The sequence below is a fragment of the Paraburkholderia sp. 40 genome (genome assembly GCF_050434105.1).
GTDB classification, from domain to species: Bacteria; Pseudomonadota; Gammaproteobacteria; order Burkholderiales; family Burkholderiaceae; genus Paraburkholderia; species Paraburkholderia tuberum.
Genome location: NZ_JBNPVY010000002.1, coordinates 1667676 through 1725346, shown reverse-complemented (window position 1 = coordinate 1725346; position 57671 = coordinate 1667676). Strand labels below are relative to the sequence as shown.

At 64.6% G+C, this 57671-nt stretch carries 43 protein-coding genes and 1 pseudogene (2 of these 44 cut by a window edge); 15 read left to right on the top strand and 29 right to left on the bottom strand.

From position 1 onward, the window contains the following. The 4 genes from glgX to treY all read left to right on the top strand — a co-directional run. Positions 1 to 418, top strand: partial view of a glycogen debranching protein GlgX gene (gene glgX, locus OKW28_RS09245; protein ID WP_429444948.1) — the final stretch only. The gene continues 1796 nt to the left of window position 1, outside the view; the window shows 418 of its 2214 coding nt (coding positions 1797-2214); its start codon lies beyond the left edge, outside the window; its stop codon occupies positions 416 to 418. Between the two features lie 139 nt (positions 419 to 557). After that, on the top strand, positions 558 to 2462 hold the full coding sequence (gene treZ, locus OKW28_RS09240; protein ID WP_429444946.1) for a malto-oligosyltrehalose trehalohydrolase: 1905 nt from the start codon (positions 558 to 560) through the stop codon (positions 2460 to 2462). Beyond that, on the top strand, positions 2459 to 4654 hold the full coding sequence (gene malQ / locus OKW28_RS09235; protein ID WP_429444944.1) for a 4-alpha-glucanotransferase: 2196 nt from the start codon (positions 2459 to 2461) through the stop codon (positions 4652 to 4654). The genes treZ and malQ overlap by 4 nt, the downstream gene beginning before the upstream one ends. Continuing rightward, the gene (gene treY, locus OKW28_RS09230) at positions 4651 to 7518 is read left to right on the top strand and encodes a malto-oligosyltrehalose synthase (RefSeq protein ID WP_429444943.1); all 2868 of its coding nucleotides are present in this window, start codon (positions 4651 to 4653) and stop codon (positions 7516 to 7518) included. The genes malQ and treY overlap by 4 nt, the downstream gene beginning before the upstream one ends. A 40-nt stretch (positions 7519 to 7558) precedes the next feature. Here treY and OKW28_RS09225 read toward each other — a convergent pair whose 3' ends face one another. Then, positions 7559 to 8902 (bottom strand): hemolysin family protein, encoded by a 1344-nt coding sequence (locus OKW28_RS09225; RefSeq protein ID WP_429444941.1) that lies wholly within the window; start codon positions 8900 to 8902, stop codon positions 7559 to 7561. A gap of 91 nt (positions 8903 to 8993) precedes the next feature. Then, complete coding sequence (locus OKW28_RS09220; protein ID WP_429444940.1) at positions 8994 to 9815, bottom strand: sensor histidine kinase; 822 nt, start codon at positions 9813 to 9815, stop codon at positions 8994 to 8996. A gap of 194 nt (positions 9816 to 10009) precedes the next feature. On the opposite strand from OKW28_RS09220, the gene OKW28_RS09215 reads away from it, so the two are divergent. Together OKW28_RS09215 and OKW28_RS09210 are read left to right on the top strand one after the other, a co-directional pair. Continuing rightward, the gene (locus tag OKW28_RS09215) at positions 10010 to 10351 is read left to right on the top strand and encodes an FKBP-type peptidyl-prolyl cis-trans isomerase (RefSeq protein WP_090808322.1); all 342 of its coding nucleotides are present in this window, start codon (positions 10010 to 10012) and stop codon (positions 10349 to 10351) included. A 19-nt stretch (positions 10352 to 10370) separates the two neighbouring features. Next, complete coding sequence (locus OKW28_RS09210; protein ID WP_429444938.1) at positions 10371 to 11159, top strand: helix-turn-helix domain-containing protein; 789 nt, start codon at positions 10371 to 10373, stop codon at positions 11157 to 11159. An 84-nt stretch (positions 11160 to 11243) separates the two neighbouring features. Here the strand turns inward: OKW28_RS09210 and OKW28_RS09205 are convergent. The 24 genes and pseudogenes from OKW28_RS09205 to OKW28_RS09090 form a co-directional block, all read right to left on the bottom strand. Then, positions 11244 to 12298 (bottom strand): annotated as a pseudogene (locus OKW28_RS09205) (PLP-dependent transferase). A 238-nt stretch (positions 12299 to 12536) separates the two neighbouring features. After that, positions 12537 to 14087 carry an amidophosphoribosyltransferase gene (gene purF / locus OKW28_RS09200; protein ID WP_429444936.1) on the bottom strand — a complete coding sequence of 517 codons (1551 nt, stop codon included), beginning with the start codon at positions 14085 to 14087 and terminating at the stop codon, positions 12537 to 12539. A gap of 89 nt (positions 14088 to 14176) precedes the next feature. Then, positions 14177 to 14728 carry a CvpA family protein gene (locus OKW28_RS09195; RefSeq protein ID WP_429444934.1) on the bottom strand — a complete coding sequence of 184 codons (552 nt, stop codon included), beginning with the start codon at positions 14726 to 14728 and terminating at the stop codon, positions 14177 to 14179. A 7-nt stretch (positions 14729 to 14735) separates the two neighbouring features. Further along, a complete protein-coding gene (locus OKW28_RS09190; RefSeq protein ID WP_429444932.1) occupies positions 14736 to 15698 on the bottom strand; it encodes an SPOR domain-containing protein in 963 nt (320 codons plus the stop codon). 29 nt (positions 15699 to 15727) lie between these two features. Next, the gene (folC, locus tag OKW28_RS09185) at positions 15728 to 17038 is read right to left on the bottom strand and encodes a bifunctional tetrahydrofolate synthase/dihydrofolate synthase (RefSeq protein WP_429444930.1); all 1311 of its coding nucleotides are present in this window, start codon (positions 17036 to 17038) and stop codon (positions 15728 to 15730) included. A 345-nt stretch (positions 17039 to 17383) separates the two neighbouring features. After that, complete coding sequence (gene accD / locus OKW28_RS09180; RefSeq protein WP_018424130.1) at positions 17384 to 18256, bottom strand: acetyl-CoA carboxylase, carboxyltransferase subunit beta; 873 nt, start codon at positions 18254 to 18256, stop codon at positions 17384 to 17386. A 79-nt stretch (positions 18257 to 18335) separates the two neighbouring features. Beyond that, positions 18336 to 19148, bottom strand: coding sequence for a tryptophan synthase subunit alpha (gene trpA, locus OKW28_RS09175; RefSeq protein ID WP_429444928.1), 813 nt, complete (start codon positions 19146 to 19148; stop codon positions 18336 to 18338). An 81-nt stretch (positions 19149 to 19229) separates the two neighbouring features. Continuing rightward, the gene (locus tag OKW28_RS09170) at positions 19230 to 20144 is read right to left on the bottom strand and encodes a DNA-methyltransferase (RefSeq protein WP_429444926.1); all 915 of its coding nucleotides are present in this window, start codon (positions 20142 to 20144) and stop codon (positions 19230 to 19232) included. Between the two features lie 9 nt (positions 20145 to 20153). Beyond that, complete coding sequence (gene trpB / locus OKW28_RS09165) at positions 20154 to 21347, bottom strand: tryptophan synthase subunit beta (RefSeq protein ID WP_429444924.1); 1194 nt, start codon at positions 21345 to 21347, stop codon at positions 20154 to 20156. Between the two features lie 60 nt (positions 21348 to 21407). Beyond that, positions 21408 to 22118: a phosphoribosylanthranilate isomerase gene (locus OKW28_RS09160; RefSeq protein WP_429446904.1), complete on the bottom strand. Its 711-nt coding sequence runs from the start codon at positions 22116 to 22118 to the stop codon at positions 21408 to 21410. Next, positions 22115 to 22927 carry a tRNA pseudouridine(38-40) synthase TruA gene (gene truA, locus OKW28_RS09155; RefSeq protein WP_429444922.1) on the bottom strand — a complete coding sequence of 271 codons (813 nt, stop codon included), beginning with the start codon at positions 22925 to 22927 and terminating at the stop codon, positions 22115 to 22117. The genes OKW28_RS09160 and truA overlap by 4 nt, the downstream gene beginning before the upstream one ends. Continuing rightward, on the bottom strand, positions 22924 to 25566 hold the full coding sequence (locus tag OKW28_RS09150) for a FimV/HubP family polar landmark protein (RefSeq protein WP_429444920.1): 2643 nt from the start codon (positions 25564 to 25566) through the stop codon (positions 22924 to 22926). The genes truA and OKW28_RS09150 overlap by 4 nt, the downstream gene beginning before the upstream one ends. A gap of 138 nt (positions 25567 to 25704) precedes the next feature. Beyond that, positions 25705 to 26826 (bottom strand): aspartate-semialdehyde dehydrogenase, encoded by a 1122-nt coding sequence (gene asd / locus OKW28_RS09145; protein ID WP_429444918.1) that lies wholly within the window; start codon positions 26824 to 26826, stop codon positions 25705 to 25707. Positions 26827 to 27186: 360 nt separating this feature from the next. After that, positions 27187 to 28254, bottom strand: coding sequence for a 3-isopropylmalate dehydrogenase (gene leuB / locus OKW28_RS09140; RefSeq protein WP_429444916.1), 1068 nt, complete (start codon positions 28252 to 28254; stop codon positions 27187 to 27189). 90 nt (positions 28255 to 28344) lie between these two features. Further along, on the bottom strand, positions 28345 to 28998 hold the full coding sequence (gene leuD / locus OKW28_RS09135) for a 3-isopropylmalate dehydratase small subunit (RefSeq protein ID WP_018424120.1): 654 nt from the start codon (positions 28996 to 28998) through the stop codon (positions 28345 to 28347). 84 nt (positions 28999 to 29082) lie between these two features. Next, positions 29083 to 29241: an entericidin A/B family lipoprotein gene (locus tag OKW28_RS09130; RefSeq protein WP_018424119.1), complete on the bottom strand. Its 159-nt coding sequence runs from the start codon at positions 29239 to 29241 to the stop codon at positions 29083 to 29085. 5 nt (positions 29242 to 29246) lie between these two features. Further along, positions 29247 to 30656, bottom strand: a complete 1410-nt coding sequence (leuC, locus tag OKW28_RS09125; protein ID WP_429444914.1) for a 3-isopropylmalate dehydratase large subunit — start codon at positions 30654 to 30656, stop codon at positions 29247 to 29249. Positions 30657 to 30981: 325 nt separating this feature from the next. After that, positions 30982 to 32283 carry a citrate synthase gene (gene gltA, locus OKW28_RS09120; protein WP_429444912.1) on the bottom strand — a complete coding sequence of 434 codons (1302 nt, stop codon included), beginning with the start codon at positions 32281 to 32283 and terminating at the stop codon, positions 30982 to 30984. A gap of 72 nt (positions 32284 to 32355) precedes the next feature. Beyond that, positions 32356 to 32628, bottom strand: coding sequence for a succinate dehydrogenase assembly factor 2 (locus OKW28_RS09115; protein ID WP_018424116.1), 273 nt, complete (start codon positions 32626 to 32628; stop codon positions 32356 to 32358). A gap of 83 nt (positions 32629 to 32711) precedes the next feature. Continuing rightward, positions 32712 to 33416 (bottom strand): succinate dehydrogenase iron-sulfur subunit, encoded by a 705-nt coding sequence (locus OKW28_RS09110; RefSeq protein WP_184004350.1) that lies wholly within the window; start codon positions 33414 to 33416, stop codon positions 32712 to 32714. A gap of 26 nt (positions 33417 to 33442) precedes the next feature. After that, a complete protein-coding gene (sdhA, locus tag OKW28_RS09105) occupies positions 33443 to 35218 on the bottom strand; it encodes a succinate dehydrogenase flavoprotein subunit (protein WP_429444910.1) in 1776 nt (591 codons plus the stop codon). A gap of 4 nt (positions 35219 to 35222) precedes the next feature. Further along, on the bottom strand, positions 35223 to 35591 hold the full coding sequence (gene sdhD, locus OKW28_RS09100; protein ID WP_429444908.1) for a succinate dehydrogenase, hydrophobic membrane anchor protein: 369 nt from the start codon (positions 35589 to 35591) through the stop codon (positions 35223 to 35225). Positions 35592 to 35594: 3 nt separating this feature from the next. Then, a complete protein-coding gene (gene sdhC / locus OKW28_RS09095) occupies positions 35595 to 36011 on the bottom strand; it encodes a succinate dehydrogenase, cytochrome b556 subunit (protein ID WP_090808277.1) in 417 nt (138 codons plus the stop codon). A gap of 157 nt (positions 36012 to 36168) precedes the next feature. Beyond that, on the bottom strand, positions 36169 to 36969 hold the full coding sequence (locus tag OKW28_RS09090) for a GntR family transcriptional regulator (protein WP_429444906.1): 801 nt from the start codon (positions 36967 to 36969) through the stop codon (positions 36169 to 36171). 539 nt (positions 36970 to 37508) lie between these two features. Here OKW28_RS09090 and OKW28_RS09085 point away from each other — a divergent pair. The 6 genes from OKW28_RS09085 (at position 37509) to acnA (ending at position 45779) form a co-directional block, all read left to right on the top strand. After that, complete coding sequence (locus tag OKW28_RS09085) at positions 37509 to 38492, top strand: malate dehydrogenase (RefSeq protein WP_090808272.1); 984 nt, start codon at positions 37509 to 37511, stop codon at positions 38490 to 38492. Positions 38493 to 38683: 191 nt separating this feature from the next. Then, positions 38684 to 39700, top strand: a complete 1017-nt coding sequence (locus OKW28_RS09080) for an HpcH/HpaI aldolase/citrate lyase family protein (RefSeq protein ID WP_429444904.1) — start codon at positions 38684 to 38686, stop codon at positions 39698 to 39700. A 53-nt stretch (positions 39701 to 39753) separates the two neighbouring features. Then, positions 39754 to 40941, top strand: a complete 1188-nt coding sequence (prpC, locus tag OKW28_RS09075) for a bifunctional 2-methylcitrate synthase/citrate synthase (protein WP_429444902.1) — start codon at positions 39754 to 39756, stop codon at positions 40939 to 40941. A 101-nt stretch (positions 40942 to 41042) separates the two neighbouring features. Beyond that, positions 41043 to 41546: a hypothetical protein gene (locus OKW28_RS09070; RefSeq protein ID WP_429444900.1), complete on the top strand. Its 504-nt coding sequence runs from the start codon at positions 41043 to 41045 to the stop codon at positions 41544 to 41546. 24 nt (positions 41547 to 41570) lie between these two features. Further along, positions 41571 to 43022: a bifunctional 2-methylcitrate dehydratase/aconitate hydratase gene (locus OKW28_RS09065; RefSeq protein ID WP_429444898.1), complete on the top strand. Its 1452-nt coding sequence runs from the start codon at positions 41571 to 41573 to the stop codon at positions 43020 to 43022. Between the two features lie 42 nt (positions 43023 to 43064). Next, positions 43065 to 45779 carry an aconitate hydratase AcnA gene (gene acnA, locus OKW28_RS09060; RefSeq protein WP_429444896.1) on the top strand — a complete coding sequence of 905 codons (2715 nt, stop codon included), beginning with the start codon at positions 43065 to 43067 and terminating at the stop codon, positions 45777 to 45779. Positions 45780 to 45922: 143 nt separating this feature from the next. Here acnA and OKW28_RS09055 read toward each other — a convergent pair whose 3' ends face one another. Both OKW28_RS09055 and OKW28_RS09050 read right to left on the bottom strand, forming a co-directional pair. Then, on the bottom strand, positions 45923 to 49693 hold the full coding sequence (locus OKW28_RS09055; RefSeq protein WP_429444895.1) for a DUF748 domain-containing protein: 3771 nt from the start codon (positions 49691 to 49693) through the stop codon (positions 45923 to 45925). A gap of 213 nt (positions 49694 to 49906) precedes the next feature. Next, positions 49907 to 51325: a DUF1254 domain-containing protein gene (locus tag OKW28_RS09050; protein ID WP_429444893.1), complete on the bottom strand. Its 1419-nt coding sequence runs from the start codon at positions 51323 to 51325 to the stop codon at positions 49907 to 49909. Between the two features lie 344 nt (positions 51326 to 51669). Here OKW28_RS09050 and OKW28_RS09045 point away from each other — a divergent pair, with 344 nt between their 5' ends. The 3 genes from OKW28_RS09045 (at position 51670) to OKW28_RS09035 (ending at position 57217) form a co-directional block, all read left to right on the top strand. Further along, on the top strand, positions 51670 to 52317 hold the full coding sequence (locus tag OKW28_RS09045; RefSeq protein WP_429444891.1) for an FMN-binding negative transcriptional regulator: 648 nt from the start codon (positions 51670 to 51672) through the stop codon (positions 52315 to 52317). Positions 52318 to 52412: 95 nt separating this feature from the next. Then, positions 52413 to 55049 (top strand): heavy metal translocating P-type ATPase, encoded by a 2637-nt coding sequence (locus OKW28_RS09040; protein WP_429444889.1) that lies wholly within the window; start codon positions 52413 to 52415, stop codon positions 55047 to 55049. Between the two features lie 194 nt (positions 55050 to 55243). Then, positions 55244 to 57217 carry a methyl-accepting chemotaxis protein gene (locus OKW28_RS09035; RefSeq protein WP_429444887.1) on the top strand — a complete coding sequence of 658 codons (1974 nt, stop codon included), beginning with the start codon at positions 55244 to 55246 and terminating at the stop codon, positions 57215 to 57217. Positions 57218 to 57261: 44 nt separating this feature from the next. On the opposite strand, the gene OKW28_RS09030 is transcribed toward OKW28_RS09035, so the two are convergent. Continuing rightward, on the bottom strand, positions 57262 to 57671 hold the 3' portion of the coding sequence (locus tag OKW28_RS09030) for a glutathione S-transferase family protein (RefSeq protein WP_429444885.1). The gene runs 244 nt beyond the window's last position; the window shows 410 of its 654 coding nt (coding positions 245-654); its start codon lies off the right edge, out of view; it ends in the stop codon at positions 57262 to 57264.

Genomic DNA, 57671 nt, shown 5'->3' with positions numbered 1-57671 from the left:
GTTCGACGTCGGCTGGTTCGACGAACACGGCGATCCGCTGACGATCGAAGCGTGGCAGGACCCGGAGGGACGCGCGTTCACGTTGCGTCGCGCGGGTCCGGGCCTGAATGGCGAAACCGAAGTATTGTTACTGATGCTCAACGCTCACGAGGAACCGCTGCAGTTCGCGCCTCCCGCGCCGCACCTGGAATGGCATGTGCTGTTAGACACGGCCGATCCGGAACGCGCGCCGCAGCGGCTCGCGACGGCCGAACTCGAGGTCGCCGCGCACGGCCTCGTGATACTCGCCGCGCAACCGACCGGTGAAGCGGATTGGCAAGCCGGCTGGGTGGCTGGCGCGCAGCACGGGCCGCGGCTGTTGACCGCGCTGCCGCCCGATCCGGGCGCGCAGACCGCAAACGACGATGGTTCGCAATGAACGATGCACTGCGGCGACCTGGTTCGAGCGTGGACAAATCGCACCGCAGCCGGGGTGGCAAGAATGTTGCAACGCAATGCCTGCTTGCGTTGCGGCGCATTGCCGTCCAGGCTCGTTAGCAGATTCGAATGGTGAAGACATGTCTGAAAGTCCGATTGATCCCCACACGCATCATCACGCGCACTGCCTGCCGTTCAGCGCGCAGTTGATCGGCGCGGGCGGCACGCGACCGCGCACGCGGTTCCGTTTTTGGGCACCGTCGTGCAACAGCGTGCGGGTGGTCGTCGAAAACGGCCCCGCGCAAGGCACGCACGACATGGCTCCGACCGGCAACGGCTGGTTCGAGACCACCGTGGAGAGCGGCGCGGGCACGCTGTATCGGTTCCAGCTCGACGACGGGCAGGCGGTGCCCGATCCGGCCTCGCGGTTCCAGCCGCGGGACGTGCACGGCCCGAGCGAGGTCATCGATCCGCGCACGTACCATTGGGAACACACCGAATGGCACGGCCGGCCCTGGGAAGAAACGGTGCTGTACGAATTGCACGTCGGTGCGATGGGCGGGTATGCGGGCGTGCAAAAGCGCCTGCCCGAGCTCGCCGCGCTCGGCGTCACCGCCATCGAACTGATGCCGTTGAACGACTTTCCCGGTCGTCGCAACTGGGGTTACGACGGCGTGTTGCCGTACGCGCCCGACTCCGCATACGGCCGCCCCGAAGAACTGAAGGCGCTGATCGACGCCGCGCATGGTGTGGGCCTGATGGTGTTTCTCGACGTCGTCTACAACCATTTCGGACCGGACGGCAACTATCTGCATACTTACGCGGAGCCGTTTTTCCTCGCAGGCGTGAACACGCCGTGGGGCCCCGCGATCGACTTCGAGCGCAGCGAAGTCAGCGACTTCTTCACCGACAACGCCGTCTACTGGATCAACGAGTACCGCTTCGACGGACTGCGCTTCGATGCGGTGCATGCGATCGACAATCCCGGGTGGCTGCGCGAGCTGTCGGACCATATCCGCGCGCGCGTGCAGCAGGGCCGTCACGTGCATCTGGTGGTCGAAAACGAGCACAACAGCGCGAGCCTGCTCGGCGCGCATTTCGACGCGCAATGGAACGACGACGCGCACAACACGCTGCACGTGCTGCTGACCGGCGAAACCGAAGGCTATTACCACGCGTATGCCAACGAACCGATTCGACGGCTCGCGCGAGTGCTGGCCGAAGGCTTCGCGTATCAGGGCGAGCCGTCGCCGCTGCACGATGGTGCGCCGCGTGGCGAAGCGAGCGCGCATCTGCCGCCGACGTCGTTCGTGATGTTTTTGCAGAACCACGATCAGATCGGCAACCGTGCGTTCGGCGAACGTCTGCGCAAGCTGACCTCGGATGACGCGCTGCGCGCCGCGACCGCGTTGCTATTGCTGTCGCCGCAAATTCCGCTGCTGTTCATGGACGAGGAGCATGGATCGACGCAACCGTTCCTGTTTTTCACCGATTACACCGGCGATCTCGCCGACGCCGTGCGTGAAGGGCGACGCCGTGAATTCGCGCGCTTTGCCGCGTTCAGCGATGAGAAACGCCGCGCGCAGATTCCCGATCCGAACGATGCCCAGACCTTCGCCGCCTCGTCGCCACCCGCGCCCGATGTAAAGCCGACGCCGGATCGGCTCGACTGGATGCATTACTACAAGTCCGCGCTCGCGGTGCGCGCGAAGCTGATCACGCCGCGCCTGAAACATACGAAGGCGTGCGGCGCGACCGTGCTGCGCGATGCCGGTGGCGGCGACGCGAACGCGCTGATCGCGCGCTGGAAACTCGGCGATGGCGAGACGCTGTCGATCGCGCTGAATCTGTCGCAGCAGAACGTCGCGTTCGACGCCATCCCCGACGGCAAGATCATTTTCGAAACACCGCCGCGCGCGCGCGAACAGGCCGACGCGCGGATGTTGCCCGCGCATGCGTGCATCGTGTGGCTGACCGGCGACATCCACGAATTCGCGAGCCGCCACGATGCGCGCATCGCATCGCACGAGGAGCAGCGCGCGTGACGACCCGACGCCCCAACGACAGGCTCGCCGCGCTCGCCATCCGCGCCGGCTTCGAGGTGGAGTGGCAGGACGCGCACCACAATACGCAGCACGTGCCCGAAAAGACACTTGGCACGCTGCTCGAACGCATGGGTCTGCCGTGCGGCAACGCCACGGATATCCGCCACAGCGCCGCTGTTCTGGAGGCCGAACTATCGGGCCGCCGGCTACCGCCGCTGATGACCGCGGTGATCGGGCGTGGCATCGCGCTGCCCGCGGCCGCGGTCAGGTCGGGCAGCCATTACCGGATCGAGCTGGAGAGCGGCTCGATCATCGACGGCCGCTTCACCGCGCCGAAAGGCGAGGAAGCGCTGCTCGCGCCGATCGACGAAACCGGCTATCACACGCTCGTGATCAACGACCAGCGCATGACGCTCGCGGTCGCGCCGCCGCGCTGCTACACCGTCTCCGACGCGTGGCGCACGCTGCACGGCGGCGACGGAGAAGGCGAACGCGAAGCCGCGCCGCCACTGTGGGGCATCGCCGCGCAACTGTACGGCTTGCGCCGCACCGGCGACGGCGGCATCGGCGATTACACGGCGCTCGCGCAGCTTGCGCGGCACGGCGCGCAGCACGGCGCGCACGCGCTCGCCGTCAGTCCGACCCACGCGATGTTCAGCGCGCAGCCCGAGCGCTTCAGCCCGTACGCGCCGTCGTCGCGTTTATGGCTCAACGTCACGCATATCGATCCGGCCGCGGTGTTCGGCGCGGATGCGTCCGCGTCCGCATCGGCGCAGGCCGGCAACGCGTGGTCCAAATATGAAGAGCTGCCGCTGATCGATTGGCCGCACGCGACCCCGCTGAAGCTCACGGTTTTGCGCGCGCTGTACGAGCAGTTCAGCGCCAACGAGCGCCCGCAGCACTCGCCGCGCGCGCTCGAATTTCACGGCTTCTGCGAACGCGCGGGGCGCGCGCTCGAAGATCACGCGCGCTTCGAAGCGCTGCAGGCCGCGCAGCTCGCGCAAGGCGGCGACGGCCATTGGCGCAACTGGCCCGATGCGTTGCGCGACCCACGCAGCCCCGAAGTCGAGGCGTTCGCCGCCGCGCATCGCGACGAGGTCGACTTTCATCTGTTCCTGCAGTGGCTGGCATCGCGCGGCCTGTTGCACGCTCAGCACACCGCGCGCGAAGCCGGCATGGCGGTCGGCCTGATCGCCGATCTCGCGGTTGGTTGCGACAGCGCCGGCAGTCATGCATGGTCCTATCCCGACGACATGCTGCAGGGCGTATCGGTCGGCGCACCGCCCGATCTCTTCAACCAGGCCGGCCAGTCGTGGGGACTCACGACCTTTTCGCCGCGCGCGATGCGCACACAAGGCTTTGCCGCGTTCATCGACATGCTGCGCGCGGCGTTCGCGCATGCCGGCGGCATCCGCATCGATCACATCCTCGGCTTGCGGCGTCTGTGGCTCGTGCCCGAAGGCGAAAGCGCGCGCAATGGCGCGTATCTGCGCTATCCGCTCGAAGACCTGCTGCGGCTGATCGCGCTCGAATCGTGGCGGCATCGCGCGATCGTGATCGGCGAGGACCTCGGCACCGTGCCGTCCGGGTTTCGGGAGCGGCTCGACGAGCACGGCATCGAGGGGATTCGCGTGCTGTGGTTCGAAGGCGCCCCCGACGGCAACGGCTTCAAGGCGCCGGCCGATTGGGACCGCTACGCGGTCGGCACGACGACCACGCACGATCTGCCGACCGTCGCCGGCTGGTGGCGCGGCAGCGACATCATGTGGCGCAACCGCATCGGCCAGACGATGGCGCGCGCCGATGGGCGCGATCCCGAGGAAGCGGCGCTCGAAGAGCGCGCGCAGCAGCGCGCCGACTTGTGGCGCGCGTTCCAGCAAGCGGGCGTGGCCGCGCCCGATGTCGCGCCGCCGGACGCCGACAACGCGCCGGTCGACGAAGCGCTCGCATTCGTCGCCGCGACACCCGGGCCGCTCGTCACGTTTCCGCTCGAAGACCTGCTCGCGCTCGACGAGCAGCCGAACCTGCCGGGCTCGATCGACGAACATCCGAACTGGCGCCGCCGCATGACGCTGCCCGTCGACGCGATGTTCGACGACCCCGTGTTCACCGACCGCCTGCTGGCCGTCGACGGCGCGCGCCGCGCCGCCGCGCCTTCATCCCACACTTCCGCGGAGCCTGACACGCCATGACCGTTCCACGCTCCACACTGCGCCTCCAGTTCCATCGAGGCTTCACGTTCGACGACGCCGCGCGGCACGTCGACTACTTCGCCGCGCTCGGCATCAGCCACCTGTACGCGTCGCCGATCACGACGGCCGAGCCCGGCTCGATGCACGGCTACGACACCGTCGACTACACCCAGGTCAGTGCCGAATACGGCGGCGAGTCGGGCCTGAAGCGCCTCGTCGACAAGCTGCGCGCGCACGACATGGGGCTCATCGTCGACATGGTGCCGAATCATATGGGCGTCGGCGGGTCGAGCAACGCGTGGTGGCTCGACATCCTCGAATGGGGCCGCCACAGCGCGTATGCGCGTCATTTCGACGTCGACTGGCATTCGCCCGATCCCGCGCTGCGCGGCAAGGTGCTGCTGCCGACGCTCGGCGCGTCGTACGGCGAAGAACTGGCGGCGGGCCGCATCGGGCTGCATTTCGCGGCCGAGAGCGGACGCTTTCATATCGGCTACGGTCCGCACGTGTTCCCGATCTGCCCGGTCGATTACGCGGCCATCCTGCAAGGCGCCGACCGCGCCGATCTGAGCGCGCTCGCGAATCGCTTTCAGGGGCTCACCACGCAGCCCGCCGATCAACCGCGCGCCGCCGAGGCGCGTGACGCGCTGCGCGAGTTCGTCGCGCGCGAAGGCGAGTCGGCAATCGAGTTCGTGCTGGAGACTTACGCGCCTGAGGATCCGGTCACGCGCGACCGGCTGCATCGGCTGATCGAGCGACAGCATTTCCGGCTCGCGTGGTGGCGCACCGCCTCCGACGAAGTGAACTGGCGGCGCTTCTTCGACATCTCGACGCTCGCCGGCGTGCGCGTCGAGCGGCCCGAGGTGTTCGAGGCGGTGCACGCGCTGATCTTTCGCCTCTATCGCGAAGGGCTCGTAGACGGCTTGCGGATCGATCACATCGACGGGCTCGCCGAGCCGCGCGAATACTGCCAGCGTTTGCGCCAACGGCTCAGCGAGTTGCGCGACACCGCGCCGTATGTGGTGGTGGAGAAGATTCTCGGCCGTGGCGAGCCGTTGCGCGACGACTGGCCCGTCGACGGCACGACCGGCTACGACTTCATGAGCGACGTCGGCGCGCTGCTGCACGATCCGGCCGGCGCGGACCCGCTCGCCGGTACGTGGGCCGAGCTCACCGGCCGCAGCGCGCGCTTCGCCGATGAAGCGCACGCGGCGCGGCGCAAGATTCTCGCGGAAAACTTCTCGGCGGAACTGGACCGCGCGGCGCGCGCGCTGCATCGGATCGCACGCGATTCGCTCAGCACGCGCGACTTCACGTACCCGGCGCTGCGCCGCGTGCTGACCGAACTGGTCGTGCATTTCTCCGTGTACCGCATGTATCCGCTGGGCGGACTGCGCAGCGCCGCCGACAACGTCTATTTCGAGGAGGCGCTCGCGGGCGCGCGCGCTTCGCTGCCGCGCTCGGACCATGCGGCGCTCGAGCGCGTGAATGCGTGGCTCGGCGGCAGCGCCGAAGAGGCCCCGCCCGCGCGGCCCGGCGCGCAGTCGCAGCAGCAGGCGCAAGGCGGCGGAGCGCCGCCGCATGCGGGCTCGTCCCGGCGCAGCGCGCAAACGCTGTTTTCGCAGCTGACCGCGCCGCTCGCCGCCAAGGCGATCGAGGACACCGCGTGCTATCGCTACGGCCGTCTGCTGTCGCGCAACGAAGTCGGCTCGGACCCGGGCGAGTTCGCGCTGTCGGTGGAGCAGTTTCATGCGGGCAATCTCGAGCGCGCGCAACGTTTTCCTCATGCGATGCTTGCGACCGCCACGCACGATCACAAGCGCGGTGAAGATGTGCGCGCGCGGCTCGCGGTGCTCAGCGAGATCGCCGACGAATGGGGCGCGACGTTGCGTGCATGGACGACGTTGAACGCACCGCAGCGTCGAGCGCTCGACGGCACGCCGATCAGCAGCGTGAGCCAGGACAAGAGCGACGCATGGGCTCCCGGCCCCGCCGCCGAGGCGATGCTATATCAGACGCTGGTGGGCTGCTGGCCGCCGGCGCTGCGCGCCGACGACGAAGCCGGCATCAAGGAGCTGGCCGAGCGCGTCGCGCAATGGCAGTTGAAGGCGCTGCGCGAGGCGAAGCTGCAAACCAGCTGGCTCGCGCCCGACGAAGCCTACGAAGCCGGCTGCCGCGAATTCCTGTTCGGCATCCTTGCGCCGCAGCGGCGCGACGCCTTTCTGAAGGAGCTGTCGGCGTTCGTCGAGCGCATTGGTCGCGCGGGCGCGCTCAACAGCCTGCAGCAGACGGTGTTGCGCGTCGCGTCGCCTGGGATCCCTGATCTTTATCAAGGCACCGAGCTGTGGGACTTCAGCCTCGTCGATCCGGACAATCGGCGGCCCGTCGATTTCGCGAAACGCGAGGCGCGGCTGCCGCAGACGCAAACGCCGCCGTCGGAATTTCTGACGGACTGGCGCGACGGGCGCGTAAAGCTCGCGGTGATCCAGCGCGTGCTGGCGTTGCGCGCGCATCTGCCGGAGCTACTGAGTCAGGGGGCGTATCTGCCGCTCACGGTGCGCGGCGCGCATGCGTCGAGTGTGATCGCGTTCGCGCGGCGGCATGGCAATGCGTGGGCCGTGGTGATTGCCAGCCGGTTGGCCGCGCGACTACTTGGCGATGATGCTGGTCTGCCGCTCGTCGAGCCGGCGCAATGGGCGGATACGGCCATCGAAATGCCGCCCGATCTGTCGGCGCGTGCGCTGTTCGATTGGCTGAGCCCCGCCGCGCCGAAAGTCGACGATCACGGGCTGCTGTATCTGCGCGACGCGCTCGCCGCGATGCCGGTCGCGGTGTTGGTGGAGGATGGGGTGCCTCGAAGCTGAGGTGGCTAAAAAGGGTTGAGGCTTCGGGTTGGCTCGGCCCTCAACCGCCCTCGTCGTCGAACAGCTTCGGATACACGCGCACGAGCACGATGCGCGGTCCCTTCATCTTCTTGACCACGACGTCGAAGTCTTCGAACTCGACGCGCTGCCCTTCGCTCGGCAGATCGTTGAGCGCCTGGATCACGAGCCCGCCCACCGATTCGGCCTTGCCTTCATCGATGTCGATACCCAGTGCACGTTCGAGCGACACCACCGGCAAGCTGCCCTTGCCCATCAGCGTGCCGTCGTCCATGCGGGTCCAGTCGGCGTCGCCCTGGCGGAATTCATCGTGGATCTGCCCGACCAGCGCGCCGAGCAGGTTGTCGAGCGTCAGGAAGCCGATCGGTTTCGCGTTCTTGTGGCCGACCAGCGCGAAGTGCGGCGCGCCCTTGCGAAAGCGCCGGAACAGTTCGAGCGCCGGCATGTCCGGTTTCACGTACTGCACGGGGCGGACGTAGCGCGACAGGTCGTCGAGCGTGCTGCCCGCCTGGCGCGCGAGCAGCAGGTCCTTCAGATGGATCATGCCGGCCACGCGTTCGCCGGATGCATCCTCGAACAGCGGATAGCGGCTGAAGCGGTGCCGCGCGACCACCTGCATGTTGTCGCGCAACGGCAGATCGCGCCGCAGGCACACCATTTCATGCGACGGCCGCATCAGGTCCGATACGGTCATTCGCGAGAAGTCGAGCGAGTGCGCGATCGTGTTCCATTCGTCCTGGCTGTACGCGCCGGTCGACACACCGAGTTCGCTCGCGACGTTCGCGCGGCGGCCGCGCAGGATCAGCTTGAGTTCCTCGGTCGAGTAACGCGAGTCGTGACCCTGGTCGGTATCGAGCCCCGCGGCCTTCAGCACCGCGTTCGCGCTCGTGTTGAGCAGCCAGATGGCCGGGTACATGGCCCAGTAGAAACCGTACAGCGGCGTCGCGGCCCACAGCGAAATTTTCTCCGCCTCGCGAATCGCGAGCGACTTCGGCGCGAGTTCGCCGACCACGATATGCAGGAACGAAATACACGAAAACGCGAAGAACAGCGAAATGCCATGCATCAGCTTCTCGGACTCGACGCCGATCAAGGTGAAAAGCGGCATCAGCAGTCGCGCGAACGCTGGTTCGCCGATCCAGCCGAGGCCGAGCGACGCGAGCGTGATGCCGAGCTGACATGCCGACAGATACGCGTCGAGCTGTCCGTGCACCTTCGCGAGCAGACGTCCGCGCATGCCATGCTGGGCGGCAAGGCTTTGCACGCGGGTCTGCCGCAGTTTGACCAGACCGAATTCGGCGGCGACGAAAAAGCCGTTGAGTGCAACCAGAAACATTGCACCGATAAGAGCGACAACCTGGGTCAAAGCGACGGGCTCCGGCAACAAAAGTTGTCAGTATAGGGGCTGAAAGCTCGATGAAATCTTGATTGTGCGCTAACGCATTCGCGCGCGACGCTCATTTCGGCGCCGCCGCGCTGAACGGCACGCGCAGCACGAGCGTGGCGGGGGTCGCGGTGACGCCGTCCGCTTCCGTCGTATCGCTTTGCTCGAAGCTTCCGCCGTGCGCCTCCGCGACGCGTTTGCACAACGCGAACACCCACGCGATGCGCTTCGCCTCGCGCGGTTCGCCCGCCTGCTTGCGCGCGAACGCTTCGAGCACATGCGGCAGCGCGGCGTCGTTCAACGCGGCCTCGTTCGGCTCGTACGTGACGCTCGCATGCCATGTGCCGTTGTCCGCGCGCGCGGCCAGTGCGACCTCGGTGCCCCGCGCGCTCGCTTCGACGGCGAACGTCAGCATCAGCCACGCCGCGGCGGCGAGCCGAGCGCGGTCGCCGTTCAGTTGCTCGGTGGCGATCTGCGAGTCGAGCCGCACTTCGACGCCGCGCGCGCGGGCGAGGCCGGCGCGGACTTCCTCGACGGTTTCGTCGAGCAGCGGATGCAGCGGAAAGGGTTCATACGTGAGCGCGAGCGATTTCGTTTCGGCGCGCGTCGCATCGACGATCGTCTCGAGCAGTTTCACCTGCTGATCGACGCCGCTGCGAATGCCGGTGATCGCGCGCTGTGAATTGGGATCGTTCGCGTCGAGCTTGCGCTCGAGCACGTACGCCCAGCTATGAATCGCATTCAACGGACCGCGCAGGTCGTGCGACACCAGCGACAGCACGTGATCGCGCATGAACAACGCGGTTTCCGCGCGCAGCCGCGCGCTGCGTTCGGTGATGACGAAGCCGGCCGACGCCGGCTGGGCGCCAGCAGTCCCGTTGGGTGACGTAGTCACGATCGAGTCCTCTCAGGCAATGCTGGATGATGGGGGAAGCCTCATTATAGGCATCCCGTTCGGACCGACCAGTCGAGGCCGAATCGCGACGCGGGATGCAATCCGCATGCCATGCGCGGAACCGGACCAGACTCCGCGATCGACGTCAACGCGCCTACAATGTCGGCTTTACGTTTTGATCTGAGGAGCAACGCATGTCGACTGTGACGACCGAATCCGGCCTGAAGTACGAAGATCTCGTGGAAGGCACCGGCGCCGAAGCCGTGGCCGGCAAGACCGTGACCGTGCATTACACGGGCTGGCTGACCGACGGCCAGAAGTTCGATTCGAGCAAGGACCGCAATGACCCGTTCGCGTTCGTGCTGGACGGCGGCATGGTCATCAAGGGCTGGGACGAAGGCGTGCAAGGCATGAAGGTCGGCGGCAAGCGCAAGCTGACCATTCCGCCGCAACTCGGCTACGGCGTGCGCGGCGCGGGCGGGGTGATTCCGCCGAACGCGACGCTCGTGTTCGAGGTCGAACTGCTCGAAGTCTGAGTCACGCCTGAGTATTGTCGTGAGCCACGCCGCCGTCACCGCCCCCAACGTTTCGCTGCGCTGCTATGGCGCGATCGAAGCGTCGGACGTGCACGACTTCCACCAGGTCGTGCTGGGGCTCGACGGCGCAATGGTGATGGCGGTTGACGGCGTCGCCGAGCAGATCGACGCCGGCTCCGCATGGCTGATCCCGGCCGGCGCGCGGCACGATTATGCGGGTGTCGGCACGAACCGGCAGCTCGTGCTCGATTTGCCTGCGGCGTCGCTGGCGGTGCCCGAGCGGTTGTTCGAGCGCGCGCGCGCCGTGGCCGTTGATCCATCGCTCGCACAGCTCGTGCACGCGATTGCCGCGCATGCTGCGGGCGGTGTGGGCGAAGCGCAAGGTAATGCCTTCGGTCACCGTCGCTTTCATTGGGATGCTGCGGCACGCCTGGGCGCCGCGCTCGTCGCCGATTCCGGGGCACTAGCCGGTGTGCAGAGCGAAGGCGTTCGCCTCGATTTCGCGCGCATCGACCGCTGGCTGCGCGCCCATCTGTCCGAGCCGCTGAAGATCGCGGACCTCGCCGCGCACTGCGGCTTCGGCATGCGGCGTTTTCATCAACTGTTTATCGATGCGTTCGGCGAGACGCCGCATCGCTATTTGCAGCGGCTGCGGCTCGACACGTCGATCACGCTGCTTGCGGACCCGCGTCTTTCGTTAACCGATGTCGCGCTCGAGATCGGCTTCGGCGATCAGAGCGCTTACACGCACGCGTTCACGCGACGTTTCGGACTGGCGCCCGGGCAGTGGCGCGCGTTGCGGCACTGAGCGTGGCGGAGGTGGCGCGGAGGGCTTTGAGACCCTTGAGGCCATTTGAAGCCTGTATGCCGCGCACAGGTTTTGCCCTGCCTGTCAGCTTTCGAGCCCACATTGCAGATCCGCAGGGATATCGCCCGCGTTTTCAAGCCCTACCGCAAGCCGGATCAGACCTTCGCTGATGCCCGCCGCCGCGCGCGCTTCGCGCGTAATGCGGCCGTGCGTGGTCGTCGCCGGATGCGTGATCGTCGTACGCGTGTCGCCCAGGTTGCCGGTGATCGAGCAGACTTTCGTGCCGTCGATCACGCGCCATGTGTTCGTACGCATCTGCTCGGGCGTGTCGCCCTTCAATTCGAACGACACGATCGCGCCGCCCAACTTCTGCTGACGCATCGCGAGCGCGTGCTGAGAATGCGATTCGAGCCCCGGATAGAACACGCGGTTGACGGCCGGATGCGAGTCGAGCCAGCGCGCGATTTCGAGCGCATTCGCCGACTGCTTCTCGACGCGCAGCGACAACGTTTCCATGCCTTTCAACAGTACCCACGCGTTGAACGCGGACAGCGTCGGCCCGGCGCTGCGTACGAACGGAAACACCTTTTCCATGATGATTTTCTTCGAACCGACCAGCGCGCCGCCGAGCACACGACCCTGGCCGTCGAGGAACCTGGTCGCCGAATGCATGACGACGTCCGCGCCGAGCTTCAGCGGCTGCTGCAACGCCGGGCTGCAGAAGCAGTTATCGACGACGAACAGCGCATTCGCGTAATGCCGAACTTGCTGAAGATCTGCGAGAACATGCCGAGCGTCTAGCCGAACAGCGCCCGCGAGCTGACGAGGTGATCGCCCGCCTGCAACGTCGACATCACGACCGACATGATCGCGGCCATGCCCGAAGCCGTCGCGATGCAGGCCTCGCCGCCTTCGAGCGCGGCCAGACGGTCCTGGAACATCGAGACGGTCGGGTTCGAGAAGCGCGAGTACGTGAAATAGTCCTCGGAGTTCCTGAAGCGTTCGGCGGCGTCCGCGGCGCTCGCGAACACGAAGCTCGAGGTCAGGAAGATCGCTTCCGAGTGCTCGTTGAAATCGCTGCGCACGGTGCCCGAGCGAACGGCCAGCGTGTCGAAGTCAAAGTCGTGGAAGTCGTCCATGTTGGTTCTGGTCTCCAGGTTTCCGTGACTGCTTCCGTGGCTAAATGAGGCAGCAATAAAAAAGCCCGCTTTTGCGTCGGCATAAGCGGGCTTCATGTGCGGGGAGGCTGGAGCCAGGGCGGACGACCGTGGCGTTCCGCCCTTCGCTTTAGCTGTTTCGGGTCACCCCGCGTCCGCAAGCTGAGATCAAATCGACGCAAGCCAACATGTTAATACGCTCGTGGCGCGGTGTGTACGCTCAACCCACCGACAGTTGCAGATGCAGCTGTGAACGCGCCGGGCCGCCACCGTCGATCGCTTCGCTCGCGGCATCGCGATCCGATTGCGACGACGGCGCGAGACGCGCGCTTTCGATGCGGTCGAGGTATTCGGTCGTGATGTCGCCGGTCACGTAGTTGCCGTCGAAGCACGAAGCCTCGAACTCCTTCAGCGCCGGATTGATATCGCGCACCGCCTGCTTCAGCGCATCGACGTCCTGATACACGAGGTGGTCCGCGCCGATCATGCGCGCAACTTCCTCGTCCGAGCGGCCGTGCGCGACCAGTTCGCCGCGCGTCGGCATATCGATGCCGTAGACGTTCGGGAATTTCACCGGCGGCGCCGCCGACGCGAAAATCACCTTGTTCGCGCCCGCATCGCGCGCCATCTGCACGATTTCGTGCGACGTCGTGCCGCGCACGATCGAGTCGTCGACGATCAGCACGTTCTTGCCCTTGAACTCGATGTTCATCGCGTTCAGCTTCTGGCGCACCGACTTCTTGCGCACCGCCTGCCCCGGCATGATGAAGGTACGGCCTACATAGCGGTTCTTGAAGAAGCCCTCGCGATACTCGACGCCGAGCTTTTTCGCGACCTGCATCGCGGCCGGGCGCGACGAATCGGGAATCGGCATCACCACGTCGATTGCGACGTCGGGCAGCTCGCGCCTGATCTTCTCGGCGAGGTAGTCGCCCATGCGCAGACGCACGTTATAGACCGGCACGCCGTCGAGCACCGAATCCGGACGCGCCAGATACACGAGTTCGAAGATGCAGGGATTCAGGCTCGTGGTCGTCGCGCATTGCTGCGAATGCAGTTGGCCTTCGGTGTCGATGAAAATCGCCTCACCCGGCTGCACGTCGCGCACGAATTCGAAACCGATGCCTTCGATCGCCACCGATTCCGACGCCAGCATCCACTCGACGCCCTCTGCCGTTTCGTGCTTGCCGAGGCACAGCGGACGGATACCGAACGGGTCGCGGAAACCGAGCAGGCCGTAGCCGGCGATCAGCGAAACGATCGCGTACGAGCCGCGCACCCGGCGATGCACGCCCGACACCGCCTTGAACAGCGCGGCCGGATCGAGCTGCAGACCCGAACTCGACAGTTGTAGTTCGTGCGCGAGTACGTTGAGCAGGACTTCGGTATCGGAATTGGTGTTCACGTGGCGGCGGTCGATGCGGAACATCTCATCTTTCAGCTGCTGCCAGTTGGTGAGGTTGCCGTTATGCGCGAGGATGATGCCGAACGGCGCGTTCACGTAGAACGGCTGCGCTTCTTCTTCGCTCGACGCCGAACCGGCGGTCGGGTAACGGACCTGGCCGATGCCCGTCGTGCCCGGCAGGCTGCGCATGTTGCGCGTGCGGAACACGTCGCGCACCATGCCATTGGCCTTGTGCATGTGGAAATTGCTGCCGTTCGTCGTCGCGATGCCGGCGGCGTCCTGACCGCGATGCTGCAGAAGCAGCAGGCTGTCATAGAGGAGCTGGTTGACCGGGGAATGGGAAACTACGCCTACGATGCCGCACATGGCATGTCCTTCAAAGGTACGAAATTCGTGATGGCGACCGGTGCCCGCGACCGCGCCCGCGCTTTCATGCGACGGCACGCGCTACGACGTCAAGGCAGCCGGTATGCGCCGGAGTCCTGTTGCGCATTGCTCGGGGCGCCCGAATCGTCCACATGGACGTAAGCGGCGAGCGCCTCGGGGAGCAGCGGTTTCATTGCGCGTACGCCCGCAACCGCATACGGACGAAACAGCGCGTTGCGCCAGAATTCCTCTTTGGGCAGTTCGGTCAAGCCTGCGAGGGCGACCAGAATCAGCACCAGAACGACCCCACGCACGAGGCCGAACATCAAACCGAGCGAGCGGTCCGCACCACCCAGTCCCGTGACCTGCACGAGGCGGCTGAGCAGCGCGCTCACCACGCTCGTGACCAGCACTACGCCGATCACCACGAGCGAAAAAGCCAGCAGCCACTGCGTCAACGCGCCGCCCGGCCAGGTAGACGGGATATACGGGACCACGTAGCCCACGAACTCGCAAGCGATGAAAAACGCCGCGACCCAGCCGATCAAACCAAACACTTCCGACAGCAAACCGCGCCAGGCGCCTCGCAGCGCCGACAAACCGATCACCGCCATTACAGCGTAGTCGAAGGCAGTGAACATCGCTCGCTTACTGTGCGCTGCCGCCGTTCGAGCCCGACACGAGGCCCGCCTCGCGGACCTTCGCGACAGCGGCGGTGGCCGCGGCGCGGTCGGCGAACGGGCCTGCACGCAGCAATGTCAGCGTCGAGCCGTCGGCTTGCTTCCTATGTTCCGTATATGTGGGCACGCCTGCCGCTTTCAACTTCGCGGCCCAATTGCGCGCGTTCGCTTCGTTCGAGAAGGCGCCGAGCTGCACCGCGAAACGGTTGCCCGGCGGCGAGGCCGGCGTGCCGGAGTTCGCGTCGGCGCTGACGGGGGCCGTGTTCGCTTCGTCGTCGGTCGACGCCGACGGTGCGGTGGCGGGTGCCTTCGTCTGTTTGGCGGGGGCAGCAGGCGCGCTGTTGGCTGCGAGCGATTGCGTTTGCGGCTTCGCAGCGGGCTTCGGCGTCGCGGCGGTAACAGCGCCAGTTGCGGCGGAGGGGGTCGCGCCTTGTTTCGCTGCGGTCGATTGCGTCGATTGCGTCGATTGGGTCGATTTGGCGGCGGAGGCCGAGGCTGCCGCCGTGGTCGCCGCGCTCGTTGCCGGCGCGAGGCCGGACGCAGCCACGCCCGTGTCGGCGGCCGGCGGATTGTCCGGCGCGACGCCGGCCTGCAAGTCTTCGTTGGCGGTGGATCTGGAGAGCTTCGGCGCGGGCCGGTTCGGAATGTCGATCGAGATGTCGTCGGTGACGGGCTTGGGGTGCGAGTCCAACACCATCGGCAGGACGATCACCGCCGCGACAACCAGTGCGATTGCGCCGACGAGCCGGCGGCGCGCGCGCTGCTTTTCCGGCAGCGTGGGGTCGAGCAGCATTGCATCTGCATCGACGGTGCGCTCGGTGCGGCGGGTGCGCCGCTCGACGCGTTCACCCCGGGTGGCCCGATTGGAACTGGTGTTTGCGCCGCGCCGGCTGGGCGCGTCGTCTTTCTTGCCGAACGAGAAAATTCCCATGAATCGCTTGGTTCGAGCCTGGTGCCCGCTCAGTGTTGCTGCGATTTCCGGTAGGCCATCACACCCGCTACCGTATAGAAACTGCCGAAAACGACAATTCTATCATTCTCTGACGCACGTTTTAGCGCGTCCTGGAAAGCCTGCGCCGGCGTCGCGTAACGCATGACGCTGCTGTCGGCGCCGTCTTCCACGCCCAGCTCGCGCAACACGGTTTCCAGCTCTTGCGCGGACGCGGCGCGCGGGGTCGGCAGATCGGTCACGCACCAGTGATCGATCTCGCCTTTCAGATGACTTAGCACGCCGGCGATGTCCTTGTCGCGCATCGCGCCGAACACCGCGTACGTGTACGGGAAAAAGCCCATGTTGCCGAGGTTTTGCCCGAGCACCGCGGCGGCATGCGGATTGTGGCCGACGTCGAGCACGATGGACGGCTTGCCCGGCAGCACCTGGAAACGACCCGGAAGATCCACATTGGCGATGCCGAGCCGGATGTCCTGCGCGGACACCGGCAGACGGTCGCGCAAAGCTTCGAGCCCGGCCAGCGCCGCCGACGTGTTGATCAGCTGATTCGCGCCGCGCAGCGATGGATACGCGAGCGCCGAGCGCCGCAGCGTCGGGCCGACATAGCTCCACTGCTGTCGCTCGCTGCCGGCCTGGCCTTCGTAACGGAAATCGCGGCCGAACAACCACAATTGCGCGTCGATCTTTTCCGCGTGATCGATCAACGATTGCGGCGGCACCGGGTCCGCGCAAATCGCGGGCTTGCCGGGACGGAAGATACCGGCTTTTTCGAACGCGATTTTTTCGCGCGTGTCGCCAAGATAGTCGGTGTGGTCAATATCGATGCTCGTGATGATCGCGCAGTCGGTGTCGAGGATATTGACCGCGTCGAGACGGCCACCGAGGCCAACTTCGAAAATCACCGCGTCGAGGCCGTGCGACGCGAACAGGCTCATGATCGCGAGCGTCGTGAATTCGAAGTAGGTCAGCGTGACCGGTTTGGCGAGGCTCTGGCGCGCGGCCTCGACGACTTCGAAGTGCGGCAGCAGATCTGCGTCGCTTGCCATTGCCCCGTTGATGCGCGCGCGCTCGTTGAACGACAGCAGATGCGGCGACGTGTGGCAGCCGACCGTATAGCCCGCGCGCAGCAGGATCGCTTCGAGAATCGCGCAGGTCGAGCCTTTGCCGTTCGTGCCGCCGACCGTGATGATCGGGCACGCAAACGATAGCTGCATCGCATCACGCACCTGGGAGATTCGGCCCAAACCCATGTCGATGCCGACCGGATGCGCGGATTCAAGGTGCGTGAGCCACGCGTCGAGAGTGGGGAATGTCGTCATCGGGTGAATCTTGAGTGAGTCGCGGTAGTTCGGTTCTGCAGTGCTGCAAAGGGTGCTGGTCAGGCGGTTGCGGTTGCGGTTGCGGTTGCGGTCGCGGGTCGAGGGTCGAGGGTCGCCAGTCATGGGCGTAGGTCGTTGCGCGGTTTATGCGCACAAACCCGCGCCTTGAGCCGCGCCAGCTTCGGCTTCGACCGCTGCCGCATCGCAGGCGACGGTAATTATCCTGGAAATGACAGCGCGCCGCTTGATTGCTCACGCGGCGCGCTATTTTTTGATTGCTTCTCTGGCTCCGCCGCGTCTTCGACAGCGCGGCGAAAGAGCGGCAAATGCAGTGCTGCCCGGCTTTTACGCGACCGCGTCCGCCGGCTGATGGCTCAACAGCGCCAGCAATTGCGCGATCTCTTCGCGCAGCTTGCGACGATCGACGATCATGTCGATCGCGCCCTTTTGCAGCAGAAACTCGGCGCGTTGGAAGCCTTCCGGCAGTTTCTCGCGCACGGTCTGTTCGATCACGCGCGGACCAGCAAAGCCGATCAGCGCCTTCGGTTCGGCGATCACGACGTCGCCGAGGAATGCGAAACTCGCGGACACGCCGCCCATCGTCGGGTCGGTCAGCACCGAGATGAATGGCAGCTTGGCTTCCGCCAGCTTCGTGAGCATAGCGGTGGTCTTTGCCATCTGCATCAACGACAGCAAGCTTTCCTGCATCCGCGCGCCGCCCGAAGCGGTGAAGCAGATGAACGGCACTTTCTGTTCGAGCGCGTTCTGCGCCCCGCGCGCGAAACGCTCGCCGACCACCGAACCCATCGAGCCGCCCATAAACGAGAACTCGAAGTTCGCCACGACGACCGGCAGCGTGTGAATCGCGCCGCCCATCACGACCATTGCGTCGGTCTCGTCGGTTTCGTCCATCGCCTCTTTAATGCGCTCAGGGTACTTGCGGCTATCTTTGAACTTCAGCGCGTCGACCGGAACGATTTCCTGGCCGATTTCGTAGCGGCCTTCCGGATCGAGCAGACCGTCGAGGCGCTCACGCGCGCCGATGCGCATGTGATGGTCGCACTTGGGGCAAACATGCAGATTGGCCTCGACGTCGTTGCGATATAGCACGGCTTCGCACGACGGGCACTTGATCCACAGGCCTTCCGGAATTCCCTTGCGGTTTTTCGGGTCGGTTTGTTTGATTTTCGGCGGCAGCAGCTTATCGAGCCAGCTCATAGGGAATCCTTCTGGGTCAGCAGTCGCGCGAACGGCGGGACGAGCCCGCCGCTCACGTTACCGCGACAAAAAATAACTGTTATCGGGCAGTCGCAACGCTATCGAGCGCCTCGCGCACCTCGGCAACGAAACGCGTGAGCGTCTCGGCAGCGGCGTCGGGCGCTGCCTGTTCGAGCAATTGAACGATACGGCTGCCGATCACGACGGCATCGGCCACCTCGCCCACCGCACGCGCCGTTTGCGCGTCGCGAATGCCGAAACCGACGCCCACCGGCAGGGGGACGCGCGACTTGATGGCCGGGATTTTACTCGCGATGCTGGAAACGTCCAGATTTGCGGCGCCGGTGACCCCTTTCAGCGACACATAGTAGACGTAGCCGCTGGCGATGCGGCCGACTTCGGCGATACGTTCGTCGGTTGAAGTCGGCGCGAGCAAAAAGATCGGATCGATCCCGGCAGATTGCATCTGTTCCGCGAAGTTTGCGCACTCTTCGGGCGGATAATCGACCACCAGCACGCCATCGACACCGGCTTCCTTCGCGGCTTTCGCGAAGGCCTCGGCGCCCATTCGCTCGATCGGATTCGCATAGCCCATCAGCACGACCGGGGTTTTGTTATCGGCTTCGCGGAAGCGTTTGACGTCGGCGAGCACATGGCGTAGCGACACGCCCTTCGCGAGCGCGCGTTCAGACGACCGCTGAATGACAGGACCGTCTGCCATTGGGTCGGAAAACGGCACGCCTAGTTCGATCACATCGGCGCCGCCGACGGCGAGGGCGTGCATGAACTCGACCGTGCGAGCCGGGTCCGGGTCGCCAGCGGTCATGAACGGGATCAAGCCTTTCTTACCTTGGGCGGACAGTGCGGCAAACGTGTTCTTGATACGGGACATGGAAGTACTCTCGGAATTAGGGCTATTGCGCGCCCATTGCCGCGCGCTTTTCGGCGAACTTAGCGGCGTATCTCACGCTTTTCACTGCACTTCGGTCGACGGCTGCACTTTTGGCCTGGCTCGGGTCCGACGGGGCGCAGCAGGCGTAGCGGCGGCGCTGACGCGCTCGCGCGCTATCGCACAATAGCTCTCGTTGATCTCATAGCCGACGAATTCGCGCTGATGACGGGCGCAAGCGACTGCGGTGGTGCCGCTGCCCATGAATGGGTCGAGCACGCGGCCGCCCTTCGGGCAGCTGGACAGTACCATCCGCTCGACGATTTCCAGAGGTTTCTGGGTTGGATGCGCAACGCGCTCGGCATGCTGCCGATGCAGACGCGATACCGACCAGACATCCTTCGGATTATAGCCAAGCTCCAACCACTTGCTTCCTTCGAACAACTTTCGCGAACGCGCCTTCTTCGTGACTGCATCGTACGGGATGCGGACGGGATCGAGATCGAAGAAGTAGTCCTTCGACACCGCGAAAAAACCGATGTTGTCGTGCACTGACGTGAAGCGGCGAGTGGTGCCGCCCATACTCGGCACGCGCCGGTCCCAGATGATTTCGTTGACCATCGTGAGTTTCGTCTTCAGGAAACTGAAGATTTCCGGCGCGTATTGCCAGGTGCAGAAAATATAGAGCGACCCTGTTGGCTTGAGCTTCGGTACAGCGAGCTCGAGCCAGCCGCGCGTCCAGACGAGAAATTCCTCGCCCGTGCGCATGTCCGAGTCGTTGCCATAGTCCTTCCCCAACCCATAAGGCGGATCACAGACGATCAGGTCGATCGACTCATCGGGAATGTTCGCTACATCGGTTAGAAAATCGCGGTTCAACAGCTGAACGCCGGCCGGCACCTGCGCCAGCAGCGGTGCGGATGCCGCGGCCGCCGGGACTTCGGCGGCCGGATTCGTGGATTCAATCGCCGGCTGCGGCTCGTCGAACTCGTCGCGCATCGTCGCGGCTCAGAACTGGATACCCGATCGCTCAGCGACCGTGTGCATGTCCTTGTCGCCGCGGCCCGACAGGTTGACCAGCAGAATCTTGTCTTTCGACAAGGTCGGCGCGAGTTTCGTAGCGTAAGCGAGGGCGTGGCTCGACTCCAGCGCCGGAATGATGCCCTCGATGCGGCAGCAATCGTGGAACGCCTTCAGGGCTTCTTCGTCGGTGATGCCTACGTATTGAGCGCGATTGCTCTCTTTTAGCCACGCGTGCTCGGGGCCGACGCCCGGGTAGTCGAGGCCTGCCGACACCGAATGCGTCTCAATGATCTGGCCGTCTTCGTCTTGCAGCAGATACGTGCGGTTACCGTGCAACACGCCGGGACTACCACCGATCAGCGATGCCGCGTGACGACCCGTTTCGATGCCGTCGCCGGCCGCTTCGACGCCGATCAACTGCACGGAACTATCGTCGATATATGGGTAAAAGATCCCCATCGCATTGGAACCGCCGCCAACACACGCGATGACGGCGTCCGGCTGACGGCCAGCGAGTTCTGGCATCTGCACGCGGCATTCGTCGCCGATCACACGCTGGAAGTCCCGCACCATCATCGGGTACGGATGCGGACCCGCAACCGTACCGATGATGTAGAACGTGTTTTCGACGTTGGTGACCCAGTCGCGCATCGCTTCGTTCAGCGCGTCCTTCAGCGTGCGCGACCCCGATTCGACCGGCACGACCGTCGCACCGAGCAGTTTCATGCGATAAACGTTCGCGGCCTGGCGGCGCACGTCCTCGGCGCCCATGTACACCACGCACTCCATACCGAAGCGCGCGCAGATTGTCGCCGTGGCCACGCCGTGCTGACCGGCGCCGGTTTCCGCGATCACGCGCGGCTTGCCCATGCGCTTGGCGAGCAGCGCCTGGCCGATCACGTTGTTGATCTTGTGCGCGCCGGTGTGATTCAGGTCTTCACGCTTCAGATAAACCTGCGCGCCGCCGAGCAATTCGCTCCAGCGCTGGGCGTGATAAATCGGGGACGGGCGACCCACGAAATACTTCAATTCGCGCTCGTACTCGGCGACGAACTCCGGGTCTTTCTGATATTTCTCGTACGCTTCACGCAACTCGTTGAGTGCGGAAAACAGCGTTTCGGCGACGAACACACCACCAAATTGGCCGAAGTGGCCTCTTTCGTCAGGCAAGTTGTACATGGTGATCACTCTTCTCAGGATGGCTCGCGGCTTTCATCGGAAAGCGCCCGCGAGCCTGAATCATTCAGCGTCCGCAGCGCGCACTGCGCGTACGAACGCCGCCATCCGGGCGTGATCCTTCACACCCCGGGCGCCCGCTACTTCGATGCCGCTCGAGACATCGACCGCGTACGGGCGCACGCGATGGATCGCATCACTGACGTTTTGCGCGTTCAACCCACCACTCAAAACGGCCCGATGCGCGAGCTCTGCTGGAATAAGTGACCAATCGAAAACCTTCCCACCGCCGCCGTAGCCTTCGACATGGGTGTCGAACAGAAGACCACTGGCTGCTGAATAGTTGAACGCCGATTCTACCAAATCGGCCGGCCGAGTATCCGCCGCAACACGCAATGCGCGCAACCAAGGCAAACCCGCAACGCCGGCGAGCACCTCGCACCGCTCAGGCGTCTCGTCGCCGTGGAACTGCAACAGCGTCAGGTTCACGTTGCTCGCGACTTCGTGAACCCATTCCGGCGTCGCGTTGACGAACAGACCGACGACCGACACGAACGGCGGCACCTCATGCACGAGTTCGACCGCTTGCGCGACGCTCACCGAGCGCGGGCTCGGCGGATAGAACACGAGGCCGATCGCGTCGGCGCCGAGGTCGATCGCATTTGCAATGTCGACGGGTTTCGATAGTCCGCACAGCTTGATGCGCGTGCGATGTGGCACGCCTTGCAAGGCGGTGGCGTCGGTCTGAATGGCGGGGTTCTCTGCTGCTTTCATGTTTCCGGTTGTTCGGTCCATACGCTGCTCCACGGCACGCTGCCCGTCGCCGGGTCGGGCACGCCGAATTGCTCAGGATAGCCCACTTGCGCGAGGTACAAGCCGTCGGGCATGAAGGTCGGCGCCGCGCAATCGCGGCTACGGCTCGCGAGCACGTCGGCCATCCACGCGACCGGGCGGCGGCCGCTGCCGATTTCGATCAGACAGCCCATCATGTTGCGCACCATGTGATGCAGGAACGCGTTCGCGCGGAAGCGGAAATGCACGAAGTTACCCTGTCGTTTGACGTCGATCTGGTACAGGTGCTTGAACGGCGTCTTCGACTGGCATTGCGACGAACGAAACGCCGAAAAGTCATGCTCGCCGATCAGGTGCTCGGCGGCCGAGCGCATCACGTCGACCTCGAGTGGCATGTGCACCCAGCCGGCGCGCGTCGTGAGCATCGGCGAGCGAACTGGACTTACGTACAGCACGTAGTAATAGGTCCGCTCGAATGCCGAAAACCGCGCGTGAAAATCGTCGGGCATCGGCTTGGCCCATTGCACGCCGATCGTCTTCGGCAGAAACGCGTTCGGGCCGCGCACCCAGGAGATGTCGAGGCGATCGAGGTCGGTGTCGAAATGCACGACCTGACCCAAGCCATGCACACCGCGGTCGGTGCGGCCGGCGACCACCGTCTGCACGGGCGTGCGCATGAATTTGCGCAGCGCCCGTTCGAGCTCGTCCTGTACCGTGTTGCCATGCGGCTGCGACTGCCATCCAGTGAACGCGGCGCCGTCGTATTGCACGCCTAATGCGATGCGCTTCACGACAGCGGTGCGAGAGTCGAAAGCAAAGCGCGGGCTTCGGTGCGCGTGGCTGGATCGTTTGCTTCAATCACTTCGTTGATGAGCGCGCGGGCGCCCGCCAGATCGCCGAGCTCGATGTACTCGGAGGCCAACTCGAGCTTGTTGCGCGCGATGCGGCCGAGATCGGCCGGTGTGAAGGCCGGCAATGGCTGAGCCGGGCTCGGCGGCAACTCGAGGTCGAAGTCGAGCTTCAGCGCGCCGAAGCCGGCCGCGCCGAGGCCCGCGACGGCGCCGTGGCCGGCTGTGCCGGCGGTGATCTGGTCGGCGATGTGCGGGGCGTCGTCGTCCGCTCCATGGACGCCGAAGGCCTGCTGCGCGGTCGTGTCGGGCGATGCGACCGGTTGCGTCGAAAGCGACGTGGAAGGCTCCGCTTCGCCGACGGTGGGCTCTTCGATGCGTGGCGGCAGCGGCATGTTGAGGCTGCCGAACGCGTCGACGGCGTCGCGCGGGAACTCGGTCGGTGCGGACGGCGCAGGTTCCGTCGGCACGGGGATGTCGCTGAACGGCTGACCGAACGACGTAGTGGCGCGCGGTTCGATCTGATGTTGCGTGAAATCGATCACCGGGGGTGGAACGTTCAAGGGGGACTGCGGTTCGGCCGTCGCGGTGTGCGACGCTGTCGAGGGCGGTTCCGCGGCGCTTGAGCTCGGGGTTGTCGTTGTGCCTGTCGTTTTCTCTGCGGTCGGACTTTCTGTGGGTTCCTCGTCCCATTGCAGGCGATGCGCGTTCTCGTCCTGCGTCGCGGCGCCAACCGGTTCGAGCGGTCCCAGCGGCAACGCGTCGGCGCCGAGTTCTGCCGCGGCGGCGAGATTGGCGGCCGTCGCGGCGGAGCGCAGCGTCTCGTCATGGGCAGGTGCGACAGCCGGTGGTTCGCTGGACAGTTCGCTTTGGCTGGGTAGCGGGATGCTGGCGAGTGGCGCCGTCGGTGCAGTAGGTTCGGGCGTGCCTGCTTGCTGTGCCGCCTGTTCTTCTGCGGCGCGCTCGGATGCGCTGCGTTCTGCTGCTATGCGTTCCGCTTCCGCATGTTCGGCGGCGACGCGTGCTGCTGCTTGTTCGGCTGCTGCTTGTTCCGCTGCTGCGCGTTCCGCCGCGGCGTGTTCTCCGGCCGCTGCTCGCTCCGCTGCCGTCTTTTCGGCTGCTGCACTTTCCGCTGCGGCTTGCTCGACTGCTGCACGTTCGGCTGCCGCGCTTTCTGCTGCGGCTTGCTCGGCTGCTGCACGTTCCGCAGCCGCGCGTTCCGCTGCTACCCGCTCCGCTGCCGCTGCCTGTTCGGCTGCCGCACGTTCCGCAACCGCATGCTCTGCTGCTGCGGCCTGCCGTGCAACCTCCTGATCTTGCGCGTCCGATCCTTCCGTGACCGCCGCCTGCCCCGCCGCCGCGCTGCCATTGCGCGAATCGGCCTCACGCGCGGATCTCGCCATTCCTGCATCAGTTGTCTGGGCAGCCCGTGCCGCAGCCTCTTTATCGCGCTTGCCGCGACCCATGCGCAGAGCAGCGAGCAGAACGATCAGTGCCGCGCCCACGGCCGCCGCGATGCTCAAATCGCGCTGAGAGATGCCGCCTTCATTCGACGGCGACGTCGTCACATTCGCGTGCTCCGGCGCCACGGCCACGTTCGCCGCGGAACCTGCCGGTGCCGGCTGCGCAGCGCTCGCCGGCGTTGGGCCTGAAGCGACGGGCGCCCCGCCGATACCGTGCTTCTGCAACTCCATCAGCACGCGGTTTTTCAGCGCCAGCAATTGCTGCAGACTCGACACCTGCGGATGCGGCTGCGAAGCCGCATCCGCGGCCGCGGCCGCCGGTGCAGTCGCGGTCGCTGCCGACGGCGCTTGTCCGGCGGGCGCGCTCGCCGCCGGTTGAATCGATCCGGCCCATTCCCGCGTGCCACTCGTCGCCACCGGCGCCGAACCGGCCACTGGCGCGGACGAAACCGCACCGCCCGCCGCCGCGCCGGTCGATACCGCCGCGCTGGCCGCGCCGGAAACCGTGGATGCGGCTGGCGTCGTCGCTTGAGCCGCCGCGCTGGCCGCACTCGCGGCGGCGGCGTTGACCTGCGCGACTGCACTCGCCGTGCTGGCGGCAGCCGCCGCCGCGGCCGGCGCGGCAGTCGGCGCGGAAGCGGGCGCAGCCGCCGTGGACTCCGACGCCCCTGCCGCGGCCCCAGTCGACGAAGCCGCCAAGGCCCCCGACGCATCGAGCGCCGGCACGATCAACACCGCTCCTACACGCATCCGGCTCGGATCGTGATTCATGAACGCGGCCGGATTCGTGTCGAACAATGCGTGCGTAGCGCGCGCGAGTACCGCCCGGTCATGCGACTGCGTAATAGCGATCGCGACATCGTTCAGCGACTGCCCTGCGTGTACGGTGTACTGAGAGCCCGCAGCGACAGCAACGACAGCGGTAGTGGAACTGACAGCGGAAGCGGCATCCGGCGCGCTCGCGGCGCTAGCCGACGCGGCAAACGCATTGCCCGCGCCACCGCCGAGCAGCGCAAGGGCGAAAGCGGCACAAGCGGCCATCGCCGCCGGACGGCTGCTGAATCGAACCTTCTCGTGACGAATGGACATAGCCCGAAGAGCGGAGCGTCGAAAGTTCATCGGGACTCCTGGCGCGTCAGCGCGCAGCCTTTTTTGCGAGTGGAAAGAGACAAGATGATCGGAGCACACAATGAAAAAAGCGCCGCGCAAGCGCGACGCTTCTTGAGTTGTCTACGCGTCGTGAGCGCGTAGTTTACTTTACTTGTCGAGCACAATGCGAAGCATACGACGCAGCGGTTCAGCCGCGCCCCACAGCAGCTGATCGCCGACCGTGAAGGCCGACAGATACTCGCCGCCCATCGCGAGCTTGCGCACGCGGCCGACCGGCACCGTCAGCGTACCGGTGACAACCGCCGGGGACAGATCGCGCATCGACGCTTCGCGTTCGTTCGGCACAACCTTGACCCAGTCGTTGCCCGACGCGAGGATGCTGTTCACTTCGTCGAGCGGCACGTCCTTGTTCAGCTTGATCGTGAGCGCTTGCGAATGGCAGCGCATTGCGCCGATCCGCACGCACAGACCATCGACGGGAATCGAACCCGGCGTGCCCATGGCCGGCTTGCCGAGGATCTTGTTGGTTTCCGCGCCGCCCTTCCACTCTTCCTTCGACATGCCGTTGCCGAGATCCTTGTCGATCCACGGAATCAGCGAGCCCGCGAGCGGTACGCCGAAGTGGTCGGTCGGCATGCTGTCACTGTTCATCGCTTCGAGCACGCGGCGGTCGATGTCGAGAATCGCCGAAGCCGGGTCCGCCAGTTCGTTCTTCACCGCGCCGTGCAGCGTGCACATTTGCGACAACAATTCGCGCATGTTCTGCGCGCCCGCGCCGGATGCGGCCTGATAAGTCATGGCCGTCATCCAGTCGACGAGGTTTTCGCGGAACAGGCCGCCCAATGCCATCAGCATCAGGCTGACCGTGCAGTTACCGCCGATGAAATTCTTCTGGCCTTTGACGAGCGCGTTCTTAATCACGTCGAGGTTGACCGGATCGAGAATGATGACCGCGTCGTCCTTCATGCGCAGCGACGATGCCGCGTCGATCCAGTAGCCGTTCCAGCCCGCCGCGCGCAGCTTCGGGAACACTTCGTTCGTGTAGTCACCGCCCTGGCAGGAAATGATCGCGTCGCACTTCTTCAGGTCGTCGATGCTTGTCGCATCTTTGAGCCTGGTCTCGTTTTTGGCGAACGAAGGCGCGTTGCCGCCCGCGTTGCTGGTGCTGAAAAACACCGGTTCGATCAAGTCGAAATCGCCTTCCTGCTGCATACGTTGCATCAGGACGCTGCCGACCATGCCGCGCCAACCTACGAGACCTACGTTCATGACTTCATACCCTTCGAATGGAAACTTCCCCGCGTCTTTGCCCGCAGTGACCGCGCGGGGAAGATGGGCGGGCACGACGGACGATCAGCGCTTCGTGATCGTTTTCGGGGTAATGGTTTTGATGGTAATGGCGAGCTCGATCGCACGGGCCGTTGTGCCGTGCAATTTGGAAATCGAGGAGATTTGGGAGATCTGAGCCATCACAAGAATATACACGAAAACGGAAAACTGGCGGCGTTCTTCGCCGTATGACGCGCAAATCGGCCTGTTTCAAGGCCCGATTCGCGTTTTTAAAAGGCCAGTATCGTTGACCTGACTACCGCATGCCCTCGCTCTGCGAGCGCATGCGGTGCACGCGTTTTACAGCGCGGCCACGACGGCATCGCCCATCGCGACGGTGCCGACCTGCTTGCAACCCGGCGTGAGAATGTCGCCGGTGCGATATCCCTGTTCGAGCACCTTCTTCACCGCGGTTTCGATGCGATCGGCCTGCTCCGCCTTGTTCAGCGAATAGCGCAGCATCATCGCGGCCGACAGGATCGTGGCGAGCGGATTGGCAACGCCCTTGCCGGCGATATCCGGCGCGGAGCCGTGCGACGGCTCGTACAAGCCCTTGCTGTTCTTGTCGAGCGATGCCGACGGCAGCATGCCGATCGAGCCGGTCAGCATGGCTGCCTCGTCGGACAGGATGTCGCCGAACATGTTGCCGGTCACGATCACGTCGAACGACTTCGGCGCCTTCACGAGCTGCATCGCGGCGTTGTCGACGTACATGTGCGACAGTTCGACGTCCGCGTATTCCTTCGACACGTCGATCATCACGTCCTTCCAGAACTGCGACGTTTCGAGCACGTTGGCTTTATCGACCGAGGTGAGCTTCTTGCCGCGCTTTTGCGCCGCCTGGAACGCGACGTGCGCGATGCGGCGCACTTCGGGTTCCGAATAGCGCATCGTGTCGAAGCCTTCCTGCGCGCCGGCGAACAGGCCGTCCGGCGACGTACGCACGCCGCGCGGCGCGCCGAAGTAGATGTCGCCGTTCAGTTCGCGCACGATCAGGATGTCGAGACCCGAAACGATCTCTTCCTTCAGCGACGATGCGCCCGTCAGTTGCGGGTAGCAGATCGCCGGACGAAAGTTCGCGAAAAGTTCCAGGTGCTTGCGCAGACCGAGAATCGCCTGCTCAGGGCGCAGCGCGCGTTCGAGCTTGTCGTACTTCCAGTCGCCGACCGCGCCGAACAGGATCGCGTCGGCTTCCTTCGCGAGCGCGAGCGTCGGGTCCGGCAGCGGGTGGCCCTTCGCTTCGTAGCCTGCGCCGCCGACCGGCGCTTCTTCGAGTTCGAACTTCTCGCCGAGCACGTTCAGGACCTTGACGGCCTCCTTGACGATTTCGGGACCGATGCCGTCGCCCGGCAACACTGCGATCTTCATGCGAATTCCTTGATGATTTTTTCGGATCTTTCTGGCGCAAACCGACATTGGCGCGCGGACTTCACGCCCCTAACGCCCTCACGGTTTCGCTTAACGGACGAGGCGATTGTTCAGCCACGGTTGCTTCGCGAGACGCTCCGCTTCGAATTGGCGGATCTTGTCCGCGTGACGCAGCGTGAGGCCGATGTCGTCGAAACCGTTCAGCAGACAATACTTGCGGAACGCTGCGACTTCGAACGGATATTCGGTGCCGCCGTCGGCCGTGCGCACGACTTGCGCTTCGAGGTCGATCGTCAGCTCGAAGCCGTTGAACGCATACGTCTCGTTGAACAGATGATCGACCTGCTGTTCGGTCAGCACGATCGGCAGCACGCCGTTCTTGAAGCAGTTGTTGTAGAAGATGTCCGCGAAGCTCGGCGCGATCAGCGCGCGAAAGCCGTATTGCTGCAACGCCCAGGGCGCGTGTTCGCGCGAGCTGCCGCAGCCAAAATTCTTGCGCGCGAGCAGCACCGAGGCGCCCTGGTAGCGCGGCTGGTTCAGCACGAAATCCGGGTTCAGCGGACGCTTCGAGTTGTCTTGACCCGGTTCGCCGTGGTCGAGGTAGCGCCATTCGTCGAACGCATTCGGACCGAAACCCGTGCGCTTGATCGACTTCAGGAACTGCTTCGGAATGATCGCGTCCGTGTCGACGTTCTCGCGATCGAGCGGCGCCACGACGCCGGTGTGTACGATGAATTTATCCATGACGCTTGTGCCTGTTCAGGACCGGGCGATGCGACTGGCGGCTGGAACCCCCGCGCCGTATCGCCGGCAAAAATCAAAAACCGCTTATTTCTCAGCGTGATTGCTGATCGAATTGCCGAGGTGCGACATGTCCTGGCCGAATCCGTGCACCGTGTTGCAGCCGGCAAGACCGAGCAGGAGCCCGGCGAACGTGCCGAGTGCGAAGCGGCGCAATAGAGTGATGCGATTCATGTTCTTCATCATGCGATTTATCCGAGCTTGCGAATGTCGACGAAATGCCCTTCGATGGCCGCAGCCGCGGCCATTGCGGGGCTCACCAGGTGCGTGCGGCCACCAGCGCCCTGACGACCTTCGAAATTGCGGTTCGACGTGGAGGCGCAACGCTCGCCCGGCTCGAGCCGGTCGGCGTTCATTGCCAGACACATCGAGCAGCCCGGCTCGCGCCATTCGAAACCGGCCTCGGTAAAGACCTTGTCGAGGCCTTCACGCTCCGCCTGCGCCTTCACGAGACCCGAACCCGGCACGACCATCGCCAGACGGATGTTCGGCGCGACGCGACGGCCGAGCTTCTTCACGACGTAAGCCGCGGCGCGAATGTCTTCGATGCGCGCGTTGGTGCACGACCCGATGAAGATTTTATCCGGCTTGATCGACTCGATCGGCGCGTTCGGCTCGAGCGCCATGTACTTGAGCGCGCGCTCCATCGCGTTGCGCTTGACCGGGTCCTTTTCGCGCTCCGGATCCGGCACGCGGCCGTCGATCGGCGTGACCATTTCCGGCGACGTGCCCCAGGTCACCTGCGGCACGATTTCGGCGGCGTTCAACTCGACCACGCGATCGAAATGCGCTCCGTCGTCCGAATTGAACTGCTTCCAGTACTCGACCGCGTGATCCCACTCGACGCCCTGCGGCGAGAACGGACGGCCTTTCAGATATTCGACCGTGGTGTCGTCGACGGCGACCATGCCGGCGCGCGCGCCCGCTTCGATCGCCATGTTGCAGACCGTCATGCGGCCTTCCATTGTCAGCGAACGGATCGTCGAGCCGCCGAATTCGATCGCGTAGCCGGTGCCGCCCGCGGTGCCGATCTTGCCGATGATCGCGAGCACGATGTCCTTCGCGGTACAGCCGCGCGGCAATTGGCCCTCGACCTTCACGAGCATGTTCTTGCTCTTCTTCTGCAGCAGCGTTTGCGTGGCCAGCACGTGCTCGACTTCCGACGTGCCGATGCCGTGCGCGAGCGCGCCGAACGCGCCGTGCGTGGACGTGTGCGAGTCGCCGCAGACGATCGTCATACCCGGCAGCGTGGCGCCCTGTTCCGGCCCGATGATGTGAACGATGCCCTGACGCAGGTCGTTCATCTTGAACTGTGTGATGCCGAAGGCGTCGCAGTTGGCGTCGAGCGTGTCGACCTGCAGCTTCGACACCGGATCGGCGATGCCGTGGCTGCGGTCCGTGGTCGGCACGTTGTGGTCGGACACGGCCAGGTTCGCGCTGATGCGCCACACCGGACGCTGGGCGATTTTCAGGCCTTCGAACGCCTGCGGGCTGGTCACTTCATGCAGCAGGTGACGGTCGATGTAGAGAATCGCGGTGCCGTCGTCTTCCGTGTGGACCACGTGCGTGTTCCACAATTTGTCGTAGAGAGTCTGTGCCATGGTATGCGGGGTAGTAATGACTGCGGGCTGACTGTGTCGATCGATTATGCCACGCTGCGCACCGCGATGGGCTGCATAGACGGCGAAAAAACCGATAAAAAACATGGGGTTGGCTGGTAGTGTCGATACCTGTATCGGTGTTACCCGGCAAGCATCGGCGACCGGCGACGCCAATGCGCCGCATGCCCCGACCCGCGGCGGCCGCAGAAACAGAAACGCCCCAACGGTCAACCCGTTGAGGCGTTTCATTCACTCCAATTTCGCGCTTGTGCGCGGCACGAATGCCGCGACGAAGCAAGTATCGGGGTCGATCAGCGATCAGCGATCAGCGCTGTGCGATCGGCTTCGCTTCACGCAGCGTCTCGCCGATGAACAGCTGACGCGGACGGCCAATCTTCTGCTCGGGATCGGCGATCATTTCGTTCCACTGCGCAATCCAGCCGACCGTGCGTGCCATCGCGAAGATACAGGTGAACATCGACGTCGGAATGCCCAGCGCGCGCTGCACGATGCCCGAGTAGAAGTCGACGTTCGGGTACAGCTTGCGCGACACGAAGTACTCGTCTTCGAGCGCGATCTTTTCCAGCGCCATCGCGAGCTTGAACAGCGGGTCGTCGTGCAGGCCCAGCTCTTCGAGCACTTCGTGGCAGGTTTCGCGCATCAGCTTCGCGCGCGGATCGTAGTTCTTGTACACGCGGTGGCCGAAGCCCATCAGCTTCACGCCCGAGTTCTTGTCCTTCACCTGCTTGATGAACTCAGGAATGTTGTCGACCGAGCCGATTTCTTCCAGCATGTTCAGCGCGGCTTCGTTCGCGCCGCCGTGCGCCGGGCCCCACAGACACGCGATACCGGCCGCGATACACGCGAACGGATTCGCGCCCGACGAACCGGCGAGCCGCACGGTCGACGTCGACGCATTCTGCTCGTGGTCCGCGTGCAGGATCAGAATGCGGTCGAGCGCGCGCACCAGCACGTCGTTGACCACGTACTCTTCGCACGGGTTCGAGAACATCATGCGCATGAAGTTCGCGCTGTACGACAGGTCGTTCTTCGGATACACGAACGGCTGGCCGATGCTGTACTTGTACGCCATCGCGACCAGCGTGGGCAGCTTCGCGATCATACGGATCGCCGACACTTCGCGGTGACGCGGGTTATTGATGTCGAGCGAGTCGTGATAGAACGCCGACAGCGCGCCGACCGCGGCGACCAGAATTGCCATCGGGTGCGCGTCGCGACGGAAGCCGCGGAAGAAGAACTGCATCTGCTCGTGCACCATCGTGTGCTTCGTGACGGTGCCGACGAATTCGACCTTCTGCTTCTCGTTCGGCAGCTCGCCGTTCAGCAGCAGGTAGCAGGTTTCGAGGAAGTCGGCGTTTTGCGCGAGGTTGTCGATCGGGTAGCCGCGGTAGAGCAGTTCGCCCTTGTCGCCGTCGATGTAGGTAATCGCCGAATTGCACGCCGCCGTTGACATGAAGCCCGGGTCGTACGTGAATTTGCCGGTCTGGCCGTACAGTTTGCGAATGTCGATCACATCCGGGCCGATCGTGCCCTTGTAAATCGGCATTTCGACGCTCGGCGAATTGTCGCTGAACGATAGCGTGGCTTTAACATCTGACGGGGTCATAGCACATCCTCAATCGAAGTATGGATACAGGGTTTCGATAATTGCACGCCTGGAACAACGGACTGGCGGCGCTCAAGCGTTGCGCAGCAACTCCAGAACCCGGACCACGTCCGGGTCGGCTAGATCGCCTTCTGGTTCCTTGCGCGCGAGCAGCAAGTCCATCAGGTCGTTATCGCTCAGCTCGAGCAGGCGCGTGAGTGCGCCCACGTCGGCATCGCTGAGGTCATGCTCATATCGGCTGAAAAAACGCTCGAAAATCAGGTCGTTTTCCAGCAGGCCCCGCCGTGCGCGCCAGCGAAGACGCGCGCGGCGGAGAGGGTCGGACTGATGCGATGTTTCGGTCATGTCGGTACACCCCGCGCCGCGCCCGGGCGCACTGACCGCCTCTCGGGGGCAGCGCGCGCCAGGGAGCGTGGAGCTCATTGATACTAGACAGCGCGGCGAACCATCAATTCCTTGATCTTGCCGATTGCCTTGGTCGGGTTAAGGCCCTTCGGGCAAACGTCGACACAGTTCATGATCGTGTGGCAACGGAACAGACGGTACGGATCTTCCAGGTTGTCGAGGCGCTCGCCGGTTGCCTGGTCGCGGCTATCCGCGATGAAGCGGTAGGCTTGCAGCAGACCAGCCGGGCCGACGAACTTGTCCGGGTTCCACCAGAAGCTCGGGCACGACGTCGAGCAGCTCGCGCACAGGATACATTCGTACAGGCCGTCGAGCTCGTCGCGTTCTTCCGGCGACTGCAGACGTTCCTTCTCCGGCGGCGGCGTATCGTTGATCAGGTACGGCTTGATCGAGTGATACTGGTTGAAGAACTGCGTGAAGTCGCAGATCAGGTCACGCACGACGGGCAGGCCCGGCAGCGGACGCAGCACGATCTTCTGCGGCAGGTCGTTCAGGTTCGTCAGGCACGCGAGGCCGTTCTTGCCGTTGATGTTCATTGCGTCCGAACCGCACACGCCTTCGCGGCACGAGCGACGGAACGATAACGTTTCGTCGAGCGCCTTCAGCTTGATCAGCGCGTCGAGCAGCATGCGTTCGTGCGAGTCGATTTCGATCTCGTACGTTTGCATGCGCGGTGCGGCGTCCTTGTCCGGATCGTAGCGGTAAATTTCAAATGTACGCTTGGCCATTTCTCTGAATTCCTTTGACTTGTGCCTTAGAAGGTACGCGCTTTCGGCGGAACCGATTCGACGGTCAGCGGCTTCATGTGAACCGGCTTGTAGTCGAGGCGATCGCCTTCGCTGAACCACAACGTATGGCGCAGCCAGTTTTCGTCGTCGCGATGTTCGAAGTCGTCTTGCGCGTGCGCGCCACGGCTTTCCTTGCGCGCTTCGGCCGAGACCATCGTGGCGCGCGCCACTTCGATCAGGTTCGCCACTTCAAGCGCTTCGATACGGGCCGTGTTGAAGACCTTCGACTTGTCCTTCAGATGGATGTTGTCGACGCGTGCAGCCACTTCGCGGATGGCTTCGACGCCTTCGGCCAGCAGAGCCGACGTACGGAACACGCCAGCGTGCTTCTGCATCGTGCCGCGGATGTCGTTGGCGACCGACTGCGCGTACTCGCCCGACGACGAGTTATCGAGCTTCGCCAGACGCGACAGCGCGAAGTCGGCTGCATCGGCCGGTAGCGGCTTGTGTTCCTTCAGTTCCTTCACGTGCTTGACGATGTGGTTGCCGGCAGCCCGGCCGAACACCACGAGGTCGAGCAGCGAGTTCGTGCCGAGACGGTTCGCGCCGTGCACCGACACGCACGAGCATTCGCCCACTGCGTAGAAACCGTTGACGACTTCTTCGTGGCCGCGCGGCGTACCGACCACCTGACCGTTGATGTTCGTCGGGATACCGCCCATCTGGTAGTGGATGGTCGGCACGACCGGGATCGGCTCCTTGATGCAGTCGACGTTCGCGAACTTCAGCGCGATTTCGCGGATCGACGGCAGACGCTTCATGATCGTCTCGGCGCCGATGTGCGACAGGTCGAGCAGCACGTGGTCCTTGTTCGGACCGACGCCGCGACCTTCCTTGATTTCCTGGTCCATCGAACGCGAGACGAAGTCGCGCGGCGCCAGGTCCTTCAGCGTCGGCGCGTAGCGTTCCATGAAACGCTCGCCGTTCGAGTTACGCAGAATACCGCCTTCGCCGCGCACGCCTTCGGTGATCAGCACGCCCGCGCCGGCCACGCCGGTCGGGTGGAATTGCCAGAATTCCATGTCCTGCAGCGCGATGCCCGAACGGGCCGCCATGCCGAGGCCGTCACCGGTGTTGATGAACGCGTTGGTCGATGCCGCGAAGATCCGGCCCGCGCCGCCCGTGGCGAACAGCGTGGTCTTGCCTTCGAGGATGTAGACGTCGCCGGTTTCCATTTCCAGCGCGGTCACGCCGAGCACGTCGCCGTCGGCGTCGCGGATCAGATCGAGCGCCATCCATTCGACGAAGAATTGCGTCTTGGCAGCAACGTTCTGCTGGTACAGCGTGTGCAGCAGCGCGTGACCGGTACGGTCAGCCGCCGCGCAGGCGCGTTGCACCGGCTTTTCGCCGTAGTTCGCGGTGTGGCCGCCGAACGGGCGCTGATAGATCGTGCCGTCCGCGTTACGGTCGAACGGCATGCCGAAGTGTTCGAGTTCGTAGACGGCGTTCGGTGCTTCACGGCACATGAACTCGATCGCGTCCTGGTCGCCGAGCCAGTCGGAGCCCTTGATCGTGTCGTAGAAGTGGTAGTGCCAGTTGTCTTCGCTCATGTTGCCGAGCGAAGCGCCGATGCCGCCCTGGGCCGCGACCGTGTGCGAACGCGTCGGAAACACTTTGGACAGCACGCAGACCGACAGACCGGCGCGCGCCAGTTGCAGCGACGCGCGCATCCCCGAGCCGCCCGCGCCGACGATGACCACGTCAAACTTGCGACGCGGCAGAGAATTCTTGATTGCAACCATGCTTTTATACTCTCCAGAGAATCTGCGCAGCGTAGCCCGCGCATGCGAGCAACCAGAGGATCGTCAGCGCCTGCAGGACGAGACGCGTGCCAACGGGCTTCACGTAATCCATCCAGATGTCACGCATACCAACCCACGCGTGGTAGAACAGCGAGAGAAGCGTGACGAACGTGGCGAGCTTCATCCACTGCGTCGCGAAGATCGACGCCCAGCCGTCGTACGAAAAGTCGCGCGCGAGGAAGAACCACGCGAGCAGAATCACCGTGTACACCGCCATCACGCAGGCGGTGACGCGTTGCGCGAGCCAGTCGCGCAGACCGTAATGCGCGCCGACGACGAGACGCTTCGAACCGATTCGGTTATTGGCTGACATTTTTTAGAATGCTCCGAACAGTTTTGCCGCGAATGCGATGGTAAGCAGCGACGACACAACGATCACCACGATGGAGGTCGATTTGCCCTTCTCTTTCGACACGGCATCATGATTCGTATCCATCACGAGGTGACGGATGCCGGCGCAGAAGTGGAACAGGAAGGCCCACGCGAGAACCAGCGTGATCAGCTTGACGATGATGTTGGAGAGGAAGCCTTTGAATACTTCGAAGCTCAGTTCGGAAGTCAGGCTCTGATCGAAGAGGAACAGCAGGAACGGAAGGAAGAGAAACAACAAGGCACCGCTCACGCGATGCAGAATCGACACGCGCCCCGCCAGCGGGAGACGGTATGCCGTCAGTATTTGCCCAATACCGATGTTCCGGAATTCCGGCCTCGGTTTTTTTACGGCTTCTGCCATGCTAGACCCCTACTATGTAGTCACACTAATCCGCAATTTTAGCGCCTTTTTATATCGCGCTGCAGCGAAAACCACGCTGGGTCCTTTGCCGCGCGCGCATTGAAAGCGCCTTCCGATCGGCACGCGTGTGGGACGCCGCGCCTCGTTTAAGCCCGATTCAGCTCAGGTCGTTCTGATAGTAATACCCGGTTGTGACATACCAACCTCGCCGGACTTCGACCGGCCGGTCCCCATAGGTATAGGACACGCGCTCGACCGACAGCAACGGAAAACCCGCCGGCACATGCAGCAGGTCCGCCACGGAAGGCTCCGCCGCGATCGCGCGGATTTTTTCCGTCGCGCGAATCATGCGGGTACCGAATTCCGTCTCGAACATCGCGTAGAGGGGACCCTTGTACTCCGACAGCCGCTCGAGCGTGAGCCCGCGGAACACGACGCCGGGCAGCCAGATTTCGTCGAGCACGGTGACTTCGCCGTCGAACTGCAGCAGACGCTTGATCAGCACGACCGGATCGGCTGGCTTCAGATCGAGCTGCCGCGCGATTTCCGCCGATGCGCGCAGCCGCCGGCATTCGAGCAGACGGCTCACGTGCGGATGCTCGGCGCCGTCGTCGGCGAGCAATCTCAGGAAACGGAACTGCGCGCGCTCTTCGTTGTGCGTTGCAACGAATGTGCCCTTGCCCTGGCGGCGCACCAGCAGGTTGTCGGCGGCGAGTTCGTCGATCGCCTTGCGCACCGTACCCTGACTCACCTTGAAACGGGCGGCCAGTTCGACTTCACTAGGAATGATCTCGCCTGGCTTCCATTCGCCGCTTTCAAGGCTCTGCGTAATCAAGCCCTTGATCTGCTGATATAAGGGGCTGAAGGTAGGCGACGCGGCAGCGGAAACAGCGGATACGCCTTCGCCGGCGGCCCCTTGGCCATTCGGGTTCACAGGATTCGCCGGGTTCGAATTCATGCGCGCATTTCATCATAAAGGGCTGGGACACGTCTAGGGTTTTCCCCGCGATAGATGTGTCTTATATAAGACATAAGATACAGTTGACTTTGTCTGTTTCGACTCCTACACTCCTTGTCGAGCAAGGGTTTGCGGGATTTTGCGGCGGCTGTTTGATGCAGCGCCGCGACGCTCCGGCAGCCACTCTGCACCATGCCGTCCCCTACGCAGTTCAGGTTTCGATTCGCCGCCATCCGTTGCATTCGCGCGCTGTCTCCGTGTTGCACCCGCTGGCCCGATGCTTGCCGAAACGCGCTGTTTGCAGGAGCCCGCACCGTGCAGTTGCGGCCCCGGCCCGGTGTAAGCCCTGGGCCATCCCGTCCCGCTCCGCAGTACAGCTTTCCGGCACGGCGGTCTTGCCGCAGCGCGCCGCCCGGTCTCGGCAATTCCGAGCCCGCACGCGAACAGTGAATTCCGCCGTGTTTCATAACGCTACGCTGAACGCGCATATAGAATGGCGTTTTCCCTAGCGTCTAACGCATCGTCCTGGAGATTTCTCAATGGCTAAGCCCGCAAAGCGCGTTGCCGTCACCGGCGCCGCAGGTCAAATCGCTTACTCCCTGCTATTCCGCATCGCCAATGGCGACCTGCTCGGCAAGGACCAGCCGGTGATCCTGCAACTGCTCGATCTGCCGCAAGCGCAAGCCGCCGTCAAAGGCGTCGTGATGGAACTGGATGATTGCGCATTCCCGCTGCTGTCGGGCGTCGTGATCACGGACGACCCGAAGGTCGCATTCAAGGACGCCGACATTGCACTGCTCGTCGGCGCGCGTCCGCGTTCGAAGGGTATGGAGCGCAAGGATCTGCTGTCGGCCAACGCCGAAATCTTCACGGTTCAGGGCAAGGCGCTGAACGACGTCGCCAGCCGCGACGTGAAGGTTCTGGTGGTCGGCAACCCGGCCAACACGAACGCATACATCGCCATGAAGTCGGCGCCGGATCTGCCGAAGAAGAACTTCACTGCGATGCTCCGTCTGGACCACAACCGCGCGCTGTCGCAACTGGCCGCCAAGTCGGGCAAGCCGGTCGCGTCGATCGAAAAGCTCGCAGTGTGGGGCAACCACTCGCCGACCATGTACCCCGACTTCCGCGTTGCAACGGCTGAAGGTCAGGACCTGACCAAGCTGATCAACGACGAAGAATGGAACCGCAACACGTTCATCCCGACCGTGGGCAAGCGCGGCGCGGCGATCATCGAAGCGCGCGGCCTGTCGTCGGCGGCATCGGCGGCTAACGCTGCGATCGACCACGTGCGTGACTGGGTGCTCGGCACGAACGGCAAGTGGGTCACGATGGGCATCCCGTCGGACGGCTCGTACGGCATCCCTGAAGACATCATCTACGGCGTGCCCGTGACCTGCGAAAACGGCGAGTACAAGCGCGTCGAAGGTCTGGCAATCGACGCGTTCTCGCGCGAAAAGATGGACGGCACGCTGCAGGAATTGCTGGAAGAGCGCGACGGCGTTCAGCACCTGCTCGGCTAAGCATCTGATGCCGATGAACCGGAACTCCGAAGCGTCAGCGCGGCGGGTTCCGGTTTTTTTCGTGTGAATGGCCGTGCGATCATCGCCATTCACCTCTGATTCGAACGTGCTTTGCCGTTGCCCGACGGCACTCGCGCAGAGCACGCCCGAATCCGACATCCTTAATCCTCACCACACCCCACACGCCGAAGATGCGCGTTCTCACACCCGCCGAAGTGCTGTTTGAGGGCGAAGCGCCGCCCGCTGTGCTGCCTGCCTGCGATCACTACGCGGGCAGCGAAAAGCTGATGCTGAAGTCGCTCGCGTTACAGCAGCAACTCGGCCCGGTGTTCGATATCACGCTCGATTGCGAAGACGGCGCGCAGGTCGGCCGCGAGGCTGAGCACGCGGAACTGGTCGCATCGCTACTGGGCAGCGAGCATGACCGCTTCGGCCGCGTCGGCGTGCGCATCCACGACTTCGCTCACGCGCACTGGCGCGACGACGTACGCCTCATTCTGCGCGCCGCAAAGCGAGCACCCGCTTACATCACGCTGCCGAAAATCCGCAATGTTCACGATGCCGCCGAAATGATCGCGTTCATCGAGGCGACGCGGCGCGAGCTCGGCCTCGCGCAGCCGGTGCCGGTGCAGTTGCTGGTCGAAACCCACGGCGCGCTTACGCGTGTGTTCGAACTCGCCGCGCTGCCGGGCGTCGAGGCGCTGAGCTTCGGCCTGATGGACTTCGTCTCCGCGCACGACGGCGCGATCCCCGATACCGCGATGCGCTCGCCGGGCCAATTCGATCATCCGCTCGTGCGGCGCGCGAAGCTCGAGATTTCGGCGGCCTGCCATGCGTTCGGCAAGGTGCCGTCGCACAACGTCAGCACTGAAGTGCGCGACATGAGCGTGGTCGCGGACGACGCACAGCGCGCCCGCAACGAGTTCGGCTACACGCGCATGTGGAGCATCCACCCCGCGCAGATCGAGGCGATCGTCGCCGCGTTCGCGCCGCGCGACGAAGAAATCGCAACGGCCACCGAAATCCTGCTGGCCGCGCAGTCCGCGCATTGGGGCCCGACGCGTCATGGCGATACGCTACACGACCGCGCGAGCTACCGCTATTACTGGTCGGTGCTGCGCCGCGCGCAAACCACCGGCCGCGCTGTTCCACAAGAAGCGGCGCCGCTTTTTGCGCAAGTGGGCGCCAACGGACAGTCTGTGGCATAAGCGACGCGTTTTTCAAACGGCAGGATGAGCCGGCACACAGGAGAAGGCGGAACATGAGCGAGACGACGCAAGCCGCTGGCGCAACAGGCGACAACGAAACGCAAAGCGGCTTCAAACCAAAGAAATCCGTCGCGCTGTCGGGCGTGACCGCGGGCAACACCGCGCTGTGCACGGTCGGCAAGACCGGCAACGATCTGCACTATCGCGGCTATGACATTCTCGACATCGCCGAGGCGTGCGAATTCGAGGAGATCGCTTATCTGCTGGTTCACGGCAAGCTGCCGACGCAGGCCGAACTGACCGCGTACAAGACGAAGCTGAAGTCGATGCGCGGCCTGCCCGCCAACGTGAAGGCCGCGCTCGAATGGATTCCGGCCGCCGCGCATCCGATGGACGTGATGCGCACCGGCGTGTCGGTGCTCGGCACCGTGCTGCCCGAGAAAGACGATCACAACCTGCCCGGCGCGCGCGATATCGCCGACAAGCTGATGGCCTCGCTCGGCTCGATGCTGCTGTACTGGTATCACTACTCGCACAACGGCAAGCGCATCGAGGTCGAAACCGACGACGATTCGATCGGCGGGCATTTCCTGCATCTGCTGCATGGCGTCGAGCCGTCGAAGGCGTGGGTCGATGCGATGCACGTGTCGTTGAACCTGTACGCGGAGCACGAGTTCAACGCGTCGACGTTCACCGGCCGCGTGATCGCGGGCACGGGCTCGGACATGTACTCGGCGATCACCGGCGCGATCGGCGCGCTGCGCGGCCCGAAACACGGCGGCGCCAATGAAGCCGCGTTCGAAATCCAGTCGCGCTACCAGACGCCTGACGAAGCCGAAGCCGACATCCGCCGCCGCGTCGAGAACAAGGAAGTCGTGATCGGCTTTGGCCATCCGGTCTACACGATCTCGGACCCGCGCAACAAGATCATCAAGGAAGTCGCGAAGAAGCTGTCGAAGGAAGCGGGCAACACGAAACTGTTCTCGATCGCCGAGCGGCTCGAATCGGTGATGTGGGACGCAAAGAAGATGTTCCCGAACCTCGACTGGTTCAGCGCGGTGTCGTATCACATGATGGGCGTGCCGACCGCGATGTTCACGCCGCTGTTCGTGATCTCGCGTACGGCAGGATGGAGCGCGCACATCATCGAACAGCGCGTCGACAACAAGATCATCCGGCCGAGCGCGAATTACACCGGACCCGAGAATTTAAAGTACGTGCCGCTAAATAGGAGAAAATAGTGATCGCTGCGCGCTCCACAGCGCGTGCAGTTCAACCCACGCGGCCGCCGGACCGGTCGTCCGCGCACTGTTTAACTGATTTTGATAGAAAGGTTTTCTCCATGAAAAAGCTGATGATCGCCGCCATGATTGGCGCCCTGTCCACGACGATGCTGACCGTCGCGACTGACGCCGCCGCTGCGGACACGGCCACCACCACCACGAAGAAGGCTGTCGCAAAGCGCCCGGAGCCGCGCCGCCTGATCAAGCGCAAGGCGAATCCGGCGAAGGAAGCGAAGGTCGATCCGACTCCCGAAGGCGCGGAAAAGTGGTCGTGCAAGGATGGCCTTGCTTTCGAAATGAAAGGTGACATGAAGCGCGACCAGATCGTCGTGGTTCACTGGGCGAACAAGAACTACAACCTGCCGCGCGAAGCGACCACGACGGGCGCCGACCGCTTCCACGACGCAGCATCCGGTATGGACCTCGTCGTGATCCCGACGAAGGCCATGCTGTTCCAGGACAAGGACAGCTCGCGTCTCGCGGACGAGTGCAAGACGGTCGCCATGGAACAGGGCGCGCCGGCTGCAACGCAATCGAACGCGATCAACAAGATCGGCAACTGATTTTCGCCGCCAGGGAAGCCCCCGATGTCCGCCCCGATCTCCAACGTACGACCCGCCCCGGACGCCGTCCTGGTCGATATCGTCGACTACGTGCTGGATTACCGGATCGACAGCGCGCTCGCGCTGGAAACCGCGCGTCATTGCCTGATCGACACGCTCGGTTGCGGACTCGAGGCGCTTACCTACCCAGCCTGCACCAAGCTGATGGGACCGATCGTGGCAGGCACGATCGTCCCCAACGGCGCGAAGGTGCCGGGCACGTCGTTCCAGCTGGACCCGGTTCAGGCGGCCTTCAACATCGGCGCGATGATCCGCTGGCTCGATTTCAACGACACCTGGCTAGCCGCCGAATGGGGCCATCCGTCCGATAACCTCGGTGGCATTCTCGCGACGGCCGACTGGCTCTCGCGCACCGCCATCGCAGCCGGCAAAGCGCCGCTGACGATGAAAGACGTCCTGATTGCCATGATCAAGGCGCACGAAATTCAAGGCTGCATCGCGCTCGAGAACTCGTTCAACCAGGTCGGGCTCGATCATGTGCTGCTCGTCAAGCTTGCGTCGACCGCCGTGGTCGGCCAGCTGATCGGCCTTACGCGCGACGAGCTGATCAACGCGGTATCGCAGGCGCTCGTCGATGGGCAGGCGCTGCGCACCTACCGTCATGCGCCGAACACCGGTTCGCGCAAATCGTGGGCCGCCGGCGACGCGACCTCGCGCGCCGTGCGCCTCGCGCTGATCTCGAAGACCGGCGAGATGGGCTATCCGTCGGTGCTCAGCGCGAAAACGTGGGGCTTCTACGACGTGCTGTTCAACGGCAACGCGTTCCAGTTCCAGCGTCCGTACGGCTCGTACGTGATGGAAAACGTGCTGTTCAAAATCTCGTTTCCGGCCGAGTTCCACGCGCAAACCGCCGTGGAAGCCGCGCTCGCGCTGCATGTGCAGCTCGCCGCGCAGGGCCGGCGCGTCGAAGACATTCGCCGCATCACGATCCGCACGCACGAAGCGGCGATTCGCATCATCGATAAACAGGGTCCGCTGAACAATCCGGCTGACCGTGATCATTGCATCCAGTACATGATCGCGGTGCCGCTGATTTTCGGCCGTCTGACGGCTGCCGATTACGAAGATTCAGTCGCGCAGGACTCGCGTATCGATGCATTGCGCGCGAAGATGGAATGCGTCGAAGACCCACAGTTCACGAAGGACTATCACGCCCCGGAAAAGCGTTCGATCGCCAACGCACTGGCGATCGAATTCAACGACGGGTCGAAGTTCGGTGAAGTCGTAGTCGAATACCCGATCGGTCATAAGCGCCGTCGTGAAGACGGTATTCCGTTGCTGGTCGAGAAGTTCAAGACCAACCTCGCGCGGCGCTTTCCGGTCAAGCAACAACTGGCGATTCTCGACGTATCGCTCGACCAGGCCAAGCTCGAAGCGACGCCGGTCAATGAATACGTCGATCTGTACGTCATCTAGGTTGAGTACTGTAGTTCCGCGATCCAAACCAAGGAAAACACCATGGCCCACAACCTCCACAAAACGCTCAAGGAATTCGACAGCGGTTCCGGCAAAGGCAAGTTCTACTCCCTGCCGCAACTCGGCAAGGCTCTGAACCTCAAGATCGACCGCCTGCCGGTCTCGATCCGTATCGTGCTGGAATCGGTGCTGCGCAACTACGACGGCAAGAAAGTCGCCGAAGAACATGTCACGCAACTCGCGAACTGGAAGCCGACCGCGGCGCGCGTCGACGAAATTCCGTTCGTCGTGTCGCGCGTCGTGCTGCAGGACTTCACCGGCGTGCCGCTGCTCGCCGACATCGCCGCGATGCGCGGCGTCGCGAAGGCCGTCGGCAAGAACCCGAAGTCGATCGAGCCGCTGGTGCCGGTCGATCTGGTCGTCGACCACTCGGTGCAGATCGACCACTTCCGCGAGAAGAACGCGCTCGACCTGAACATGAAGCTGGAATTCCAGCGCAACAACGAGCGCTATCAGTTCATGAAGTGGGGCATGCAGGCGTTCGACACGTTCAAGGTCGTGCCGCCGGGCGTCGGCATCGTTCACCAGGTGAACCTCGAGTACCTCGCGCGCGGCGTGCACAAGAAGGCCGACGGCGCGGACACCGTGTACTACCCGGATTCGCTGGTCGGCACGGACAGCCACACGACGATGATCAACGGCATCGGCGTGGTCGGCTGGGGCGTGGGCGGGATCGAAGCCGAAGCAGGCATGCTCGGCCAGCCGGTGTACTTCCTGACGCCGGACGTCGTCGGTGTGCACCTGAAGGGCAAGCTGATCGAAGGCGTGACGGCGACCGACCTCGTGCTGACGATCACCGAACTGCTGCGCAAGGAGAAGGTCGTCGGCAAGTTCGTCGAGTTCTTCGGCAAAGGCACGCGCTCGCTGTCGGTGCCGGACCGTGCGACGATCGGCAACATGGCGCCGGAATACGGCGCAACAATGGGCTTCTTCCCGGTCGACGAAAAAACCATCGACTTCTTCCGCGGCACGGGCCGCACGGACGCGGAAATCTCTGCGTTCGAAAACTACTTCAAGGCGCAGCAGCTGTTCGGCATTCCGGGCGAAGGCGACATCGACTACACGAAGGTCGTCACGCTGGATCTCGCCACGGTCGCGCCGTCGCTGGCAGGCCCGAAGCGTCCGCAGGACCGCATCGAGATCGGCCACGTGAAGTCGACCTTCACGGACCTGTTCTCGAAGCCGGTCGCTGAAAACGGCTTTGCGAAGAAGGCCGCCGATCTCGACGCGCAATATACGACCAGCAACGGCGTCGACGTCAAGAACGGCGACGTGCTGATCGCCGCGATCACGTCGTGCACGAACACGTCGAACCCGAGCGTGCTGCTGGCCGCCGGTCTGCTCGCGAAGAAGGCTGTCGAGGCTGGCCTGACCGTCGCGCCGCACATCAAGACTTCGCTCGCTCCGGGCTCGCGCATCGTCACCGAGTACCTGACGAAAACTGACCTGCTGAAGTACCTCGACAAGCTCGGTTTCACGCTGGCCGCTTACGGCTGCACGACCTGTATCGGTAACTCGGGTGACCTGACGCCGGAACTGAACGAAGCGATCACGAAGAACGACATCGTCGCGGCAGCCGTGCTGTCGGGCAACCGTAACTTCGAAGCGCGGATTCACCCGAACATCCGCGCGAACTTCCTCGCGTCGCCGCCGCTCGTCGTCGCGTACGCGATCGCCGGCAACATCACGCGCGACCTGATGACCGAGCCGGTCGGCAAGGGCAAGAGCGGCAACGACATCTACCTCGGCGACATCTGGCCGACCAGCGAAGAAGTCAACGCGCTGCTGAAGTACGCGCTGGATGCCGACGCGTTCCGCAAGAACTACTCCCAGCTCACGAAGAAGGGCGACCTGTGGAGCAAGATCGAGGGCGAAGTAGGTCAGGTCTACGATTGGCCGAAGTCGACCTACATCGCCGAGCCACCGTTCTTCGGCAAGGACTTCTCGATGACGCCGGCTTCCAGCATCGCGCCGGTCAAGGGCGCACGCGCGTTGGGCATCTTCGGTGACTCGGTCACGACCGACCACATCAGCCCGGCAGGCTCGATCAAGGAAGACTCGCCAGCAGGCCGCTGGTTGAAGGAAAACGGCGTGCAAAAGGCCGACTTCAACAGCTACGGCTCGCGGCGCGGTAACCACGACGTGATGATGCGCGGCACGTTCGCGAACGTCCGTATCAAGAACCTGATGATCCCGGCGAAGGCGGACGGCTCGCGCGTCGAAGGCGGCCTGACGATTCACCAGCCGAGCGGCGAACAGCTGTCCATCTATGACGCAGCGATGAAGTACATCGACGCCAGTACGCCGACCGTCGTGTTCGCGGGCGAAGAGTACGGCACGGGCTCGTCGCGCGACTGGGCGGCCAAGGGCACGCAACTGCTGGGCGTGAAGGCTGTGGTCGCACGCAGCTTCGAGCGGATCCATCGTTCGAACCTGGTCGGCATGGGCGTTCTGCCGCTGCAGTTCAAGGGCTCGGATAGCGTGCAGTCGCTCGGCATCACCGGCGAAGAAACGTACGACATCGAAGGCCTCGGCGACGACTTCAAGCCGCAACAGGAAGTCACGCTCGTGATCCACGGCAAGGACGGCGACAAGCGCGTTCCGGTGCTGCTGCGTATCGACACGCCGATCGAAGTCGACTACTACAAGCACGGCGGGATTCTGCCGTTCGTGCTGCGCTCGCTGCTGGCTGCTTAAGCCTCGCGGCAACGCATACAGCCTCGCTGTTTTGCAGGGGCTGCGTCCTGTGGAGGGCGCAGCCGACTTTGAAGCCCGACCTGAGGTCGGGCTTTTTTTATCGGCTCGCCGAACGCCACGGCTCACGCGCCGCGACTCCTCCATCACTTCAAGCCGAAATCGACCCGCGTCGTCGCACCCTTGTCCTTGATGTCGTCGGCATTCATCTTCGGCGCGACGATAAACACGCGGCTGCTGTCGATCTTGCCTTCCAGGTACTGCTGCACACTCTGCGCGCGCCGCTGCGCGAGTTGCCGCAAGCTCGCGTCGTCGATCGGTGCGTTGGCCGCGAGCGCGCCCTTCATGTCGTCGTCGGGCAGCGTCTTCGTCATACCGATGAAGTTGCGCGGCTTCTTGAAGTCGGCGGACTTGTAGGCCTTGGTCAGATATTTGTCGTAGTCCTGCTGATCGACCGTGACCGTCGACGGATCGACGCTCTCGCCGTTACCCACCGCGTCCTTGATCTTCTGCCGCTTGACCATCTGATCGACGTACTGCGTGCGCAGCGCCGGCTCGTCGACCTTCGGATCGACGCGTCCGATCAGGTCCATGCGGATCGACGGCTTGTCGGTGAGTGCCGTCACGATCGTGTCGAGTTTCTGCTTGTCCGCATCGGTGAGCGTCGCCGAGCCGGCCTCGAATTCGACGTAACCGAGGTCCTCACCATTGCCGCCGAACGCGTGCGCGATCAGCGAGAACGGCGCGGTCACCGCCTTTTCGAGCAGATTGAGCACCGCATGCCAGATCAGCCCGCCGATGCTGAACTCGGGGTTCGACAACGAGCCCGACACTGGCAGGTTCACGTCGATCTCGCCGCGCGAGTTCTTCAGCAGCGAGATCGCGAAACGCACCGGCAGCTTGGTCGCGGTGTCGTTGTCGACGTGATCGCCGAACGTCAGCTGATCGATGAACAGGTGGTTGTTCGCATTCAGCTGGTCGTTCTCGAGCTTGTAATGCAGATCGACGTTGAGCTTGCCCTTCGTGATCGGATAGCCCGCGTATTTCGCCGAATACGGCGTCAGGTTGGTCAGCTCGATGTCGTGCGCGGTCGCGGTCAGATCGAGCGCCGGTTTCGCGATCAGCGGATTAATGGTGCCGCGGATCGTCAGCGGACCGTTGGCCGCGAGCTTCGCGGCGACGTCGACCGGCGCGGGCGTCGTCGATTCCGTACCGAACGCGCCGATCGTGCCCTGAATGGCGACGAGGTTCGCCGTGTAGTTCGGCCTGATGAAGTTGTCGGTATAGGTCACGCGGCCCTGCTGCAACACCAGTTGCCCGACGTGCATCTTGACCGGGTTTGCTGGCGGCCTCGCGGCCGTGGCGCTGGCGACGGCCGTGGCGGCAGGCATGCCGGGCGTTGCAGCAGATGCCGCGACCGGCGCCGACGCCGCGACTGCCTCGGACACCGCCTCGGGCGTCAGCGGAATCGGGTGCGAGCCGCTCTTGTCGCGCGTCAGCGACTGCGTCGTACCGCCCTCGTGCGCGACCACATCCTTCAGATTCAGCTTGCCTTGCGCGTCGAGCAGCACACGCCCATAGAACTTCGAGAACGTCACGCGGCCCGCGTCGACGACGGTGCCGTGCTCGTCGTAGTCGGCCTTGAGGTTCGACAGCGCGAGCGAGCCCCAGCCCACGAACGGGTCCGACGTCACCTTGTCGAGCATGCGCACGGCGACGAGCGCCATGTCGCCGCGAAAGTTCGCTTTCAGCGACTTAGCCTGGGTGACCGCGAGATCGCCGTTCGCGTTCAGCAGCGCGCTCGCAAGCGTCGCGTTCAGGTTGCTGCCGAAGTACGGCTCGAACGCGGCCGCGTCGAGCTGGTTCGCGTTGATCTTGACGGCCAGCTTTAGCGGCGTCGCGGTCACGTCGCCCTTCACAGCGAGCGTGCCCTTCTTGTTCAACGTCGCCTGCAGGTCGACCGGCAGCGGACGGCCCAAGTCGTCGCTGATCTGCCGCACCTTCAGCTGCACCGGCGCAAAGCTCAGTTTGACCGGCTGCGGCGTCGTGTTGTCGGTGAAATCGGCGGTCGCATCTTTGAGCGTCAATTCGGCGATCTTGTAGCGCCATGCGGGGCCTTCGGCGTGCGCTTGTTTCGCCGCGTGGATCGCCGTGCGCTCCGTCGCCTGTTGATGCGCCCCCGCGAGCGCATTCAGATTGATGGTGCCGTCCTTCAGGCGCTGCGCGTCGACCGCGAGACCGGTTACGTCTACGCTCGTCACGTCGGCCGTGCGCGCCGCGACGTCGACCTGTTTGACTACCACGTTACCCTGCGCGAGCGAGATCACCGGCGTCTTGCCGCCGCGCGCCGCGAGCTTCACCGCCTGCATGTCCAGCTGCGTGTCCGCGACCGTCAGCGCCATCGGCGACTTCGACCAGTTCGCGTCGATATTCGTCGTCGCGGACAACGCGCCGTCGAGCACCTGCGCGGACGTCGCGGTATCCAGATACGGCTGCAACGGCGGCAGCTTCAGCGACTTCAGATCGAGCTTCGCGCTCGCCGTCTTCGCCGCGAGGCCGACCGTGCCGTCGGCGGCGAGCGAACCGCCGCCGTCTTTCAGGTTCGTGTTCAGCGTGTAGTGCGCTGGCGCCGACGCGAGCGTCGAGAAATCGGTCAGCGTAACTGCGAGGTTTTGCAGCCCGGCTTCTACTGGATGCGACACGGCTTCGTCGTGTACGTTCACGGTGCCGTCGTTGAGTGTGAAACGTTTGATCGCGACGTCGAACGGCGGGGCCGCCTTTTCGGCGGCGGCGGTTTTGGCGTTGGCATTCGCGTCCGCGGTTTCCTTTGGCGTGGTTTTTTCCGGCGCGGGCGCGAACATATGCTCGACGCTCAATACGCCGTCCTTGTCGCGCGCGAGGCTCGCGCTCGGCGCGTCGATGCGGATATCGTCGAAGTGATAGATGCTCTTCAACGGTTCGAGCGATGCCGCCGTCACATGCACGGCGCGCGCCGCGAAAAACGGCGCCTTGCCTTGATCCTGCACGTTGACGTCGTTCAGATCGACGGTGCCGGCGACGCGCAGCGACGGCGTGTCGTTCGACATCTCGAAGTTCAGCTTCAGGTCGGTGGACAGCTTGCCCGACTGCACGATCACCGGCAGCTTCGACGGCGCGTAAGACACCAGCTTCGGCACGTCGAGCTCGTCGAAGCGCAGCGACACTTCCGACTCGCGCGACGCCGCGAACGGCTTGGTCCTGCCGTCGATCGCGAGCTGACTGTCACCGTCGAGACGCGCGCGCAGCAGCGGCTCGACGAAGATATCGGTCTTCGACGGCAGCGTCGCGATGAACGGAATGCCGAGCTTCCATTGATCGATCACGTGGCTCGTGCGGAGCAGCCGGTCGTCGAACCTGATCTGGCCGTTTTCGACGCGAATGTTGGAGACGGAGAACTGCGTCGGCTTGCTATTCGGTTTTGCCGGCTGATTCGCGAATTTCTCGATCAGGTCGCTGAAATTGAAGTGCTGCGCATCGAGGCGAACGATATGAAAGCGCGGCGAATCGACCTGCACTTCGTCGACGATGGGCGCGCCGCGAAACAGCGAACTCCACGACGGCTTCACGATGAGCCGCGAAATATCGACGAAGTCGCCCGCGCCGCCGCGCTCGCCGATATGCACGTTGTCGGCCTCGAAACGCAGCGTGTACGGATTGAGCGCGATGCGGCCGATCGACGCCGGCCGGTCGAGCTGCTTGCTCAGTTGCTGGCTCGCGATGTGGCGGATCAGCGGCGGCGCCGCGAAAAAGCCGAGCAGGCCGAACAAGACGACGAAGATCAGCAGACCGACGAGAATCCGTCGCGTACGGCGCGACTGCGCGACTGCGCGCACGGTCTGTATGGAGGAGGCTAACGATGCTTTATTGAGGCTTGCCATGCTCGATGTGGAGGAATGCGGCGGCAAGCCCGCCGCGAAAAACAGAGATCCCGCAAGCGGCAGTATAAGGCGTGAATCAATGGTTAGACAGGAATGTCAGGCCCGCCTTGACGATTCGTGCTGCTGACTGACTGGCTTTCCCGCGAACGAGATTTTCGCGAGCGTTAGATAACGAAACCGGACGGCGCGCGGTTTGCCCGCGCGCCGTTCACATCATTGCCGCACGACCGGGGGTGGCTGCCAGCTGCCGTCGGTGGCTTGCGGCTTCGGCGCATACAGGCGTAGCACCAGTTGCATGTCCGCGCGCGGTGCGGGCAGCCAGTTACCGGTCCGGCTGCGCGTCGACGACACGACCACGTCGAGCGAACCATCGCGATTGCGGCGCGCGCCATTGCGATCGCCAACCGCGAGCCGCGTCGGCGCGTTCTCGCTCAGCGCGCCATCCTTCGTATACGCGGTGATCGTCCAGAAACCGCGCACCGGCGGCAGCTGGTTCGCCGCGAAGTGGATCACATAGCGATTCGCGCCGTTCAGCGTGTTGCCGTCGCTGTCCTGCGTGACGAACGCGCGTACTTCGTCGTCCTTCGTACCGAGGCCCAACTGTGTGCTCGCCGCATACGCGCGCAACCCATAGTCGGGACCGTAGTTGCCGACGGCATCGCCGAACCAGCTCCAGCCGTTCGCGCTCAGCAGATTCGACGGCGGCGTCGCGACGCGATCGCGACCGTCGGCGAGACCGGCCGCGAGCGCATCGGATGACTCCGGCAGCTTCACAGGATCGCCCGGCGTCACGCCGAGGTCGGCGAGAAATTGGAGCGCGTGCGGATCGGCCGGTGTCGGTGGATTGTCAGGCAACGCGTCGGCGAGACGGCCGAAGAAGCCGCTCGCGTCGAGCGCGGTGACCTGCTGCGCCGGCGTGCCGCTCGGGCCCGCGACGCCGCTTGCGTAACCGCGCGGCGGCACCGCCGGCTCCGCGTCGCCGACGAACACGCTCAGCGGCTCCAGACGGATCGCGTGCTGCAGCTTGCGCACCGCGTTCAGATCGCGCGCGCCGTTCGACTGGATGCGCACGCTGATCCATGCGTTGCGTGTCGGCACTTCGACGCGCTTTGCGCCCTTCGGCAGCTCGCCCTTCCAGCCCGGTGCGACGAACGCGATCGTCTGCGCGCGCAAGCCCTTCGCGGTGCCCGTGCCCGCGGCGAACTGCGGCCCGGTCGACCACGCGACGTTGGTCCACATGTCGAGCACGCGAGCATCGACGTAACGGCCATGCGAATCAGGTAGCGCCAGGATCACCGGCTCGGCGGCAAGGTCGAGCCAGCCGGTCGAGTCGAGCGTGTCGAGGCTCGGCTGCGGCGGATTGGTCGCGCCGATCGGCGGCAGCGCCTGCGCGTGACGCAGCGTGTTGAAAGGCGCCTGACCCGGCTCGGTGCCGACCGCCGCATCGCGCGCGGCGCTCATCAGCACGAGCGGATAGCCGAATACGTAGGAGTCGGCGACTTCGTCCTTGATCCAGCCGGTGCGTTGTTGCGTCGCGGTGGGGGTCGACGCGCAACTGGCCAGCAGTGCCAGACCCGCGAGCGACGCGCAGGTTCGTTGAAGCAAAAACAGTTCTCGGAGATTTTTTATCATTCGTTCAGAGTGCGGAACGTGCAGTCCTATGGGGGATGCCGGTGTGCAGCGCCTGGTGCATGCGCGGTTCTCCCGAAACACTGCGCAGCGAGTCCGCGGATTGCGATTCCGACAACACCGCGTTGTATCGTATCCTTGCTAGCCAGGCAAGCACAAAGCAGGGAATTGTGGCTCACAGCGCGCAGGCGCGTCACCGATGTGACAATCGGCGTCGCTGTCACATTATGTTCCCGCGCCAACGGCTCGCGCGAGCGCGCCATGCTTTTTTGATTCGCGCATTCGTCGATCCGCCAGTTGAGCCGTTCGCCTCCACTCTTTCGTCGTCCTGCATTCGGAATACTTCAATGTACATGCCCGCCCATTTCGAAGAGAACCGTCCAGAGGTTCTTCATCGCCTGATCGCCGAGCACCCGTTCGGCGCGCTGATTACGCACGGCCCCAACGGGCTCGATGCGAATCATCTGCCGTTCGAGGCCCAGGCGGATGCGGCGGATTCGTCACGTCTGGTGCTGCGCGCGCACGTCGCGCGGGCGAACCCCGTCTGGCAGGAAGCCGCGACCCATCCCGAAGCGCTCGCGATCTTCCAGGGGCCGACCGCCTATATTTCCCCGAGCTGGTATCCGAGCAAACACGAAACGCACAAGCAGGTGCCGACCTACAACTATATGGTCGTGCATGCACATGGCAGGATCGTGGTGCATGACGATGAATCGTTCGTGCGCGGTCTCGTCGCGCGACTCACGCGCGAGATGGAAGCCGGCGAGCCGGTGCCATGGAAGATGGGCGACGCGCCCGCCGACTACATCGCGCAGATGCTCGGCGCGATCGTCGGTATCGAGATCGAGGTAACGCGGCTCGTCGGCAAATGGAAGCTCGGGCAGAACAAGGCGGCCGAAGACCGGCGCGGCGCCGCGCAAACGCTGCTCGCGCGCGACGGCGATCAACAGAAGGCGGTGGGACAGGCGATGCTCGATGCGCCGCCGGCGTTCTGACGACGGCCGCATAATCCGGCCTTGACCTTCCCGTCATGGGAAGGTCAATACTGGATTCACGATGCGGCCCAATGCCGCCACGAGCCTCGCCTGCCATGACCGCACTTGCCAACCCGCAGCGCCCCGCCGACGCTGCCGCTTCTTCTTCGCCCACGCGCGTCGTCGAACTCGACATCGGCGGGATGACTTGCGCGTCGTGCGCGAGCCGCGTCGAGAAAGCACTGACCAAGCTGCCGGGAGTGGCGCGCGCGTCGGTGAATCTCGCGACCGAGCGCGCCCGCGTGGAAAGCGACGCGACGCTCGGGCCTCAGCAACTGGCCGATGCCGTGCGCAAGGCCGGATACGAAGCGACGCCGGTCGCGAACGCCGAGCTTGCCGCGCCAACCGCGACGCAAACCGCGACACCCGCCGCCACGCCGGGAACCATTGAACTGGAGATCGGCGGCATGACCTGCGCAGCCTGTGCGTTGCGCGTCGAAAAAGCGCTCGCGAAGGTGCCTGGGGTCGCGCGCGCGTCGGTCAATCTGGCGACCGAAACCGCCACCGTTCATCCACAAGGCACCGCATCCGCCGATACCGGCGCGCTGATCGCCGCCGTCAGGAAAGCTGGCTACGAAGCGACGTTGAGCGCGCCGCCCGCTGCTGCCGCTCCAACCAGGACAACGGCAGCTATCGCCGCGTCCGGCGACGAAAGCGACATCCTCGACACGACCCACGCCCCCGTCGTCGACCGCAAGCGGATTCAAACCCGCCGCGACCTCGCGAGCGTCGTTGCGTCCGCGCTGCTGACGCTGCCGCTCGTCGCACCGATGTTCGGCGAATGGTTCGGCCTCCACGCGATGCTGCCAGCCTGGCTGCAATTCGTGCTCGCGTCGATCGTGCAGTTCGTATTCGGCGCGCGCTTCTATCGCGCAGCCTGGCGCGCGGTGCGCGCCGGCGCGGGTAACATGGACCTGCTGGTTGCGCTCGGCACATCGGCGGCGTACGGCATCAGCGTCTACGAACTCGCGATGCATCCGGGCGACACGATGCATCTGTACTTCGAGGCATCGGCGGTCGTGATCACGCTGGTGCGCTTCGGCAAGTGGCTCGAGGCGCGCGCCAAGCGCCAGACCACCGACGCGATCCGCTCGCTCAACGCGCTGCGCCCCGAGCGAGCGCGCATCCGCGACGGCGCCGGCGAACGCGAGGTGCCGCTCGCGCAGGTGCGGGTCGGCACCGTCGTGATCGTGCGGCCGGGCGAGCGCGTACCGGTCGACGGCGCAGTGCTCGAAGGCCGCACGCATATCGACGAAGCGCTGATCACCGGCGAAAGCCTGCCGGTGCCGAAACAGACCGGCGACGCCGTCACGGCCGGCTCGATCAACGGCGAAGGCGCGCTCGTAGTGACGACCACCGCGATCGGCGCGGAGACGACGCTCGCGCGCATCATCCGGCTCGTCGAAAGCGCGCAGGCCGAGAAGGCGCCGATCCAGCGGCTCGTCGACCGCGTCAGCGAAGTCTTCGTGCCGGCGATTCTCGCGCTCGCCGCGCTGACGCTGATCGGCTGGCTGCTCGCCGGCGCGGGCGCGGAAACCGCGATCCTGAACGCGGTCGCGGTGTTGGTGATCGCCTGCCCGTGCGCGCTCGGCCTCGCGACGCCCGCCGCGATCATGGCCGGCACCGGCGTCGCCGCGCGCCACGGCGTGCTGATCAAGGACGCGCAAGCGCTGGAAATCGCGCATCGCGTGTCGATCGTCGCGTTCGACAAAACCGGCACGTTGACGCTCGGCCAACCATCGGTAACGGCGTTCGAGCCGGTCGTCGGCTTGAGCCGCGACCAAGCGCTCGCGCTCGCGGCGGCGGTGCAGCGGCATAGCGATCATCCGCTCGCGCGAGCGGTGATGCGCGCGCACGAGGCTCAGCTCGGGCAAATGGCCGGCGAACACGAGGGCGGGCCAGGCGCCACCGCCGCTCGCGCCGTCGCCGGCCGGGGCGTCGAAGCCGACGTCGACGGCCGCACGCTCGCCCTCGGCAGCACGCGCTGGCTGCGCGAGCTCGACATCGCGCTGCCGACCGCGCTTGCCGCGCGCGCGCAGGAACTCGAAGCGGCGGGCAACACGGTGTCGTGGCTGATGACGCGCGCGCCTCACGCCCCCGAAGCGCTCGCGCTGATCGCGTTCGGCGACACGGTGAAGCCGACCGCGCGCGCGGCCGTCGCGCGGCTCGCGCAGATGGGCATCCGCAGCGTGCTCGTGACTGGCGACAACCGCGGCAGTGCGGCGAGCGTCGCGCGGGCGCTCGGCATCGACGAATTCCACGCCGAGGTGCTGCCCGACGACAAGGCCCGCGTGATCCGCGACCTGAAGATGCGCCACGCCGGCATCGTCGCGATGGCGGGCGACGGCATCAACGACGCGCCCGCGCTCGCCGCCGCCGACATCGGCATCGCGATGGCGAGCGGCACCGACGTCGCCATGCATGCCGCCGGCATCACGCTGATGCGCGGCGACCCGGCGCTCGTCGCCGACGCGATCGACATCTCGCGCAGAGCCTGGCGCAAGATCCAGCAGAACCTGTTCTGGGCATTCGTCTACAACCTGATCGGCGTTCCGCTGGCCGCGTTCGGCTTGCTGAATCCGATGCTCGCGGGCGCGGCGATGGCGTTTTCGAGCGTCAGCGTCGTCACCAATGCGTTGTTGTTGCGGACGTGGCGAAGCGCGCCCGGCCGAACCGTCGATCCGGTGCGCTGAGCAACGCAGCAACACCTTCCGCATTCCGCCTCGTCCCTTTTTCGGGGCCCGTTTTTTGTGGCCCCTTTCAGCCTATTACGGGCGGCTTTCAGTCGCCCTAAAGCTGCCGTCTCCCGAGCCGTAAACCAGTAAATCGATGCCGTTCGCGGCCATGCCCGACGCGCGCGTCGCCTGTCCCCTTTTCACGCCTGCCCATGAACTTTCTCTTCTTGCGCCGCGCCAGCGTCGGCGCGCGGCTTGCCGTGCTCTCCTGCGTGCTGGTCGCGTTGATTATCAGCACCTTCGCGTGGGCGCTCGCGCGCGCCGCCGGCGACCAGGTGCGCGACCAGGTGCTCGCCCGCATCGCCGAAAAAGACCGCTCGATCGCGGCGATGATAGAGCTGTTCGACAAGGCGCTGTCGGCCGAAGTCGATCGGTCGATGGCGCTGTTCGCGAGCTTCCTGCCCACCGACTTCTCGCTCGACGACACGCAGAAAGTCGACATCGGGAGCACCGCGACGCCGACTTTCAAGGCCGGCGGCAAGGTGCTGAATCTCGACTTCACGATTCCCGACCAGTTCCTCGAACGCAGCGGCGCGGTCGCGACCGTGTTTGCGCGCAGCGGCGACGACTTCATGCGCGTGACCACCTCGCTGAAGAAGCAGGACGGCACCCGAGCGGTCGGCACGCTGCTCGACCGCAAGGGGCCGGCGTATGCGCCGCTGCTCGCGAACCGCTCGTACACCGGCCTCGCCATGCTGTTCGGCAAGCGCATGATCACGCAGTACCGGCCGATCGCCGACGCGAGCGGCCGCGTGATCGGCGCGCTGTTCGTCGGCGTCGACGTGGACAAGGAGATCCAGTCGGTCCAGGACGGCATCCACGCGCTGAAGATCGGCGCGAGCGGCTATTACTTCGTGCTCGACGCGTCGAGCGGCGCGGAGCGCGGCAAGCTGCTCGTGCATCCGGCCGCCGCGGGCGAGAAAGCCGACGACGCCAACGCGCCGTATCAGCGCATGCTCGACATGAAGCAGGGCGAGCTCGACTACCGCTCGGCCGACGCGACGCTCGGCGAGAGCGACGCGCGCGACAAGTTCGTGTCGTTCGTCACGGTGCCGGAGTGGCAGTGGCTCGTCGGCGGCGTCGCGCCGCGCGACGAAGTGATGGCCGAGGTCGTGCGCACCCGCAACGCCTTCATGCTGCTCGGCCTCGCGCTGGTCGGCCTGTTCGCGATCGTGTTCCTCGTCGCGGTGCGGCGGCTCGTCAGCCGTCCGCTCGACGAAGCCGCGCGTGCGTCGGAGCGTCTCGCCGCGGGCGATCTGAGCGTGCGCGTCGCGCAGCACGGCCGCGCGCGCGCCGACGAGATCGGCCGCCTGATGCTGGCGATCGACGGCATCGGCGAAGGCCTCGCGCGCATCGTCGCGCAGGTGCGCAACGCGTCGGCCGACATGTCGGCGGGCACCGAGAAGATCGCCACCGGCAGCGGCAACATCGCGATGCGCATCGCGACCCAGGCGAGCAGCCTCGAAGAGACCGCGGCGAGCATGGAGCAGATCACGTCGACCGTGCAGCAGAATGCCGATCACGCGACCGAAGCGAACACCCTCGTCACCCACGCCGCCGACGCCGCGCTCGAAGGCGGCCGCGCGGTCGAGCGCGTGGTGTCGACGATGGGCGAGATCGGCCGCTCGTCGCAGAAGATCGCCGAGATCACGACGGTGATCGAGGGCATCGCCTTCCAGACCAACATCCTCGCGTTGAACGCGGCCGTCGAAGCGGCGCGCGCGGGCGAGCACGGCAAGGGTTTCGCGGTCGTCGCGTCGGAAGTGCGCGCGCTCGCGCAGCGCAGCGCGGCGGCGGTGAAGGAGATCGAGGGGGTGATCGCGGTGTCGAGCGCGAACGTCGACAGCGGTTTTCGCATCGCCGAAGAAGCGAGCGCGACGATGCAGGGAATCGTCACTCAGGTCGGTCAGGTCCGCGCGATCATGAGCGAAATCAATGTCGCGTCGCGCGAGCAGTCGGGCGGCATCGAGCAGGTCAACCTGGCGGTCACGCAGATCGGCGAGGCGACGCAGCAGAATGCGACGATCGTCGTCGATGCGGAAGCCGCGGCGGCCGAGTTGCGCGAGCAGGCTGCGCGGCTCGCGCAACTGGTCAGCGTGTTCAAGCTCGAAGGCGAGCGCGGCTGACGGATCTGCTTGATGCGGACGGCCGCGGACGGCGGCCGCCGCGCTCAGAACTCGACGTCCAGTTCATCGATCTCCTCGACCTCCTGACGCGCGAGCGCGATCCACTCGCGCATTTCGGGCAGCGCCATGATGCGCTGCCCGTATTCGACCATATCCGGATCGAGTTGCACGTCATAGGTCACGAAACGCGTAACCACCGGTGCGTACATCGCGTCTGCGGCGGTCCGCTCGCCGAACAGGAACGGGCCGCCGTACTCCTTCAGACATTCACGCCAGATCGTCACGATCCGCTCGATATCCGACTGCGCGCGCGCCCATACCTTGAAGCCCGGGAAATGCGCCTTCAGGTTCATCGGCAGCGCCGAGCGCAACGACGCAAACCCCGAATGCATCTCGCCGCAGATAGAGCGGCAATGCGCGCGGGCGCGGATCTCGTGCGGCAACAGCGCGGCTT

Coding starts and splice junctions, on each gene's coding strand:
- treZ (WP_429444946.1), top strand. CDS start 558: ATGTCTGAAAGTCCGATTGATCCCCACACGCATCATCACGCGCACTGC.
- treY (WP_429444943.1), top strand. CDS start 4,651: ATGACCGTTCCACGCTCCACACTGCGCCTCCAGTTCCATCGAGGCTTC.
- OKW28_RS09215 (WP_090808322.1), top strand. CDS start 10,010: ATGTCGACTGTGACGACCGAATCCGGCCTGAAGTACGAAGATCTCGTG.
- purF (WP_429444936.1), bottom strand. CDS start 14,087: ATGTGCGGCATCGTAGGCGTAGTTTCCCATTCCCCGGTCAACCAGCTC.
- OKW28_RS09195 (WP_429444934.1), bottom strand. CDS start 14,728: ATGTTCACTGCCTTCGACTACGCTGTAATGGCGGTGATCGGTTTGTCG.
- OKW28_RS09190 (WP_429444932.1), bottom strand. CDS start 15,698: ATGGGAATTTTCTCGTTCGGCAAGAAAGACGACGCGCCCAGCCGGCGC.
- folC (WP_429444930.1), bottom strand. CDS start 17,038: ATGACGACATTCCCCACTCTCGACGCGTGGCTCACGCACCTTGAATCC.
- accD (WP_018424130.1), bottom strand. CDS start 18,256: ATGAGCTGGCTCGATAAGCTGCTGCCGCCGAAAATCAAACAAACCGAC.
- trpA (WP_429444928.1), bottom strand. CDS start 19,148: ATGTCCCGTATCAAGAACACGTTTGCCGCACTGTCCGCCCAAGGTAAG.
- OKW28_RS09170 (WP_429444926.1), bottom strand. CDS start 20,144: ATGCGCGACGAGTTCGACGAGCCGCAGCCGGCGATTGAATCCACGAAT.
- trpB (WP_429444924.1), bottom strand. CDS start 21,347: ATGTACAACTTGCCTGACGAAAGAGGCCACTTCGGCCAATTTGGTGGT.
- OKW28_RS09160 (WP_429446904.1), bottom strand. CDS start 22,118: ATGAAAGCAGCAGAGAACCCCGCCATTCAGACCGACGCCACCGCCTTG.
- OKW28_RS09150 (WP_429444920.1), bottom strand. CDS start 25,566: ATGAACTTTCGACGCTCCGCTCTTCGGGCTATGTCCATTCGTCACGAG.
- asd (WP_429444918.1), bottom strand. CDS start 26,826: ATGAACGTAGGTCTCGTAGGTTGGCGCGGCATGGTCGGCAGCGTCCTG.
- leuB (WP_429444916.1), bottom strand. CDS start 28,254: ATGAAGATCGCAGTGTTGCCGGGCGACGGCATCGGTCCCGAAATCGTC.
- leuD (WP_018424120.1), bottom strand. CDS start 28,998: ATGGATAAATTCATCGTACACACCGGCGTCGTGGCGCCGCTCGATCGC.
- OKW28_RS09130 (WP_018424119.1), bottom strand. CDS start 29,241: ATGATGAAGAACATGAATCGCATCACTCTATTGCGCCGCTTCGCACTC.
- leuC (WP_429444914.1), bottom strand. CDS start 30,656: ATGGCACAGACTCTCTACGACAAATTGTGGAACACGCACGTGGTCCAC.
- gltA (WP_429444912.1), bottom strand. CDS start 32,283: ATGACCCCGTCAGATGTTAAAGCCACGCTATCGTTCAGCGACAATTCG.
- OKW28_RS09115 (WP_018424116.1), bottom strand. CDS start 32,628: ATGACCGAAACATCGCATCAGTCCGACCCTCTCCGCCGCGCGCGTCTT.
- OKW28_RS09110 (WP_184004350.1), bottom strand. CDS start 33,416: ATGGCCAAGCGTACATTTGAAATTTACCGCTACGATCCGGACAAGGAC.
- sdhA (WP_429444910.1), bottom strand. CDS start 35,218: ATGGTTGCAATCAAGAATTCTCTGCCGCGTCGCAAGTTTGACGTGGTC.
- sdhD (WP_429444908.1), bottom strand. CDS start 35,591: ATGTCAGCCAATAACCGAATCGGTTCGAAGCGTCTCGTCGTCGGCGCG.
- sdhC (WP_090808277.1), bottom strand. CDS start 36,011: ATGGCAGAAGCCGTAAAAAAACCGAGGCCGGAATTCCGGAACATCGGT.
- OKW28_RS09090 (WP_429444906.1), bottom strand. CDS start 36,969: ATGAATTCGAACCCGGCGAATCCTGTGAACCCGAATGGCCAAGGGGCC.
- OKW28_RS09085 (WP_090808272.1), top strand. CDS start 37,509: ATGGCTAAGCCCGCAAAGCGCGTTGCCGTCACCGGCGCCGCAGGTCAA.
- OKW28_RS09080 (WP_429444904.1), top strand. CDS start 38,684: ATGCGCGTTCTCACACCCGCCGAAGTGCTGTTTGAGGGCGAAGCGCCG.
- prpC (WP_429444902.1), top strand. CDS start 39,754: ATGAGCGAGACGACGCAAGCCGCTGGCGCAACAGGCGACAACGAAACG.
- OKW28_RS09070 (WP_429444900.1), top strand. CDS start 41,043: ATGAAAAAGCTGATGATCGCCGCCATGATTGGCGCCCTGTCCACGACG.
- OKW28_RS09065 (WP_429444898.1), top strand. CDS start 41,571: ATGTCCGCCCCGATCTCCAACGTACGACCCGCCCCGGACGCCGTCCTG.
- acnA (WP_429444896.1), top strand. CDS start 43,065: ATGGCCCACAACCTCCACAAAACGCTCAAGGAATTCGACAGCGGTTCC.
- OKW28_RS09055 (WP_429444895.1), bottom strand. CDS start 49,693: ATGGCAAGCCTCAATAAAGCATCGTTAGCCTCCTCCATACAGACCGTG.
- OKW28_RS09050 (WP_429444893.1), bottom strand. CDS start 51,325: ATGATAAAAAATCTCCGAGAACTGTTTTTGCTTCAACGAACCTGCGCG.
- OKW28_RS09045 (WP_429444891.1), top strand. CDS start 51,670: ATGTACATGCCCGCCCATTTCGAAGAGAACCGTCCAGAGGTTCTTCAT.
- OKW28_RS09040 (WP_429444889.1), top strand. CDS start 52,413: ATGACCGCACTTGCCAACCCGCAGCGCCCCGCCGACGCTGCCGCTTCT.
- OKW28_RS09035 (WP_429444887.1), top strand. CDS start 55,244: ATGAACTTTCTCTTCTTGCGCCGCGCCAGCGTCGGCGCGCGGCTTGCC.